The 57,671-nt window shown below is 57.8% G+C and carries 49 protein-coding genes and 5 pseudogenes (1 of these 54 running past the window's edge); 36 read left to right on the plus strand and 18 right to left on the minus strand.

All coding sequences use genetic code 11. From position 1 onward, the window contains the following. The 5 genes and pseudogenes from traA to BSY16_RS20685 all read left to right on the plus strand — a co-directional run. Positions 1-1,276, plus strand: partial view of a Ti-type conjugative transfer relaxase TraA gene (traA, locus tag BSY16_RS20665; RefSeq protein WP_069061854.1) — the end only. The gene continues 2,027 nt to the left of window position 1, outside the view; the window shows 1,276 of its 3,303 coding nt (coding positions 2,028-3,303); the start codon falls outside the window, past its left edge; it ends in the stop codon at positions 1,274-1,276. Further along, the gene (gene traF, locus BSY16_RS20670) at positions 1,273-1,800 is read left to right on the plus strand and encodes a conjugative transfer signal peptidase TraF (RefSeq protein ID WP_069061778.1); all 528 of its coding nucleotides are present in this window, start codon (positions 1,273-1,275) and stop codon (positions 1,798-1,800) included. The genes traA and traF overlap by 4 nt, the downstream gene beginning before the upstream one ends. Continuing rightward, positions 1,721-2,988 (plus strand): annotated as a pseudogene (locus tag BSY16_RS20675) (conjugal transfer protein TraB). The gene traF and the pseudogene BSY16_RS20675 overlap by 80 nt, the downstream one beginning before the upstream one ends. 13 nt (positions 2,989-3,001) lie before the next feature. After that, the gene (locus BSY16_RS20680; RefSeq protein WP_069061779.1) at positions 3,002-3,625 is read left to right on the plus strand and encodes a TraH family protein; all 624 of its coding nucleotides are present in this window, start codon (positions 3,002-3,004) and stop codon (positions 3,623-3,625) included. Positions 3,626-3,937: 312 nt separating this feature from the next. Next, positions 3,938-4,246, plus strand: a complete 309-nt coding sequence (locus BSY16_RS20685) for a transcriptional repressor TraM (RefSeq protein ID WP_025430017.1) — start codon at positions 3,938-3,940, stop codon at positions 4,244-4,246. A gap of 61 nt (positions 4,247-4,307) precedes the next feature. Here BSY16_RS20685 and traR read toward each other — a convergent pair whose 3' ends face one another. The 4 genes from traR to BSY16_RS31490 form a co-directional block, all read right to left on the minus strand. Continuing rightward, on the minus strand, positions 4,308-5,012 hold the full coding sequence (gene traR / locus BSY16_RS20690) for an autoinducer-binding transcriptional regulator TraR (RefSeq protein ID WP_069061780.1): 705 nt from the start codon (positions 5,010-5,012) through the stop codon (positions 4,308-4,310). Positions 5,013-5,499: 487 nt separating this feature from the next. Then, positions 5,500-5,862, minus strand: a complete 363-nt coding sequence (locus tag BSY16_RS20695; RefSeq protein ID WP_069061781.1) for a RidA family protein — start codon at positions 5,860-5,862, stop codon at positions 5,500-5,502. 255 nt (positions 5,863-6,117) lie between these two features. Beyond that, a complete protein-coding gene (locus tag BSY16_RS20700) occupies positions 6,118-6,849 on the minus strand; it encodes a TetR/AcrR family transcriptional regulator (protein WP_069061855.1) in 732 nt (243 codons plus the stop codon). Next, positions 6,749-7,867 carry an aminotransferase class I/II-fold pyridoxal phosphate-dependent enzyme gene (locus BSY16_RS31490; RefSeq protein WP_171902460.1) on the minus strand — a complete coding sequence of 373 codons (1,119 nt, stop codon included), beginning with the start codon at positions 7,865-7,867 and terminating at the stop codon, positions 6,749-6,751. The genes BSY16_RS20700 and BSY16_RS31490 overlap by 101 nt, the downstream gene beginning before the upstream one ends. Positions 7,868-8,320: 453 nt before the next feature. Between BSY16_RS31490 and BSY16_RS20705 the strand changes: the two are divergent. From BSY16_RS20705 to BSY16_RS20745, 10 genes and pseudogenes are all read left to right on the plus strand, one after another. After that, positions 8,321-9,944, plus strand: a pseudogene (locus tag BSY16_RS20705) (ABC transporter substrate-binding protein). Between the two features lie 34 nt (positions 9,945-9,978). Then, positions 9,979-11,031, plus strand: a complete 1,053-nt coding sequence (locus tag BSY16_RS20710; protein ID WP_069061782.1) for an ABC transporter permease — start codon at positions 9,979-9,981, stop codon at positions 11,029-11,031. Positions 11,032-11,119: 88 nt separating this feature from the next. After that, positions 11,120-12,046, plus strand: coding sequence for a nickel transporter permease (nikC, locus tag BSY16_RS20715; protein WP_069061783.1), 927 nt, complete (start codon positions 11,120-11,122; stop codon positions 12,044-12,046). Between the two features lie 26 nt (positions 12,047-12,072). Then, positions 12,073-12,942 (plus strand): ABC transporter ATP-binding protein, encoded by an 870-nt coding sequence (locus tag BSY16_RS20720; protein ID WP_069061856.1) that lies wholly within the window; start codon positions 12,073-12,075, stop codon positions 12,940-12,942. Further along, the gene (locus tag BSY16_RS20725; protein WP_069061784.1) at positions 12,939-13,697 is read left to right on the plus strand and encodes an ABC transporter ATP-binding protein; all 759 of its coding nucleotides are present in this window, start codon (positions 12,939-12,941) and stop codon (positions 13,695-13,697) included. Before BSY16_RS20720 ends, BSY16_RS20725 begins: the two co-directional genes overlap by 4 nt. 64 nt (positions 13,698-13,761) lie before the next feature. After that, positions 13,762-14,790, plus strand: a complete 1,029-nt coding sequence (locus BSY16_RS20730; protein ID WP_171902461.1) for a porin — start codon at positions 13,762-13,764, stop codon at positions 14,788-14,790. Between the two features lie 112 nt (positions 14,791-14,902). Further along, on the plus strand, positions 14,903-16,078 hold the full coding sequence (locus BSY16_RS20735) for a serine hydrolase domain-containing protein (RefSeq protein WP_069061786.1): 1,176 nt from the start codon (positions 14,903-14,905) through the stop codon (positions 16,076-16,078). 127 nt (positions 16,079-16,205) lie between these two features. Next, a complete protein-coding gene (locus BSY16_RS20740) occupies positions 16,206-17,270 on the plus strand; it encodes a dipeptidase (RefSeq protein ID WP_069061787.1) in 1,065 nt (354 codons plus the stop codon). Between the two features lie 535 nt (positions 17,271-17,805). Next, a pseudogene (locus BSY16_RS31495) lies at positions 17,806-18,125 on the plus strand (hypothetical protein). 31 nt (positions 18,126-18,156) lie between these two features. Next, the gene (locus BSY16_RS20745; RefSeq protein ID WP_069061857.1) at positions 18,157-18,783 is read left to right on the plus strand and encodes a hypothetical protein; all 627 of its coding nucleotides are present in this window, start codon (positions 18,157-18,159) and stop codon (positions 18,781-18,783) included. 536 nt (positions 18,784-19,319) lie between these two features. Here BSY16_RS20745 and BSY16_RS20750 read toward each other — a convergent pair. Next, positions 19,320-20,570, minus strand: a complete 1,251-nt coding sequence (locus BSY16_RS20750; protein WP_069061788.1) for a sensor domain-containing diguanylate cyclase — start codon at positions 20,568-20,570, stop codon at positions 19,320-19,322. 659 nt (positions 20,571-21,229) lie between these two features. On the opposite strand from BSY16_RS20750, the gene floR reads away from it, so the two are divergent. Together floR and BSY16_RS20760 are read left to right on the plus strand one after the other, a co-directional pair. After that, positions 21,230-22,441, plus strand: a complete 1,212-nt coding sequence (gene floR, locus BSY16_RS20755) for a chloramphenicol/florfenicol efflux MFS transporter FloR (protein ID WP_069061789.1) — start codon at positions 21,230-21,232, stop codon at positions 22,439-22,441. A 589-nt stretch (positions 22,442-23,030) separates the two neighbouring features. Then, positions 23,031-23,594 carry a helix-turn-helix domain-containing protein gene (locus BSY16_RS20760; RefSeq protein WP_286157243.1) on the plus strand — a complete coding sequence of 188 codons (564 nt, stop codon included), beginning with the start codon at positions 23,031-23,033 and terminating at the stop codon, positions 23,592-23,594. A 239-nt stretch (positions 23,595-23,833) separates the two neighbouring features. Here the strand turns inward: BSY16_RS20760 and BSY16_RS20765 are convergent, their stop codons facing one another. From BSY16_RS20765 to BSY16_RS20775, 3 genes are all read right to left on the minus strand, one after another. After that, positions 23,834-24,904, minus strand: coding sequence for an NAD(P)H-dependent flavin oxidoreductase (locus BSY16_RS20765; RefSeq protein WP_069061790.1), 1,071 nt, complete (start codon positions 24,902-24,904; stop codon positions 23,834-23,836). Positions 24,905-24,980: 76 nt separating this feature from the next. After that, positions 24,981-25,445, minus strand: a complete 465-nt coding sequence (gene alaE / locus BSY16_RS20770) for an L-alanine exporter AlaE (RefSeq protein WP_069061791.1) — start codon at positions 25,443-25,445, stop codon at positions 24,981-24,983. A gap of 90 nt (positions 25,446-25,535) precedes the next feature. Next, positions 25,536-26,303, minus strand: a complete 768-nt coding sequence (locus BSY16_RS20775; protein WP_069061792.1) for an alpha/beta fold hydrolase — start codon at positions 26,301-26,303, stop codon at positions 25,536-25,538. Between the two features lie 364 nt (positions 26,304-26,667). Here BSY16_RS20775 and BSY16_RS20780 point away from each other — a divergent pair, with 364 nt between their 5' ends. The 15 genes and pseudogenes from BSY16_RS20780 to BSY16_RS20850 all read left to right on the plus strand — a co-directional run bounded on the left by BSY16_RS20780 (position 26,668) and on the right by BSY16_RS20850 (position 41,249). Further along, entirely contained in the window at positions 26,668-28,425 is a 1,758-nt protein-coding gene (locus tag BSY16_RS20780) for a monovalent cation:proton antiporter-2 (CPA2) family protein (RefSeq protein ID WP_171902462.1), read from the plus strand. A gap of 24 nt (positions 28,426-28,449) precedes the next feature. Then, complete coding sequence (locus tag BSY16_RS20785; RefSeq protein WP_069061793.1) at positions 28,450-29,475, plus strand: homoserine dehydrogenase; 1,026 nt, start codon at positions 28,450-28,452, stop codon at positions 29,473-29,475. Further along, positions 29,472-30,173 carry a glutamine amidotransferase gene (locus BSY16_RS20790; protein WP_069061794.1) on the plus strand — a complete coding sequence of 234 codons (702 nt, stop codon included), beginning with the start codon at positions 29,472-29,474 and terminating at the stop codon, positions 30,171-30,173. The genes BSY16_RS20785 and BSY16_RS20790 overlap by 4 nt, the downstream gene beginning before the upstream one ends. Before the next feature lie 36 nt (positions 30,174-30,209). Further along, a complete protein-coding gene (locus BSY16_RS20795; protein ID WP_069061795.1) occupies positions 30,210-31,166 on the plus strand; it encodes a quinone oxidoreductase family protein in 957 nt (318 codons plus the stop codon). Positions 31,167-31,268: 102 nt separating this feature from the next. Further along, positions 31,269-31,805: an alpha/beta hydrolase gene (locus tag BSY16_RS32805; protein ID WP_286157244.1), complete on the plus strand. Its 537-nt coding sequence runs from the start codon at positions 31,269-31,271 to the stop codon at positions 31,803-31,805. Then, complete coding sequence (locus BSY16_RS32810) at positions 31,765-32,118, plus strand: alpha/beta hydrolase family protein (RefSeq protein WP_286157245.1); 354 nt, start codon at positions 31,765-31,767, stop codon at positions 32,116-32,118. The genes BSY16_RS32805 and BSY16_RS32810 overlap by 41 nt, the downstream gene beginning before the upstream one ends. Positions 32,119-32,319: 201 nt before the next feature. After that, positions 32,320-33,192, plus strand: coding sequence for a class I SAM-dependent methyltransferase (locus BSY16_RS20805; RefSeq protein ID WP_286157246.1), 873 nt, complete (start codon positions 32,320-32,322; stop codon positions 33,190-33,192). 557 nt (positions 33,193-33,749) lie between these two features. Beyond that, positions 33,750-34,787 carry an LLM class flavin-dependent oxidoreductase gene (locus tag BSY16_RS20810; protein ID WP_069061797.1) on the plus strand — a complete coding sequence of 346 codons (1,038 nt, stop codon included), beginning with the start codon at positions 33,750-33,752 and terminating at the stop codon, positions 34,785-34,787. A gap of 33 nt (positions 34,788-34,820) precedes the next feature. Further along, entirely contained in the window at positions 34,821-35,843 is a 1,023-nt protein-coding gene (locus BSY16_RS20815) for a LysR family transcriptional regulator (protein ID WP_083243031.1), read from the plus strand. Positions 35,844-35,874: 31 nt separating this feature from the next. After that, positions 35,875-36,810: a pirin family protein gene (locus tag BSY16_RS20820; RefSeq protein WP_069061798.1), complete on the plus strand. Its 936-nt coding sequence runs from the start codon at positions 35,875-35,877 to the stop codon at positions 36,808-36,810. An 89-nt stretch (positions 36,811-36,899) separates the two neighbouring features. After that, positions 36,900-38,150, plus strand: a pseudogene (locus BSY16_RS31500) (DUF5996 family protein). A 27-nt stretch (positions 38,151-38,177) separates the two neighbouring features. Then, positions 38,178-38,741, plus strand: coding sequence for a hypothetical protein (locus BSY16_RS20835; protein ID WP_069061800.1), 564 nt, complete (start codon positions 38,178-38,180; stop codon positions 38,739-38,741). A 46-nt stretch (positions 38,742-38,787) separates the two neighbouring features. After that, positions 38,788-39,129, plus strand: coding sequence for a hypothetical protein (locus BSY16_RS20840; RefSeq protein ID WP_069061860.1), 342 nt, complete (start codon positions 38,788-38,790; stop codon positions 39,127-39,129). 103 nt (positions 39,130-39,232) lie between these two features. Next, on the plus strand, positions 39,233-40,231 hold the full coding sequence (locus BSY16_RS20845) for an alpha/beta fold hydrolase (RefSeq protein ID WP_083243032.1): 999 nt from the start codon (positions 39,233-39,235) through the stop codon (positions 40,229-40,231). A gap of 1 nt (position 40,232) precedes the next feature. Further along, positions 40,233-41,249 carry an ankyrin repeat domain-containing protein gene (locus BSY16_RS20850; protein ID WP_069061801.1) on the plus strand — a complete coding sequence of 339 codons (1,017 nt, stop codon included), beginning with the start codon at positions 40,233-40,235 and terminating at the stop codon, positions 41,247-41,249. A 323-nt stretch (positions 41,250-41,572) separates the two neighbouring features. Here the strand turns inward: BSY16_RS20850 and BSY16_RS20855 are convergent, their stop codons facing one another. The 3 genes and pseudogenes from BSY16_RS20855 to BSY16_RS20865 form a co-directional block, all read right to left on the minus strand. Beyond that, entirely contained in the window at positions 41,573-42,373 is an 801-nt protein-coding gene (locus tag BSY16_RS20855; RefSeq protein ID WP_069061802.1) for a carbon-nitrogen hydrolase family protein, read from the minus strand. A gap of 92 nt (positions 42,374-42,465) precedes the next feature. After that, a pseudogene (locus BSY16_RS20860) lies at positions 42,466-43,827 on the minus strand (alginate export family protein). Positions 43,828-44,077: 250 nt separating this feature from the next. After that, positions 44,078-44,737 (minus strand): hydrolase, encoded by a 660-nt coding sequence (locus BSY16_RS20865; RefSeq protein WP_069061803.1) that lies wholly within the window; start codon positions 44,735-44,737, stop codon positions 44,078-44,080. 139 nt (positions 44,738-44,876) lie between these two features. On the opposite strand from BSY16_RS20865, the gene BSY16_RS20870 reads away from it, so the two are divergent. Next, positions 44,877-45,803, plus strand: coding sequence for a LysR family transcriptional regulator (locus BSY16_RS20870; RefSeq protein WP_069061804.1), 927 nt, complete (start codon positions 44,877-44,879; stop codon positions 45,801-45,803). Positions 45,804-46,284: 481 nt separating this feature from the next. On the opposite strand, the gene BSY16_RS20875 is transcribed toward BSY16_RS20870, so the two are convergent. Together BSY16_RS20875 and BSY16_RS20880 are read right to left on the minus strand one after the other, a co-directional pair. Then, a complete protein-coding gene (locus BSY16_RS20875; RefSeq protein WP_069061805.1) occupies positions 46,285-46,719 on the minus strand; it encodes a YybH family protein in 435 nt (144 codons plus the stop codon). Positions 46,720-46,935: 216 nt separating this feature from the next. Beyond that, positions 46,936-48,744, minus strand: a complete 1,809-nt coding sequence (locus BSY16_RS20880; protein ID WP_069061806.1) for an amidohydrolase — start codon at positions 48,742-48,744, stop codon at positions 46,936-46,938. A gap of 920 nt (positions 48,745-49,664) precedes the next feature. On the opposite strand from BSY16_RS20880, the gene BSY16_RS20885 reads away from it, so the two are divergent. From BSY16_RS20885 to BSY16_RS31505, 3 genes are all read left to right on the plus strand, one after another. Further along, entirely contained in the window at positions 49,665-50,264 is a 600-nt protein-coding gene (locus BSY16_RS20885; protein WP_069061807.1) for a nitroreductase family protein, read from the plus strand. A gap of 478 nt (positions 50,265-50,742) precedes the next feature. Then, the gene (locus BSY16_RS20890) at positions 50,743-52,293 is read left to right on the plus strand and encodes a methionine--tRNA ligase (protein WP_069061808.1); all 1,551 of its coding nucleotides are present in this window, start codon (positions 50,743-50,745) and stop codon (positions 52,291-52,293) included. 154 nt (positions 52,294-52,447) lie between these two features. Then, positions 52,448-52,708 (plus strand): ATP-binding protein, encoded by a 261-nt coding sequence (locus tag BSY16_RS31505; RefSeq protein WP_286157247.1) that lies wholly within the window; start codon positions 52,448-52,450, stop codon positions 52,706-52,708. 263 nt (positions 52,709-52,971) lie between these two features. Here the strand turns inward: BSY16_RS31505 and BSY16_RS20895 are convergent, their stop codons facing one another. The 5 genes from BSY16_RS20895 to BSY16_RS20915 form a co-directional block, all read right to left on the minus strand. Continuing rightward, complete coding sequence (locus BSY16_RS20895) at positions 52,972-53,991, minus strand: zinc-binding alcohol dehydrogenase family protein (RefSeq protein WP_069061809.1); 1,020 nt, start codon at positions 53,989-53,991, stop codon at positions 52,972-52,974. A gap of 139 nt (positions 53,992-54,130) precedes the next feature. After that, the gene (locus tag BSY16_RS20900; RefSeq protein ID WP_069061810.1) at positions 54,131-54,460 is read right to left on the minus strand and encodes an antibiotic biosynthesis monooxygenase family protein; all 330 of its coding nucleotides are present in this window, start codon (positions 54,458-54,460) and stop codon (positions 54,131-54,133) included. Beyond that, positions 54,457-55,386: a zinc-dependent alcohol dehydrogenase family protein gene (locus BSY16_RS20905; RefSeq protein ID WP_286157248.1), complete on the minus strand. Its 930-nt coding sequence runs from the start codon at positions 55,384-55,386 to the stop codon at positions 54,457-54,459. The genes BSY16_RS20900 and BSY16_RS20905 overlap by 4 nt, the downstream gene beginning before the upstream one ends. A 209-nt stretch (positions 55,387-55,595) precedes the next feature. After that, on the minus strand, positions 55,596-56,585 hold the full coding sequence (locus BSY16_RS20910; RefSeq protein ID WP_069061811.1) for an LLM class oxidoreductase: 990 nt from the start codon (positions 56,583-56,585) through the stop codon (positions 55,596-55,598). Positions 56,586-56,657: 72 nt separating this feature from the next. Next, positions 56,658-57,647: a zinc-dependent alcohol dehydrogenase family protein gene (locus BSY16_RS20915; protein ID WP_069061862.1), complete on the minus strand. Its 990-nt coding sequence runs from the start codon at positions 57,645-57,647 to the stop codon at positions 56,658-56,660. Positions 57,648-57,671 lie beyond the last annotated feature (24 nt).

Raw genomic sequence — 57,671 nt, forward strand, 5'->3', positions numbered from 1 at the left:
GCGACGGCAGGTCATCGTCGAGCAACGCTTCTACAGCAACCTCGATCATGGTTACGCCACCACGATCCATAAAAGCCAAGGCGCTACCGTCGACCGCGTGAAGGTATTGGCAAGCCTCTCGCTGGACCGGCATCTGACCTATGTGGCGATGACCCGCCATCGCGATGATTTGCAGCTTTACTACGGACGCCGGTCCTTCGCCTTCAACGGCGGCCTGGCCAAGGTACTCTCCAGACGGAATGCCAAGGAGACCACGCTCGATTACGAGCGCGGAAAGCTTTACCGCGAGGCGCTGCGGTTTGCGGAAAGTCGCGGCCTCAACATCGTGCAGGTGGCCCGCACGCTCGTGCGCGACCGGCTCGACTGGACACTGCGCCAGAAGACAAGATTGGTCGATCTCGGCCAGCGCCTTGCCGTCTTTGCAGAGCGTCTCGGTCTGCACCATCCCCCGAAAACCCAAACGATGAAGGAGGCTGCGCCCATGGTTGCAGGCATCAAGACATTTTCCGGTTCGGTCGCCGATACGGTGGAGCAAAAGCTCGACACCGATCCAGCCCTCAGACAACAATGGGAAGAGGTCTCGACCCGTTTTGCTTACGTCTTTGCCGATCCCGAGACCGCCTTCCGGGCGATGAACTTCGATGCGGTGCTAGCGGATAAGGAAACGGCCAAACTGGCGCTTCAGACGCTGACGATCGCCCCGGCGTCGATCGGACAGCTCAGGGGCAAGACCGGCATTCTTGCCAGCAAGACCGAGCGCGAGGACCGTCGCGTTGCAGACCTCAATGTTCCGGCCCTGAAGCGCGATCTCGAGCAGTATCTGAGGATGCGCGAGACCGCCGTGCAGCGGCTGCAGGCTGACGAGCAGGCATTGCGTCAGCGTGGGTCGATCGACATCCCGGCATTGTCGCCGGCGGCACATGTTGTGCTGGAGCGCGTGCGCGACGCGATCGACCGCAACGATCTGCCGGCGGCCATGGCATATGCACTGAGCAATCGGGAAACCAGGCTGGAAATTGACGGGTTCAACCAGGCCGTCACCGACCGCTTCGGCGAGCGTATCTTGCTCACCAATGCCGCGCGCGAACCCTCCGGAACGCTCTTCGACAAACTCTCCGAAGGGATGCAGCCCGAGCAGAAGGAGCGTCTGAAGGAAGCCTGGCCGATCATGCGCACGGCCCAGCAACTCGCCGCTCACGAGCGCACCGTCCAGACCCTGCGGCAGGCTGAGGATTTGCGTCTCGCCCAGCGCCAGACGCCGGTGATGAAGCAATGAGGCGGCGGCTTCTCCTGTTCCTGGCCGGCGCGAGCGGGGCGATCGCCGCTCTGGCGGCAATCGCATACTTCGGCGGCTTTCGATTGAACCTGACGCCGAGCGAGCCGCTTGGGCTCTGGCGTATCATGGCCCTGCAGCGTCCGGTCGAGGTCGGCGATCTCGTGTTCATCTGCCCACCGGCGACCGCGTCATTCGAGGAGGCACGGCGCCGCGGCTATGTCAGGAGTGGCCTCTGCCCCAGTGGCTTTGCGCCGCTTATCAAGACAGTGGCGGCACTTCCCGGACAGCATGTCGAAATCGGCGCAAATGTCACTGTCGACGGCAGGCCTCTCGCCTCATCGATCGTTCGCGCGAGCGATGGCGAGGGCAGGCCGATCACACCGTTCAAAACCGGCATCGTGCCATTGAGAAATCTGTTTCTTCACTCATCCTTTGCGAGCTCCTATGATAGTCGGTACTTCGGGCCGGTTCCCGACTCGGGCCTTCTCGGCCTGGCGCGGCCGGTCCTCACTTTCGATCCATAACAGGCGGCGATCCTGCCTGATCATTACCGTATCTGTCGCTTGCGGATGGACTGCCTGGAGCGGTCATGTCTTGGCGCTTCCTGTCGCTGTGTTGTTTCCAGCGCTCTGGGCGATGTCGCCGTCGCGGCTGACGGCGTTGCTCGTGTCCGCCGGATATTTTCTGGCTGCCTCGCGTGGGCTGCCGCAGGGTGTCGCCAACTTCTATGCCCCCGATCTCTGGCCTGGGCTTCTGCTCTGGACAGCCGCTTCGCTATCCTTCGTCGGCGTCCATGCGGCACTCTGGGAGGCGCAACCGGAAGGCAAGTCTTGGGGAGAAGGTCGAACGGGAATGGCAATGGCGGCGCGCTATCTGGCGGCGGCGATGCTCATGGGACTGCCGCCCCTCGGCATAACCGGTTGGGCACATCCGCTGACCGCTGCAGGCGTGCTCTTTCCGGGATGGGGATGGTGGGGGCTGGTCGCGATGACAGCCGGCCTCGCGATGATGACATCGCGATATTGGCCGGCTGCCGCCATCGTCCTGGGAGGATTCTGGCTCTGGTCCGCCGCTACGTGGACATCAGCGAATCTACCCGAGGGATGGAAGGGCGTCGATCTCGAACTGGGCGAGAGCCTCGGACGAGACGGCTCGCTCGACTATCACCGTGACCGGATCGCAACGGTGCGAACGGCTGCGGGGGAGAAAACCCGCTTCATCGTTCTTCCCGAAAGTGCACTGGGCTTCTGGACGCCGACCGTCGCGAGGCTCTGGCAACAAGGCTTGCGAGGCTCGGAGTTAACTGTGATCGCCGGCGCGGCTGTCATCGATCCGGGCGGCTACGACAATGTCATGGTGGCGATTTCGGCTGACGAGGCACGAATTCTCTATCGCGAACGCATGCCGGTCCCGGTGTCCATGTGGCAGCCATGGCGGGCATGGACCGGGCAGGGCGGTGGAGCCCGCGCCAGCCTCTTCGGCAATCCAGTTGTGCAAAGCGACGGCCAGAAGTTCGCCGCGCTGATCTGCTACGACGACAGCTCCTCCTTTGGCCGGTCCTGCAGTCGATGCTGCATTCCCCCACCGCAATCGTCGCTCCGGGCAACGGATGGTGGACCGCTGGAACATCGATCGTCGCTATTCAAAACGTGAGCGTGACGGCTTGGGCAAAGCTGTTCGGACTGCCCGTCGTCGCAGCTTTCAACAGATAAGGAATTGTTTGCGATGGTCGATGCCGCCCTCATCAAGGAATGCAGCGATCCCGGCCTGAAGCCGGCGATCGTCGAACAGTTCATCGAGCAGGCAGGATCTCAGGATCCATTGACGGTCACGGTTCGCTCCGGAAACCGGGTGGTGCTCGTGCCCAGGCCGAAGACAGCCGAGGAGGCGTTGGCGCTGATCCGAGACAACCTGGGTCGCAATACCGTTCGCGTCGGGATCACACAATATCCCGCCGGGCTCGGCATCGTGGAGGCGGGCCAGATGAAGCCGGACCTGGTCGATGCTTGCGAGAACATTCGCATGGGCACGGCCCTGTTTGCCAAGGTCTATCGGATCGTAACCAGATGGTATGGCAACCCGACCGAGAGGCAAGTCCTGCCGCAAGTGTTCGACGATGCAATCATCGCCTGGCAGACGGGATATTTCGAGGGAACGGCAGTGTTTCGGGTGGAAGATCCAGGAAACGTAAACCTTGCCCAGCCGGAGCCGGGTCGCCGCGATGGCTCAGAAACGCAAGTCGACCTTCCGGAGAATGAAGCCACGGCGGAAGAACCAGCCGAAGCTTCGGCGTCCGATCCCAACAAAGCAGGGACCAGGATCGACCTGTCCGGTATTGGCTCAAAATGACTTCGCCGTATCTGCAGATCTGCACGGCAATTGTTCATCCGTCGCCCTAGCGAAAACGACATTCACCCGATATAAGCGCGGGTAGGGCAGTACGCGCTGTCCCGGGGTGTGGAAACCTCTATCTGGTGGTTGGTGCTGGCCGTTGCAGCATCAGAATCCTCTGACCATGTGGCCGGGGGCCTGTGACGTATGTCCAGGCTCCGGCTAAAGGTCGCAGGACTGTCCAGATACAGTTTCCAACCCCCGGCTTGGGATCAGAGATTAACGTTTGCGGGGGCGCACCGCAGACTATACTCAAGGGTTGGACCACCAATGGATTTGAAAGATTCAGCAGTGTCGGACACATGTGAACTGCGCCCGGTGATCGGGTTGACGGATGGTCTCGCACCGGCAGACGTAGAGACGTTGACGGTCAACGCAATTCGGCTGCACAGGCAACTTCTGGACAAAGCGGATCAACTGTTCCAGGCTTTGCCGGAGGAGTACAGGACGGGAAAAATCACTGGTGGCGTTCAGCATCTCGAATACATCGAAGCAATGATCGAGATGCATGCACAGATGAGCGCTCTTAACACGCTCCTGGGGGTGCTTGGGTACGTTCCAAAGATGGCCACGAACTGATCTGGCTTTTTTGGACAAGACTGGTGCGCCGATAGGTCAAGTCGAGGCGGTCGGGGCGCTTTCACATCAGCTTTCTGCGAATTGCAAGCGCGGTGAGATGAGCCTTGCTCCGGACATCGAAGCGTTTCATAGCCTCGCGAAGCTTCACACGGACGGTGTTGTACTTCACACCTTCTACATCAGCAATTTCCTCCATGGTCATGCCCACGGCGATCCATCTGAGATAGGTCGCCTCTTTGGGATCGAGCCAGGCGTCGTCTTCCGCAGTCGGAGTGGTTTGAAGGAATGAAATGCGGGCATGAAGTTGCCCGACGGCCGCAGCAGCTGCGACCGCGTCGATCTCACGGTCGAGATCGATTGCGGGCCTTTCCGACGCCAAGGTGAACATCGACATAGAGCCGTTGGCGGTCTTGATCGGAACGGTAACCCCAGAGCGGATGCGGAAATCGGCAGCGAGCGCGTAGAAGGCACGCTCCTCCTTCGATTGCCTCGCGCGATCCTGCTCGCCGTACCACGTAAAGACATACTTCTTTGACTTCGCGCGTTTGACGACCGGATCGACCTTGTCAAACTTCTTCTCGAAATACGTCGAGCGCCACTCGCGATGATAGTTGGTGACCGCGAGGGTGTGCTGGTGCTGAATATGGAGATAGGCGTAGCCGGTGAAGCCGAAATGCTCGGTAAGGTCTGCAAGACCTTGCGTCAGGATGCATTCGTCGCCTTGGATCGCCGCAAGATCGGTGAGCTTGTCAAGCCAGTGCTGCATTTTTCACTCCGTTTTGGTGGTCAGGTGGAACAGATCACGAGAGCCCCTCGACGTTTATTATTATGAGCGGTCAAAAATCAACCCTAGATTGCATAATATGACTTATGGAACTTCGTCGCTTCTCTAAAACGCAGAGCCGATTCGGGTGCGATAGGGAATGAGATGTCGGCGTAAACTTGCACCTGTCCGCAGACCGGGTGGCCGCTTATGCCCGAAAGTGAGATTCGCTTTTTGCGAAAAGCGCCTCAGGAGGTGTGCGTTTACGACTGGATCCTCGTTCCCTTCGTTCAGGCATTAGACTGCATTTGCGCAGCCGCTGTTCCGAGCATGCGGCATTTATGACTGGCCCCAAATGTTGCAGCGAGGTACGACTAGCTGCTTGTATTGATTGAAAGCCGATGCCCAAAACCGTAATGCCGCGCCCGTTTTCGTCGGGCCAACGCTTGAGCAAAAACAATAATTCCGAAGCAAATCTGCATGACCGCTGCTATGGGACGTTGCCGCAAGGGGCGTGAGCAATCACAGTAATCTCGACCAGAGCGTCCAGGACGAGATCGGCTACGACCGTCGTTCGCACAGGTAGTGCCCCGTCCGAAAAGAACTCTTTATAGGCGCCATTGAAGCCGCCGAAGTCTTCCTTCCGCACCAAATAACAGGTGCAGGAGACTATCTCCTTACGCGACAGCCCAACCCCTTCCAGCGTGGCTTCAATCCGGCTCAGCGCGGTTTGGGTTTGCACGGCGACATCTCCGATGATTTTCCCCGTTTCATCGAACCCCAACTCACCGGAGAGATAAAACGTCTCGCCAACTCTTCGAAAGGTGGAAAATGGCAAGGTGGAAGTGGACACGGCAAAGCTCCTTTGTTTCGGTCATGGATCGTTGCACAGGCTAATTGTCCAGTAAACAATAAAATTCAAACGCTCGCGATTAAGTTGCGATGCTGTGGGTGAGGGTTGCCAACGGCGTGAGATATTCGACGCTCCGACAGGTACTGCCGGGCGCTTACACGACAACTTTACACCGCAGAGAATTGGGATGGCATGGCTACTGAGACTGCTATTCGCGCCGCAACGCAGAGGGTGCTCTACATCGTTAGGAGGAACTCACCCACTACGACTAATCTGCGATTCCAAGCCGAGAATGAGAGTCTCGATGAGAAAATTGTAACTTTCCTCGAGAGGCGCCGCATCACCACTTTTCCAGCGAGTGACAAAGGCTCGGTTGTACATCTCCGGTAGATGCCGTTTGAGGAGAGGAAACTGGCTTGCGTCAAGCGCTTCAAGATCGGCGTCGAATGTTCGCACCCAGTCCGAGCCCTCTACTGCCCCCTGCCCGGCAAGCTCGATCGTAACAAACCCTTCCAGTGCACCGACGACGGAGTTGAAGGCATCGATCAACCCTTGATCCTTGAACCCGGCTTGCGTCAAGGCTGTGAGAACAATCTCGATCCACGGAGCGTTTGGCGCCCCGTTTGACCGGATGCTGGGGCCGAGGAGAGGTGCAGCGTTAGGATGTTCGTGAACACGCGAACGGAAACGCCGGAACAGGAGTCGGATCGTCTCACGCCAGTCGTCGGAAAAATCGTCGGGTGACATCAGGCCTGCGATGAGCGCCCCTGAGATCTCGGCAAAGAGATCCGTTTTTTTGCCCCCGGCATGCCAGTAAAGGGCTGCAGGAAAGACGTTGAGGCGTCGCGCGAGTGCACGGACTGAAAAGGCTGCCAAGCCCTCTTCATCAATGAGAGATATGGCAGCCTCGACGACTCGCTCGCGCGTGAGGCCGATGGCGGCGGCTCGACCAAGGCGGCGCTTGTCCGGCGCCGGACTTTCGGTCAAAGCCGCCACCCGTTGCTGCTAAAGGAGGCCGAGGCGCACTTCCCAGCTCCTGCGCAAACCGCTCAATGTCTTTTGTGGTTCCAATCGTCAACCCGTAATGAAGTTGGCATAACCTGCTTCCGTCCATGGTTTGACGATTATACCTTTTTGAAGCAAGATTCCCAGCGAACTGGGGCCACGCCTCTATTACAACATCGATGAACAAGAAATTCGCTTGCGAGGGAATGACCCTCAGACCTAGCCCGCGGATGCGGGTGGCTAGGATTTCTCGATCCCGACGCAGCATGGCGGTAGTTTCGCGCATCCAGGCAGTATCGCCTAGTGCCGCCACAGCAGCCGCTTGCGCCGCAGCATTGACATTGAATGGTGTTAGCGTCGCGCGGATCGCGCGCGCGACGCTGGCGTCGGACGTGACGGCGTAGCCGACCCTCAGGCCAGCCAAACCGTAGGCTTTCGAAAATGTTCGAAGAACGGCCCAGGTTATTTCCGCGCGTTGTGCCAAAACTCGAAATCCGTCAGGAAATTCAGCTTCGATGAACTCAAAATAGGCTTCATCCAGAACGAATAGCGTGCCTGGTTGGGTCGCTGCGATAAGCCGCGACAGCGCTTCTTCCGACATTGCTCGTCCCACCGGGTTTGATGGAGACGAGATAAAGAAGATCTTCGGTTTCTCCGCGAGCGCGGCGACCAGCGCGGCAAAGTCGAAGTCGAGATCTTCGGTCATTGGCACCTTCACCACCTGGGCACCGGCCGCCAACGGTTCGATCTCGTGCAAACCAAAGCAGGGGGAGACCGTCAGGACGCGATCACCAGGTTCCAAATAAGCACGGCAGACAGCAGCAATGAGCTCTTCAGAGCCGTTGCCGCAAACGAGCCGGTCTAGCGCTACGCCCAGTTTTTCGGAAAGTGCCCCGCGAAGCGCCGCAGACGCGGGATCACTATATCGAGAAGGCACACATCCCCATAGAGCCGCGCCCACCGCGGGTGATGTGCCGTATGGGTTTTCGTTGCTTCCCAAGCATACAATCTCCTCTCTCCCGCTCAACGCCGACGCGCAACTGCCGCCGAAATTCCGGCGTTATAGGCAGGAAGTCGGCCGAGAGCCTGCCTCGGGCTCAGTCCGCGTTCATCGATTAATTTCATATCGTTTTTCGCTCATTTTCTTTTGCTCCGACCGCTTTCCCACCGTGTCAGCGCAAGGTCTGCCCGGATTCGCGGTTTGCAATTAAGCACAAATTGTCCGTTGACATTGCGATAGGATATATACATATTATTTTATTGTCCATCGAACAATTGTCAGGTTGATGGACTGGAGGAGTTTCGGCAAAGCGATGATTTCTCTCGGCGTCGAGTTTGGCGCCGAGCACCCAGGCTATTGGCCAAAGCGGTGCACGCGGAAATCAAAGCCAAAACCGGCCTTTGCGTCAATAAAATCGAGGGAGGACTCAGAATGATATTCCGTGGAACACCTATGGGGAAACGCCAGGGGCTTATGGCCACCGCGATAACAGCGTTTCTGATAGCAGCGGTACCTGCCGCCGCCGGCACTCCGCTCGACACGCTGGTGCAGGGCTACGCGATCGACGAAATCATAACGATGGATCCGGCCGAAGCGTTTGAACTATCCACTGCGGAGATAAGCGCAAACATATACGATCTTCTCGTGCGGTTTGACGTCACAGACACGTCGAAGGTTCAGGGCGACCTCGCCGAGAGTTGGACTGTCTCCGACGACGGTCTTACCTATACCTTCAAGCTGCGGCCTAACCTAAAATTCGCCTCGGGCAATCCGATTACGGCGGAAGACGTCGCCTGGTCGTTCGAGAGAGTGATCAAGCTCGACAAGGCTCCAGCTTTTATTCTCGCCCAATTTGGACTGAACGGCGACAATGTGGCCGAAAAAGCCAAGGCGACTGGTTCCGACACATTCGTTTTTACGGTCGACAGGCCGTACGCACCAAGCTTTGTGCTCAATTGCCTGGCCTCTTCATCATCTGCGGTGGTGGACAAGACCCTGGTGCTGCAGCACGTCGTGCCGGTGATACCCAGCGAGGACTACAAATGGGATCATGACTTCGGGAACGACTGGCTGAAGACCCATTCGGCCGGCTCTGGCGTCTTTAAGTTGCGAGAATGGCGGGCCAACGAGGCGGTCGTTATCGACCGCAACGAAAGCTACCACGGCGAAAAGGCGAAACTGTCGCGCGTCATCTACCGCCACATGAAGGAAAGCGCGGCGCAAAGACTTTCGTTGGAAGCCGGTGACATCGACGTTGCTCGCAACCTCGAGCCGAACGATTTGGAGGCTGTCGCCAAGAATGATCAGATAGACCTTGTCGAGGCGCCGAAAGGCACCGTGTTCTACATCAGTCTGAACCAGAAGAACGAGTATCTCGCCAAGCCAGAAGTGCGACAGGCATTCAAATATCTGATTGATTACGATGCCATCGGCTCGACCTTGATCAAGGGCATAGGCGAAATTCACCAGACATTCCTCCCCAAAGGGTGTGCTTGGTGAACTGGATGACAAGCCGTTCGAGTTGGACGTCGCCAAGGCCAGAGCGCTTATGGAAAAGGCGGGTCTGAAAGACGGATTTTCGGTTTCGATGGACGTGCGCAACGCTCAGCCGGCGACGGGTATCGCCGAGTCCATTCAGCAAACCGCAGCTGAAGCCGGCATCACAATCGAGATCATCCCCGGCGACGACAAGCAGACACTGACCAAATATCGCGCCCGGAACCACGATATCTATATTGGCCAATGGGGGCAGGACTATTTCGACCCCAACTCCAACGCCCAAACCTTCGCGTCCAATAGCGACAATTCTGATGCGAGCAAAAACAGTACGCTTGCCTGGCGCAATGCCTGGCACGTGCCTGAGCTGACGGCGAAGACGGAAGCCGCCCTTTTGGAAACGGACGGCGTCAAGCGCAAGGCGATGTACGAAGACCTTCAAAAGGCAGTGCTTGAAACCAGTCCGTTTGCGGTTCTCTTCCAGCAAATCGAAGTTGCGGGCGTTCGCAAGAACGTAACCGGACTGAAATTGGGGCCGAGCTTCGACACGAATTTCGTCGGCAACATCACAAAGGAATAGCAGGTGAAAACTGCAAGGTTTGAACGTATCCACCATGCCGGTGGAGGCGGGCCGCTATGGCGCGTCCGTCACCGCAATTCTGGTATCCTTTGCGCGCTTCCTCGTCATCGCGGTCACAACGTACTTAGGTCTGCTGGCAGTAACCTTTTTCATCGGCCGGGTGATCCCGGTCGATCCAGTCCTTGCCGTTCTCGGAGACCGCGCACCGGCGGCCGTCGTGGAGCGCACGCGGCGAGAAATGGGTCTCGACCTGCCGCTTTTTGAGCAGTTCTACATCTATATCAAGGGCGTGCTGTATGGTGACTTCGGGAGATCAGTACTCACGACGCACCCGGTCATGGAGGACATCCGGCGCTTTTTCCCAGCGACGATTGAGCTGGCGACGCTGGGCACCCTGATCGGAACGGCCGTCGGGATCCCGCTCGGCGTGCTCGCGGCCGTGAAACGCGGAAGTATGACCGACCAGATCGTGAGGGTGATCGGCCTCGTCGGTTATTCCGTGCCGATTTTCTGGCTGGGCCTGCTCTTGTTGGTTCTGTTTTACGTGAAGCTTCAATGGGTTGGTTATCCTGGTCGCATCGATATTGCCTACGAATACTCCTTTGCCCCCGTAACCGGCTTCTTCCTGCTGGATTCGGCTATGCAGGGCGAGTGGAGTGTCTTCCTTGACGTCCTCCGCCACATCGTCCTGCCAGCCTCGCTACTCGGCTACTTTTCGCTCGCCTACATCAGCCGCATGACACGTTCCTTCATGTTGAACGAGCTTAGCCAGGAATACATCGTAGCTGCCCGCGCCAAGGGTCTTTCTGAAACCCGCATCATCTGGGGCCACGCGTTGCGAAACGCAGCTGTGCCGCTGGTGACCGTGATAGCGCTCTCATATGCCGGCCTGCTGGAAGGCTCAGTTCTAACGGAGACGGTATTCTCCTGGCCGGGTATCGGGCTTTACATCACGAACTCGCTGCAAAACGCCGACATGAACGCAGTTCTCGGCGGTACGGTCATCATCGGATCGGTGTTCATCGCGATCAACCTGCTCGCAGATGTTCTCTACCGGCTGCTTGATCCAAGGACGAGGGTGCAGTGAACCAACTCGCCCTCTCACACTTCCGTCCCGTCGCTTTCCGTCCTCAACAGGACCGCGAACGGACTCACACGTCACTACGGAGCCTAGAATGACCATGGCAGAACAATTGCCAATCTCCCGCCGTGAGTGGCTGCTTTCCGAGCAGCCAACGTCGCGATGGCAAGCCAGGCTCGGTCACGCCTATGCAACATGGCAGCGCTTCCTGACCAACCGTCTAGCGGTGATTGGGCTTCTGATCATCATCTCACTACTCTTCGTCGCCGCTTTCGCGGACCAGCTCACGACATACTCGCCGGTCGCGGGTGACCTGAAAAGCGCGCGGCTTTCGCCGCCCTCGGCGCAGCACTGGTTCGGCACAGACGACCTCGGCCGCGACATCTATTCGCGCATCGTCTACGGCTCTCGCCTGACGCTGTACGTCGTCGCTTTGGTGGCCCTCATCGCGGCGCCAATCGGCCTGCTGATTGGTACGGTCGCCGGTTATGCCGGGGGATGGGTGGATGCGGTTCTCATGCGGATCACGGACATCTTCCTAGCGTTCCCCCAGTTGATACTCGCATTCGCTTTTGTTGCTGCACTTGGGCCTGGCATTGAGAACGCTGTGCTGGCCATCGCGCTCACGTCTTGGCCGGCATACGCTCGCATCGCGAGGGCGGAAACGCTCACTGTGCGCAACTCTGATTACATCACGGCTGTGCAACTGATGGGCGCTTCACCCACCCGCATCGTCGTGCGCCACATCATGCCAGTCTGCACCTCCTCGCTCATCGTGCGCGTCACGCTTGACATGGCCGGAATCATTCTGACGGCGGCGGGTCTTGGCTTTGTGGGACTGGGTGCACAACCACCGCTCCCCGAATGGGGCGCCATGATCGCTTCAGGTCGCCGGTTCATCCTCGACCAGTGGTGGGTCGCCGCAGCGCCGGGCCTTGCCATCGTCATCGTCAGTCTCGGCTTCAACCTGCTGGGTGACGGATTGCGCGATGCGCTCGACCCGAGAAGCAGCGGCCAATGATGAAGATCCTAAGCGGAGACTTGGACATGCAAGGCAATGAGGCAATTCCCGGCGGGCCGGTATCCCGCAATCTCTTGGACATCGAGAATTTGCGCGTCACATATCCAACCCGGACCGGGGTCACTGAGGTGGTCCGTGGCGTCTCGTTCTCGCTTGGGCGTGAACGGCTGGCGATCGTCGGCGAATCCGGCTCCGGCAAGTCGCAAACCGGGCGAGCAGTGATGGGATTAACCTCGTCGCAGGCCACTGTGACCGCAGCGCACCTCACGTTTGACGGCATCGATCTGCTTGCTGCGTCGAAGAGCGAACGTCGACGGATTCGCGGCAAACGGATTGCCATGATCCTGCAGGATCCAAAGTATTCGCTTGACCCGGTTATGAGCATTGGCCGCCAAATTGTTGAGACCTTGCGGACTCACGAGGGCGTGCGCGCATCAGAGGCGCGGGAACGGGCATTGGACATGCTTGCTGCCGTGCAAATTCGCGATCCAAAACGCGTCTTCGATCTGTATCCACACGAAGTCTCCGGCGGCATGGGACAGCGCGCCATGATCGCCATGATGTTGATCGCCCGACCTGAGCTAATGATTGCCGACGAGCCCACGTCGGCGCTCGACGTTACGGTTCAGCTGGACGTGCTTAAAATCCTCGACCGTTTGGTCTCGGAACGCGGCATGGGACTGATTTTCATCTCCCACGATCTCCGTCTCGTGTCTTCCTTCTGCGATCGCGTCATCGTCATGTATTCCGGCAAGGTTGTCGAAGAACTTGCCGCGTCCGATCTTCCGCGCGCGCAACATCCATATACGCGGGGACTGCTTGACTGCATGCCGAAGATTGGCGCCCCACGCCATCCGCTGCCAGTGTTGGACCGAAGGCTGGAGTGGGCCTTATGAGCGGTTCGTCAAACACAGGTGCACTTATCGTCGAGCAGCTGGACGTCTTCTTCAAACAGTTCCACGCATTGAAGGGCGTGAGCCTAAGTGTTGAGCCCGGTGAATCCTTTGGTTTGGTCGGCGAATCCGGCTCCGGAAAGTCGACGTTGCTGCGCGCCGTTGCGGGTGTTATCCCAGTAGCCCGCGGTGTGATCAATGTGCACGGGAAAAAGCTCGGTCACCGTAGAGATCGTGCATTCTACCGCGACGTCCAGATGGTGTTCCAGGACCCTTACGCGTCGCTTCATCCGCGCCACACCGTCGACAGACTACTTCAGGAGCCGCTTGCGATACATGGCGTTCCCGACGCCGAGAAACGCATTCGCAACGTGCTGGACGACGTGGGCCTCGCAAGCAGCTTTCGCTTCCGCTACGCGCACCAGCTCTCGGGTGGCCAGCGCCAGCGCGTGGCAATCGCTCGCGCACTGATCCTAGAGCCAAAAATCCTGTTGCTGGATGAGCCAACCTCAGCACTCGACGCGTCCGTGCAGGCCGAGGTTCTGAACGTCCTCGACGACATCAGGCGAGAGCGCACGCTCACATATCTGATGGTCAGTCACGACCTCGCTGTCATCAACCATATGTGCGAGCGCCTGTTGATCATGCAGCACGGCAGCGGCGTGGAGGAACTCACGGCAGCAGCGTTGGCTGCAGGTGCTGCCCACGAAAAATACACGCAGAGCCTCATTCGGGCGAGTGAAGGCTTCGTGCGCTAGCCGGACCGGCTTTGACGGAAACGTTTCTTCCGCACGCAGCGGAATGCAGATGGGGACATCAACGATGCAAAGAGTTTTCTTGGGATGCATAGGTGTTTTGCTGTGGAGTGGCGCGCAAGTCCGTGCAGGTGATGCCGTGACCGTTGCGGTTTCTGAGCCAGCACTGCTCGTGCCAGCCTGTGACGTTGAGGAGAGTGGCTTTTTTCAGCTTGCCGGTACTCAGACATGCATGAAAATCAGCGGTTCAATTACGTACGATGTCAGTGCCGGCGAGGATGTTTATACGGGAGATCCGCTCCACGGCGTGAGCCCAACCGCAGGAGCGGCGGTGGACATCGCGACAGCCTCACAAACTGATCTTGGTACACTGGAGACGCTGATATCGCTCGATCTAGGCGAACCTGTCGACGGGGGCAGCGGCGTCACGCTTTCCGAAGCAGTTGTCGAGCTGGGTGGGTTGATGATGGGGGCGTCCAGCTCCCAATTCGACATCTGGCTGAACTCCGCAGGCGCTGTTCTCAGCGATGATGTCGTGGCGTATGGCCCCTCGTTTACTCATTTCATCAGCTATACGGCGTCTTTCGAGAACGGCCTGTCAGCGATGGTCAGTGTAGAAGATGGGGAGATACTCGGCGGCCAGATTTCTGTTTTCCGAGAAAGCTACCCGCACGTTGTTGCAGGATTGCGGCTGGAAACCGGTCAAACAGAAATCGGGACAGTCATCGGTTTTGATCCAGTTAACGATGAATTGGCTGCAAAGATCCGGTTCGACTTCGAGATGAGCGACGCATTGTCGGCCTTCGTCATGGCCGGATATCGGTCTAGATTTGGGGATCCGGGCTATTTCGGCGTCTGGGAGGGTAGATATGCGGCCTGGGCTGGTTTCTCGTTTCAAGCCAGCGAGAAGACAACCTTCAATGGTCAAGCTGCGTACACGGATACTGGAAAGTTCGCGATCGCTACGAGCGTTGATTATTCGCTTCTGCCTGCGCTGCTCATCACTGCCGAACTCGCTCTCACCTCGTTTCCAACAGAAGCGGAGCCCCGCGAAGGTGCTCTCGGAGCAATCATAAGCATTGAACGCGCGTTCTAGGTGATCGCGCGCGCATAGACGCATTTGCTCAGTTCACACAGACGCCAACTCCGCCGCAACCGGCTGACGTTCTAAGACATGTTTACACAAACTTACAAGAAGGAGACTGATAATGTTTTCCACGAGACGTTCACTGCTCAAGATTGGACTAGCCGGTTTGTTGGCCCCTCAACCGACCTTCGCTTTGGCGACGGAAAACAAGGGTGGTGGATTCGACAAATGGCAAAGGAAGTTCGAGGCTGGCGTGCCTGCTCGTATGGCAGCGGCCAAGGTGGTCGGCGCGTCATTCGCGATTACCTCGAAGAACGAGGCTGTGCGATATGCGGCATCGTTCGGCTTCGCTGATCTTAAAAAGCAGCGGAAAATGACCCCTGAAACGCCGATCCACCTCGCGTCAGTGAGCAAACTGTTCATGGCAGTTGCACTCGTCCAACTGTTCGAACGCCGGGGTTATGATCTGCATTCCGATATAAACACGTTCCTTGATTTTCCGGTAAAGAACCCCAGCCATCCGCGCGTGGCGATCACGCCTCACCAACTGGTTACCCACACCTCCAGTATTTCGGACGAGGGTTATGGAGACTACTCAGTCGAAGGTGACCCCACACAGAGCCTTGCGAGCTTCCTCAAGGACTACCTCGTGGAAGGTGGAAGCGCATACTCACCGAAAACCTCATTCCTCACGTCGAAACCTGGGGCAAAGTGGGATTACAGCAACGTCGGCGCTGCCCTGGCCGGCTACCTCGTGGAGGTGATCAGCAAGAAGAGCTTTTCTACCTATGTAGAAGAGAACCTCCTCGCGCCCCTCGGCATCACAAACGCCCATTGGTATCTCAGGGAGTTCGCGCCTGATGTTCTTGCCAAACCATACAGGTTTGAGAACGGCGAGTTTGTGGAACTACCGCAGGAAGGATATCCGGACGTGCCGGCCGGCATGCTTCGTTGCTCAGTGAGTGACTTGGCCAAGGCGCTACACGCGATGTTGGGTCAGCAACAGGGTAAGAACGCAATTCTCTCTCAAACGGCAGTGCGGGAAATGTTGCGCCGGCAGGTGGCCCAATCGATCTTTCCATTTCAGGGCCTTGGCTGGATCGAGGAAGAGACTGCAAAGCGCAAGGTCATCGGACATACCGGGAGCGACAATGGCGCGTCTAACATGGTGGCGCTGACAAAGGACAATAGCCAAGCTGTCGTTGTACTCATGAACATTGATGGCACCGATGACACGAGCTCCTTCCGAGCCTCGATCATCGAGGATCTTCTCGCTGGCGCAAAGCTGGTTAACTAGGCCATAGATTTGATCCCTCAGTGCAGCCGGCGCTTACTCTCGAAACGAGAACGGCGTCCGGCCGCGTTTTTAGTCCTAAGGCGAGCAGCGACCATAAGTCTCGCAGCCAAGATAAGATGATTAAAACATGACAGAACGAACCATGGTGCCCATTTTCGATGGTCACAACGACGTCCTCTACAGACTTCACACCGCCCAGGAGGCCGACAAGGTACGCCTCTTTACGCAGGGCGCACCGGCACACTGGCATATCGATCTGCCGCGAGCAAAACGGGGCGGGTTTGCCGGCGGCATGTTTGCCGTTTTCACCCCCTCCCCTGAATTAGCCGATGCGAGCCCTACGAAACCGTCTATTTATTCCATCAATGAACCTTTGCCACCTGCGCTTCCGCTAGATGAAGCGCGAGTGATGACTATCGCGATGGCATCCATATTGTTCGATCTCGACCGTGCCGGTGTCGTTTCGCTATGCCGCACGACGGCGGACATTCAAGCTGCGATGGAGAAAGACATCATTGCAGCGATCTTCCATATAGAGGGAGCCGAGTCGATTGATCGCGACCTGACCATGCTTGAGGCCTTACACGCCGTCGGACTGAGATCGATCGGGCCGGTGTGGAGCCGGCCCAACATCTTTGGACATGGCGTGCCCTTCCGGTATCCCTCATCGCCTGACACGGGGCCTGGCCTGACCGAAGTCGGCAAAGCCCTGGTCCGAACCTGCAATCAGATGGGAATTCTTGTCGACCTGTCCCATCTGAATGAGAAGGGCTTTAGGGATGTTCTAGCTCTGAGTGATGCACCGCTGGTGGCAACGCATTCGAACGTCCATCGGATTTGCCCCCATGCGCGCAACCTCACTCATTGGCAACTTGGAGCAATTCGAGAGACGGGCGGTATGGTCGGGTTGAATTTTGAAACCAGCTTCTTGAGCCCGGATGGACGCGAATCCGCGGATACGGGTCTAGACCTGATGCTTCGCCATACCGATGAACTCCTTGAATGGCTCGGTGAAGATGGCGTCGGCATGGGATCGGATTTTGATGGGGCTTCAATACCTGATGTGGTCGAGGATGCTTCAGGCTTGCAACGGATCATAGAGGCGTTCCGAGGTCACGGTTACGGAGATGAGCTTATTGAGAAGATCGCATGGAAAAACTGGCTGGCAATGCTCGAGAAGACCATAGGATAGATCGGTGCGGACCGAGGACGCAGATGCGAACTCCCTTGAGGATCGACGCCGTTCCCTCTTTTAGTCGTTTGCGCTGGATCCGAGGTCCTTCGCCGCCATCCAGCCAGCGAAGCAGGACCTCCAGACGGCCGTTGACACCGTTGACGTTGTACGTGGCGATTTTCACCTTTGTTTGTGATCGCCCTTGTCACCCTCGCCGGGCTTCGCATCGTGTTCCGCCTCATGCCGTTTATCGACCGAGAGTGAGCGCCCGACATCTACCGACTCCTTGACTTGCCGTCTTCGTCGCGGCGCAGGAAGCGCTTGTCGGTTCCGGTATCACAAGCTCGCGTTTCGACATGATCATTCCTCCTTTAACTCATAATCAAGATCGCGGAGGATGGATGGGCGCTCGCCTGCCTATTCGTTGGCCACGGTGAGAAAGCCGAAAAACCACCGTGTTCACCATCTCCATCGCGTCGGCTTGACACGCCGAGACCTCGTTCGTGGAAACCTATGGCTCACCGGAAAATTCCTGAAGAGAAAGGAGGTGGACGTGAGCGATTACCCCGTTACGCATGACGGCAGATATTTCGTCTTGCGCGGCCGCCTCTGGCGCAAGAGCGATCCCGCCTTGGCAGAGGTCGATCGTCAACGCCTCGTCAAAGACCTCATGTCCGCGCGTCGCTCCGTGCGGGACGCAAAGGGAAACTTTAGTGAGACCGCCAAGGCCGCAGGCGAGTGGACGACGCAAAAGTCGCTCTCGGCGAACGTGGGCCAGTGTGGTGGAACGATGGAACGCCGGATTTCAATCGCCATATGGTCAAGAACACGCCTTACGCCGATTGGTATTCCCGCCTTGCCAATCCTCGTTGACTTCACACACACCGGCACCCATTTGGCCCGTATGCCGAAAGACGAAACCAGCGACATCGAACTTATGAAGACGTGGACCTTGACCCCTGCCGCGACCCTCGGATCAGCGGTGCGCGCCAAAGGGATCTTGCTGGAACTGCGCGCGCGGCTCCCCCTGTCGTCGAAGAAGTCGCTCGTTCTCGAAAGCGGCGAGATCGTGCTCGCGATGCCGTCGGCCGCGAAAACAGAATTTCAGGCAGCCGTTGGCATTGTCTCGACGGCCATGAAGGACATCGAAAACCTGCCCGTCATTCCTCGGGAAATCCAGGACATCCTCGTGATCAAGCAGGGGGAGAGGCGCCGCTGGCTTTCCGACGGTCGCCTGCCCAGCGCGGCAACCCGGACGGTGCGTTTGGCGGGGCGTGCCAAACAGATAACCTTCCACGTCTTCGATCCGCGTGTTGTCGAGGAACTCCTGGATAGTGGCGAAGTGGACGAATGGCGGGAGGACGACATCACGGCGGCGGCGGAAAACAGGCGTCGGGCAGCGTACAAGGCGAAGCTGACCCGCTCTTTGAAAAAGCGGTCGAAAAAAACGGAGGTAAGCGGTAAGTCGGACGACGCGTCCCCATCCCTGGACGACTGGGCCGAATTCGACAGCGAGGGATTTTTGCGGTAGCGGTGCCCACAACAGGGTCGGAGCGTCGGCCGCCTTCTTTCGGGACCTCACTTCATCCACGCGATCCATGATGATCAGGGCCGCCACTCCGAACGATGCGTTTGCGTTATGGACAACATGCGCAATTCTCGCCTTCGAGTCGAACCGGCGACCCTGCAGTTTAAGGTCACGTGAGTTGTATCATTTCAATCGTGGCCGCGCTGGCTGTTAGCGTGGAAGCATGTTTCTGAGACCAGAGTGCTTTCAAGCGCAAAGTTGGCCGTTCAGTATTACACATACATGCTCAGCGATGTGTACAAATCAGAATTCCTCCTTTCCCAGATAAAATACAGCTGGGTACTAAATACGAACATTCTTTTCTTGGCGCGGGAATGCGGATTTGACACTTTCGCTGGGTGTTGGGGATGGTCAATAGCCATTTCTTCCTGCAAAGCACGACTCACCGAGCAAGTTCTGCACGACTTCAACAGCAAGGGCGGCTTGTAGCACTAAAGCAAACGCCCGATCGTGTTGGATCGCGCGATAGGTCTTCGCTTTTATCGAAAGCTGACCTCAAGGTGCTGACGATCCTGAGCAACAACACGGCAGTTCGTCTCGAAACCCTCTGCTTGGATAGAAAGGACGAACTGCGAAGGTATACCAGACGTGTTGGAAACGGAGATATTGGCGCCGTCTGCTCCAAGCGACCGAATTGTGCAATCGAAAGTGGAGCGCCTGTCGTTGAAGATGATCGTGCCAGCCTTCAAGACACGACGCCGCTCAGTTGCTCCCGGCAGTTCCGCAGAACCCCAGGACACGCAACGGTCGCGGCCTGCCTGTTTTGCTCGATACATGGCAGCATCCGCCTGAGCCAGCAGGGTATCGACGTCTTTCGCGACAATCGACATAGAAGCAGTACCGAAACTTGCGGTCACCCGAATTGTATCGGTCCCCATCTCCACCTGCTTAGAGGATAATGCCTGGCGCAGCTTTTCCGCAACACCGATTGCGTCTTCGCGATCGACATGCGGCAGGAGAATAGCGAATTCTTCGCCGCCTAACCGGCCGAGGAGGTCGCCCCCTCGCAGTTGCTCCCGGCATGTGGCTGCTACAAGCTTCAAGACATCGTCACCCGCCGCATGCCCATAGGCATCGTTCACTTTCTTGAAATGATCAACGTCAAGTCCAATGCATGAGACATCATGGTTGTGACGAGTTGCTTGCGACAGGATTCGAGAAGCCTCTTCCCTGAAGGCACGGCGTGTGAGGGCTCCGGTCAAGCTGTCCGTCGCGGCCGATTTCAGCGCCTCGACCCGATCCATGGCAACACCCGCCAGTTCCCGAAGAATGCTCAAATCTCTGTTTCCGAACGAGCGCGGTTTCGTGTCGATGGCGCAGACCGTCCCGACCGTGTGGCCATCTGCCGTCTTCAGGGGCACGCCGGCATAGAATCGAATGTGAGCATCCCCCGTCACCGCGGGATTTAAAGCAAAACGGGGATCGCGGGTTGCATCCTGAACAACTATAGACTCCTCGCAATCGACGACATATCGACAGAAGGTATCCTCGCGCGGCATCTCGTCTACCGGAAGGCCAGAACATGCCTTGTACCACTGACGATGGGCGTCGATGAAGGAGACGATTCCGATGTCTACCGTGAATATCTCCTTGATCAACCGGACCAATCGGTCGAAACCCGCATCGCGTGGTGTATCCAGCATGTCCAGCTGGTCGAGCGCCGCAAGCCGGTCCATTTGGCGCTGTGCCGCTTCCGCTGATGATTTGCCAAACGCACGAACGACGGTCATGGGAACCCCTTGTTTCGTGCGATCATGCGCAGGATTTCGTAAACAGCCGGTTGCGTCGAAGGGTCTTGAAAGGTGTCGAACCGCAGACCCCGTAGTTCAGTGGGTTTTATTGGCAGCACCTTCCCGATCCGGGCAACAGTTTGCTTGCCGGAGTGGCCGGTTTATCCGGCCCTGGAAGCCGGGGTGACATAGCGGTGATAGAGGGCGGGCGACCTCTATCACCGCTTCCGACCCCAAGTCAGCCATTAGCTGTCGAAATACGAAATCCTGAAGGCGGTCTCTGTCAGATCACGCCAGTGCGGTTTCCACCCTGTCGGAAACACTCCTTGACGGCGATGGCGATGGGACCCGATGCAGCGCAATGACGGGATATCTACTTATGCAGCATGGCCATCCGGGAACCGCTTGAACGGGGTGTACGCTGAAGCCTCGGTGCGACAGGCCTCAACCCTGTCGCCTTGCGGAGCAACATACAATCAGATAGTGAGCAGCTATCCAAATTCGGAATTGTGGAGTCATCAGATGGAAAGTTCCAAGTCAGCAGACAAGTAAGCTGCAACAACCAGTATTGTTGTTGCGGCGCTCTGTAAGACCAAGCCCATCTGATTGCTGACGAGCAGACGCCGCCCGGTATTCCTTAATCGAGCGGTTGATTTACCATGACCACCACACGCCCCGCGTGGGCCTATACGCTGCCGGCAGCCCTGCTGCTGATGGCTCCCTTCGACATTCTCGCTTCACTGGCGATGGATATCTACCTCCCCGTCGTTCCAGCGATGCCTGGCATCTTGAACACGACGCCCTCCATGATCCAACTCACCTTGAGCCTCTACATGGTGATGCTCGGGGTGGGCCAGGTGATCTTTGGCCCGCTCTCAGATCGCATCGGGCGACGGCCAGTCCTGCTTGCGGGCGCAACGGCTTTCGTCATTGCGTCTCTGGGAGCTGCTGGGTCTTCAACTGCACAAGGCTTTGTCGCTTTCCGTCTGCTTCAAGCAGTTGGCGCGTCGGCAATGCTGGTGGCGACCTTCGCGACGGTTCGCGACGTTTATGCCAATCGTCCCGAAGGTGTTGTCATCTACGGCCTTTTCAGTTCGATGCTGGCGTTCGTACCTGCGCTCGGCCCTATCGCCGGAGCGTTGATTGGTGAGTTCTTGGGATGGCGGGCGATATTCGTTACACTGTCTGCACTGGCATTGCTTGCACTGCTGAATGCCAGGTTCAGGTGGCACGAAACCCGTCCTCTGGATCAAGCGAAGACGCGCCGATCCGTTTTGCCGGTTTTCGCGAGCCCAGCCTTTTGGGTCTATACGGTTGGCTTTAGCGCCGGCATGGGCACCTTCTTTGTGTTCTTCTCGACCGCCCCCCGCGTGCTCATAGGTCAAGCTGGCTATTCCGAGATCGGCTTCAGCTTTGCCTTCACGACCGTCGCGCTCGCCATGATCGTGACAACCCGTTTTGCGAAGTCCTTTGTCGCCAGATGGGGTATCGCGGGATGTGTTTCGCGCGGGATGGCCCTGCTCGCTTGCGGCGCAGTCTTGCTGGGGATCGGCGAACTCTTCGGGTCGCCGTCTTTCCTCACCCTTATCGTACCGATGTGGGTTATGGCGGTCGGAATCGTCTTCACAGTATCTGTAACCGCCAACGGCGCTTTGGCGCAGTTTGACGACGTCGCCGGATCGGCGGTTGCGTTCTACTTCTGCATCCAAAGTCTGATAGTCGGCATCGCCGGGACATTTGCGGTGACGCTAAACGGAGACACAGCGTGGCCCGTGATCTGTTACTCAACGACGATGGCGGTGCTGGTGCAATTAGGGCTGGCGGTCCTTCGGTCCCGTGAGTTTGCCAACGACAGGTCGCCAACAATTTGATCGGCAATAAAGCAGTATGATCATCAGTGCGGCTCACTAGCCATCAGGCCTCGTGAATGGCGGTATCCTGTCCTGCAGGATACCGCTCATCTCTCTTTTTCACTTCTTTGCCTACGCGACTATTGGGAGAAGTCCCCTTTGCCGATCTCATTTCCGAAAGCTGCCCGGCTGTTTCCCACCTAATTGGGACATTCAGCCCAAACAGGCCGAGCGGCTGCTTTGGAGAAATTTGCGGCCCGCGTGAACGGCCGGAGTGGAGGCGCAAAACCGTCGTTGCGAATGAACCACAGCTAGCTCGAGCACGATGCCCTGCGAGTGTCTTCGCCTTGATAGGAATCGAACCGGCGACTTGTTGGTCAGATAGCTTAAGTGTCTGAAAAGACATACTTCGTGGGATAACGCCTATTTATGGAACTTTGCTGTCTCCTCCCTCTCGATCATTTTGTATACGGAGGCGAGAGCAGTCAGGCGCGCGGCAACTCCCTTGTTAGGAGGGGCGCCTTGCAGACGCGGCCTTACCGTGCGACATCGGAGATGTGCATGCCAGCTAAATGCCTCGCGCGGTAGTGGCCGTTGGCGCAAAACGGTGTTGCGCGAAGCGGAACGCGTGCCGCGCTCCTATGCTCAATATGCCAAAAAAGAAGATCGTTGGACCTGCGCGGTGGCAGCCGGGGATCTGAGGGATCCGGTGGGCGAGCCTTTGGCTCGGCTTGTTGGGCTCTTGCGCACTCCGGAAGACATCGGAATGCTCGGGCCGCACTACGAGAGTGAACTTCACTACCGCCTGCTCCAGAGTCCGATGGGTGATACGCTGCGTCAGATCGATCAGCAAAACCGATCGATTCACCAGATCAAGATGGCCGCCGACTGGCTAGCGTCCAACCACAACGAGGCCATCAATACCCCGGATCTCGCAGCATCCGCGGGAATGAGCGTCACTTCGTTTCATCGCCACTTCAAGGACGTGACCGGGTTCTGCCCGCTCGCCTTCCAACGCCATATCCGCCTTCTGGAGGCTCGCAAACTCCTGGCCAGTGGCTCGGCCGCAGTATCGCGTGTAGCTTACCGGGTAGGCTACGTCAGTCCATCGCAGCTTCCGATCGGTTCGTACCAAGTCTGTTCTACCAAATTCGAGACGATGGCATTGTTATAAGCTCGGAACCACTTGACGAGAATGTGGAAGGCTGGATCGAGCTTTCACCAAACACAGCAATCACGACAGACGGGCGGACAATGGAGCAACGGGTTTCAGACCTTGAATCCCCCGGTGACATCCGCATACCGTCGCAGTGGACTCCTGCCTGGCTGTCAGTGTCAGAACCAGGATAAACACTATTCGACCGGTCATCGCGGCACACCGGGAGCTTTTCCAGTTGATCTGCCGTGATTATGTCAACCCGACGACTGAACCTTCGCGCTGGCCGCCGTAAACTCTTCGACCAGAATTTTTACGAGTTGCGCTGCTGGGAACTCCCGGGCGAGCCGCGCCCCCTGCCCTGCCCAGTGGACCGCAAATTCGTTGTTGCCCGTTCTTGTCGCAGCTGCATGAAGCTGCTTTGCAAGATCATATGCTACCGGATAGTCGGCCGGCGACAGTCCTGTGCCCGCCTCGCCGTGCATGATCAGCTGGTTAACGATCCCGCGCGCGGGGCGACCCGATACTACAGATGTCAATCGTGTCAAGCCGGATCGAGAGCTCTTGAGATTTGCCCGGTATCCCTCGTCAGCCGCCGATTCCGGGCACAGGATGAAGGCGGTGCCTAACTGGGCGGCCACGGCACCCTCATCGAGCGCGGCCTTAATTCCGTAGCCATCCATCACCCCGCCTGCCGCTACTACGGGAGGCCCGCTGTTCTGGACCAGCAGCCGTACCAACGGGAGTGTAGCGAGCCGATTATCTTTTGCGCGTGTATCAAACACGCCCCGATGACCTCCGGCCTCGATACCCTGGGCGATGATGCCGTTGATACCGGCTGCTTCGATGGTCCGAGCTTCTTGCAGGCTAGTCGCTGTTGCCAGCGTTTTGATGCCTGCCGCCCTGAACGCGGCAATTTTTTCGGCTGTTGGAATACCAAAATGAAAACTGACGAAAGCAGGACGCACTTCCAGAAGCATTTGAAACGCTTCATCATCGAGAACGAAGGTCTGGTAAATCTCGTTGAGACTTTCCGGTGCCTTCGCACCAAATTTCTCGAACAGAGCAGAAAAATGCCTGATCCAGGCCGCCTCGATGTTCCTGTCCCGCCGCGGCGGATCATTGCAGAAGACGTTTACGTTGAACGGTTGGGCGGTGAGTGAGCGGGTTTGAAGGATTGTTGATCTTGCCTGGGCAACCGAGCTTGCACCAATCCCGAGCGAACCAAGGGCACCTGCGTTGGAGACCGCCGCTGCCAAGGCCGGAGTGGAAACACCCGCCATCGGTGCCTGGATAATCGGGTGAGCTGTTCCCAATAACTCGATCATGATGGTTTCCTCAATTTTGTGATCCGTCACAGCCTCGCGTCAGGTTGGGAGAGGATAGGCTGTGGACCCACTTTTCTCAGTTATTCAGCGACATCGGTTTTGTTCCGCCCCGGGGCAAACCGAAAAGCTTTCTTACCCAATTGAGGAACGCACCGTAAGGCCGCCCCAGTACCAGCATCATGACTGTTGCGCCGATGATACCACTCAGCAATCCGCCTCCTTCTGCGCCGCTTACCACGATAATGGCTGCATAAATCGGCACCTGAAACGACATGAGAGCAGCGCTGTCCCAGAACAGTCGCGATAGCTCCGTCTCCCCAGCGCGCTGCATGAGGAAGTCGCGCCAAAGGCCATAAGGCCGCGCAACCGGAACCATAAGGACCGCCCCTAGCAACCGGGCATGACAGACCTGCTCCCACGTCATTCCAGCAATCATTCGCTCGTTGAATGCACCAGTTGTTGTGAAGAACAGAAGAAGCGCCAGTGTGTCGGCAATAAATGATCGCCGACGGACTGATTTTTCCTCCCGACTGACAGCCATAACGTCGTCTTCTCCTGTCTTATAAACTTCCTGGCTGTGCAGTGCCTAGACCTCAAGCGAGAAGCTGCGTTCTAGACCGGTGCGTGCGAATTATTTTGCGGCTTCCTCGATCAGATCCGCCACGACCTCCGGTTTCGAAACCATGACCACGTGCGACGCTCCTTCTACGACAACCGTCCGCTTCGAGCCGGCTCGATCGGCCATGAACCCGAGCGCCTTTGCCGGTATGTTCTTATCGCCGTCACCGTAAACAAAGTAGGATGGGAGTGACTTCCAAGCCGGTTCACCGGATTTCTCCGTTAGTGCGGCTTCGGTAATTGGCCGTTGGCCGGCTGCCATCAACGCAGCAGCCCCGGACGGAACGTCGTGAGCAAACTGGTGATGGAATTTCGCCTGATCAATGTAGAGATCGACTCCTCCTCCGGACAGCTTGACCGGAGCCGCTAGCGCTTCCCCGAGCGTTCCGCCTGGAAACTTGCCCGCCAGATCAGCCGCTGCTTCTCCAGCTTCAGGTGCGAAGGCTGCCACGTAGACGAGCGACTTGACGTTATCCTGTCCTTTCGCGGCATTCGAGATAACCTGACCGCCGTAGGAATGTCCGACGAGAACCACTGGTCCTTCGATGCCCTCAACAACGTCAGAAACGAGACGCGCGTCGCTCGAGACGCTGCGCAAGGGATTGGCAACCGCAACGGCTCTGTATCCGTCTTGCTGAAGTCGGGTAATCACGCCATTCCAGCTTGACGAGTCTGCGAATGCCCCATGCACGAGTACGATGGTAGGCTTTGCTTGTTGCGCAACAGCAGTTCCGGACAAAAGGCCGCTTGCAACGACAGCCGTGACGGCAATATTGGACATGGAATCTCCTCGCTGGTTTCGTGGTCTGAATGCTGTAGGCCATATGCTGAGGCATAAATGCATGCCGACAGATCAGTGGGTTTCATTAGTTCGCAGAATTTCGTGCGAGCAGCTAGGGGTTTGGCGTTCCTCTATTCGCGACACACTTTTGCAATCCATGCGGCTATCCAGCCAATCTACGCAACGTTACGAGTGGCTTTCAGGGAATGGCAACGAACGACCTGCAAGTGAACCAAACCGTTTGGCTTGAAGGCGTCCGCCAACTGCTCTTGGCTGCGTGGCGAAGTCCAGTGCGACAAGAGGGGCAAAGAATACGCAATCGGCTGGTCCCGTTGGTCAAGCTGACAAAACGGGAGGCGAATGATTGGCTGAAGTGGGTTTGGGGCAGACGATCGGACCTGCGATCGTCCTGATGGGAGCCGCTGTCGTCGCAGTGCCGCTGTTTCGGAGGCTCGGTCTGGGTTCAGTGCTGGGTTATTTTGCTGCCGGTGTGCTGGTCGGCCCCTCGTTGCTTGGCCTCTTTACTGACGCCCTGTCCATCCTGCATTTTTCCGAGCTTGGCGTCGTGATGTTTCTGTTCGTGATTGGACTTGAACTGCGCCCGCTCAAGCTATGGGCTATGCGTGGACAGATTTTCGGGCTTGGATTGGCACAGGTCGCGCTGGCAATCGCAAGTCTTGCGCTGACGGGGATGCTGGTTTTCGGCCTGTCCGGTCAGGTGGCCTTCGTCGCCGGGGCAGGCTTCGTCCTCTCTTCGACCGCCGTCATCATGTCTGTCCTCCAGGACCGCGGCGAGATTTCGAGTGTCGAGGGCCAGAAATCAGTCTCGATCCTGCTCTTCGAGGATCTCATGATCGTGCCGCTTCTGGCGGTGGTCGCATTCCTGTCACCGCTATCCCAGGCACAGTCGGGCTGGATGGACATTTTGCTGGCACTTGGTGCGGTGCTCGTGCTTCTGGGCGTATCGAAATGGGGGCTGAATCCATTTTTTGCCCTGCTGGCGAAGACGCGAACGCGCGAAGTCATGACGGCGGGCGCGCTGATGGTGGTCCTCGGCGCAGCGCTGTTGATGGACATGACTGGTCTCTCCATGGCGATGGGCGCATTCCTCGCCGGGGTGATGCTGTCTAGTTCGAGCTATCGGCATCAGATCGAAAGCGATATCGAGCCGTTCCGCGGCCTTCTCATGGGTCTGTTTTTTCTGGCAGTCGGCATGTCACTCGACCTTTCCGTCGTTGCCGCCGAAGGGTGGCTTCTGTTGTCCATGCTAGTCGCATTCACGATCGCAAAGGGCGTCGTGGTTTATGCGGTTGCACGCGTGTTCCGCAGTTCCAATCACCAGGCATTACATCGCACCTCGATGTTCTTGCAGGGCGGCGAATTCGCCTTCGTGCTCTATGCCGCCGCGACTACTGGCGGCGTGATTGACGCCCGCGAAAATGCGTTGTTTACCACCGTCGTGATCTTCTCCATGGCTCTAACGCCGCTCCTGATGATCGCGGCAGACCGGCTGCTGCGAAACGAACCATCGATGGATGGCGTCGACGCAGCCCGGGATCTGACTGGATCAGTGCTCATCATCGGTTTCGGCCGCTTTGGGCAAATCGCATCGCAGCTGCTGCTCGCCAAGGGCGTCAGTCTCTCGGTGATCGACAGGAACCCTGATCGAATCCGCGATGCAGGGCGGTTCGGGTTCAAGGTCTTCTTCGGCGATGGTACAAGGCTCGATACCCTGCGCCATTCCGGGGCGGTGTCTGCCGATGCGCTGATGATCTGCGTGAACGATCCGAAAGCGGCAATGCAGATCGTGGAACTGGCGCAGCACGAGTTCCCGCAGGCAAAGATCCTCGTGCGGAGTTATGATCGCGCTCATGCCGTGGAACTGATCCGGGCTGGCGTCGATTACCAGATCCGCGAAACGGTCGAATCCGCCTATATGATGGGAGCGGAAGGGCTGCGGGCGCTGGGCTATGCCGAGCTCGACGTGGAGGAGGCCGCAGAGGATGTGCGTCAACGCGACAATGAAAGGCTCGCCGAGCAGGTGCAGGGCGATGCCATGTCCGGCCGCGGCCGGTTGCATGTCCAGCCCGTTCCGGAACCTCTCGGCAAAGCGTCCGTGTAGAAATAGCAATGAAAGTGAAGGCACATGCGAACGCTAAGGGTTGCGATTGCCGGGTTCGGGGGCGTGGGGCGTGCCACGGCGAGCCTTCTCCTGTCGCGGCGCGCGCGTTATCGCCAGGTCTATGGGGTCGACATCCGTCTGATTGCGGTTTGCGGATCACAGGCCGGCTTGCGCGATGATCGCGGTCTCGAAGAAGACCAGCTCGGCACGCTCGAGGACGGACGTTCTGGCCCGGATTTCATAGAGGAGAGCGGGGCGGATATTCTCGTCGAAGCCGGACCGAGCGATTTTCGTAGCGGCGGCCCGGGGCTTGGCTACATTCGTTCCGCCCTGTCTGCCGGGCGTGATACGATCGTGATATCCAAGGGCGCGCTTGTCCACAGCGGAAAAGAACTTCGCGAACTTGCAAGAAGATCGGGCGCCTTGCTGAAGCTCAGCGGCGCGGCGGCGGCGGCCCTGCCGACGATCGATCTCGTGGATCACAGCCTCAAGGGCTGCACCGTGCTTGAAGTCGAAGGTATTCTCAATGCCACGACCAACTACCTGCTCGACGCCATGATGACACGTGGGATCGGCTTCGAAGCCGCGTTGCGCGAGGCGCAGCTCGGCGGCTTTGCTGAAGCCGATCCGCGAAACGACACGGAAGGGTGGGATACCGCCTGCAAGCTGCTGATCCTCGCCAATTTCGGCCTCAACGCCGACCTGACGATGGATGACCTGACCGTCGAAGGTATTCAGTCGGTGACCGGCGAGCGTATCGAGGCATGGTGCAGTGCGGGACTCGTACCAAAACTTGTCGGCAGTCTCACGCGGGCTGACGGCACATTCAGCGCCGCCGTTGGCATAAAGGCCTATCCTCTCTCCGATCCATTCGCGAACATTCGCGGAAAGGACAAGGCGATCCGCATCACAACGGACGCAATGGGAGAGACGATCGCGATCGCATCCGGCAACGAGCCGCTGGCTACAGCCGCCGCTGCGCTGAAGGATCTCGAGCACATTCTGACGGCGCGGGCCGCAGAAGACTTATCGGAGAGCACTTCACAATGACAAAGCTCACCTTGCAGGCCATACGTCATGTCGGATTCGAGGATCTCGGCAGCTTTGAAGCTCCCTTGCGGGAAGCGCGCTATGCCGTCGAGTATGTGGATATCGCGGAGCAGGACCTCGGGAAGTTCGATCCTATGTCTGCTGATCTTGTCGTGGTCCTGGGCGGCCCTATCGGCGTCAACGATTACGGGGCTTATCCCATAATCACTCGAGAGATCGAGCTGCTACGGGCACGTCTTACGGCCGACCGGCCGACACTCGGCATCTGTCTCGGAGCGCAGGTGATGGCCGCCGGCCTCGGAGCTCATGTCTATCAGGGATCCGAGAAGGAGATTGGTTGGTCAACCCTCCAACTTACGGCAACCGGCGGTCCTAACCCTCTTGCCGCGCTCCAGGATGTCCCGGTTCTGCATTGGCATGGCGACACGTTTGATCTACCCGGCGGGTGCGAGCGTCTCGCCTCCACCCCCATCTGCCTCAACCAGGCCTTCTCGCGTGGGCCGAACATTCTCGGCCTGCAGTTTCATCCTGAGCTTGTTGCCGCGAGGTTTGAGCACTGGCTGTTGGGACATGCGAGCGAATTGGCGACGTCTGGCGTCAGTCCCGTGATGCTGCGCCGCGAGACCGAACTTTACGGAAAAAGACTTGAAGAAGCTGCTGTCCGCCTGCTGACCGAATGGCTGGCGCGGCTCACTTGAAGGGGCAACCCTCCTCCAACAATCGAGGAAAAGCGTATGAAAGCAGCAGTCTATGACAATCCAGGTCCGCCCACGGTCTTGAGATATGCCGATGTCCCGGATCCCGTGCCTGGGCCAAACGATGTTCTCATTGCCGTCGAGGCGATTTCGATCGAGGGTGGAGATCTGATCAATCGCCGTTCGAAGCAGCAGCCCTCTCCCTGGATTGTCGGCTACGCAGCCGCCGGGACCATCATGTCGGTCGGCGAGAACGTGCGCAATCGAACAGTCGGCCAAAGGGTTACTGCCTTCGACATGCAGGGCTCACATGCGGAACTCTGGTCCGTGCCTGCCACACGCACATGGCTGGTTCCGGATGGTGTAGACATGGGACAGGCTGCTGCGCTGCCTATTTCCTTCGGAACTGCTTACCATTGCCTGATCACCCGGGGGGGCCTGCGAGAGACTGAGACAGTTCTGATCCAGGCGGCCGCCGGTGGCGTTGGCCTTGCCGCTATCCAATTGGCACGTGACGCGGGCGCGACCGTCATAGCCGTCGCCGGCGGCAGGGAACGCCAGGCGCGCCTCATCGACCTCGGTGCATCAAACGTCATCGACCGGTTGAAAAACGACGTCGTCGCTGAGGTGCTTCGGCTGACCGATGGTCGGGGTGCTGACCTCGTCATCGATCCCGTCGGGTCTACCTTACAGGGTTCGCTTGCTGCGCTCGCTCCTGAGGGAAGTCTTGTCTTCGTCGGAAATGCGGGCGGCGGAGGCCTCAATGTCGATTTGTGGCAGCCGATGCAGAACAATCAGACGCTTCACGGCGTCTTTATGGGCTCACTGTTCGAGAAGCCAGCCGTACACCGGACTGTCGACGAGCTCCTCTCGGCGGCGGCACAGAAGAAGCTCGAGGTCGTGATTGATCGAATCTTCCCACTTCGGGAAGCACCGAACGCTCATCACTATGCCGAAACGGCCAAACCGCTGGGCCGCGTGGTCATGAAGCCCTGACTCCCGTGTTCCATAATTCCGCAGCTCGCGCAGCCAATGTGTTTCACATGCGACGCTGATCACCAACCAGTGTTGATCGCAGCGAGCGAAAGGACAATCGAGATGAAGCACATTTCGTTCAAGAACAGACATATCAACGTGGTGGGCAATCTCCATCTACCGCCTGACTTCACCGAAAGTGGAGCTTACCCTACGCTCGTCCTTGCAACACCAGGCAGTAGTGTGAAGGAACAAGTCGGTGCAATCTACGCAGAGAGACTGGCTGACCGCGGCTTTCTGGCCCTGACTTTCGATCCGTCGTACCAGGGCGAAAGTGGCGGCGAGCCCCGGGATCTTGAAGACCCGGCCGCTCGCGTCGAGGATATTCACTGCGCGGTCGATTCCCTGATGACGTTACCTTACGTGAGCGAGGAGCGTCTCGGCCTGTTGCGAATATGCGCCGGTGGCGGCTACGCGATCCATGCGGCGCTGACCGAAAGACGCTTCAAGGCGGTCGGGACGGTCGTCGCCAACGACATCGGTGAGGCGTTGCGGCAGCTTCTGCCTGACGCCAGTCAAACGCTTGTTGACGTCGGCAACCAGAGGACGAACGAAGTGCATGGTGGCCGACCGCGAAGAGACCCCATGGATCCCGGATAGCCTGAAGGACGCCAGGGCAGCAGGCATTGTAGACCCAGACCTGTTGGAAGCGGTCACATTCTACCGGGAGTCGCGTTACCGGCACCCGAACTGTACGAACCGGCTGTTGTTCGTGAGATACGGCAGCCTTCTCAAGTTTGACGCCTTCAATCTCGTGCCCGATCTGCTGACGCAACCGCTTCAGGTCATCGTCGGCGGCCGCCGCGGAAATACCGGTCAATACGAAGCCGGACAACGTCTGTTCGACCTCTCTCCATCAAAAGAAAAACACTTAATGGCGGTTGAGGGAGCCGGCCATTACGACATGTATTAGAAGCTCAATATATGAGCCAAGCCGTCGAGAGGCTGGCTGATTTCTATAAGGTGCATCTCATCGCTTGAAGCGCCCGGTAGCTTCCTGGGCCGCTTCCGGGCAGCGTGTCGAACCCAAATGCATTCACTCAGCGCATGGCTCAGCGCCGGTTACCGGCTGATGCCTTGCAGCCATTCCAAGAGCTCAACCGAGGATATCATGATGCAAGACCCAAAGATTTCAGCAAATTCGAGCATTGACGGGGCGACCTGGATTCCTGAAAGCAAATCAGCTGTCACTCATCCCCACATGACGGACGATTTTGCGCGCGTCTACGAGATGACGGCGAACCGGAATACCGGTCAGATTGCTGCTCTGGCTCTCGATCGTGTCGGTGGTATTCAATGGGGCACGCACGTTCTTGATATCGCAGCGGGCGCTGGGGCGCTAGGTGTGCCAGCTGCGCTTCGCGGCGCGGCCGTGCTTGCCATCGACAATGCGCCTGGCATGGTAAATCTTTTGGAGAAAAGGCTCGCACCCTTTCCCTCAAGTGAGGCAAGGCTGATGGATGGTCAGCAACTCGCGTTGAAAGACGACAGCTTCGATGCGACATTCTCGCTTTTCGGAGCCAGCATTTTCCCCGATTGGCGACGCGGTCTGGCCGAGCAGGCGCGCGTGACCCGGCGCGGCGGGAAAGCCTGTGTGGCGACATGGCGCAAACCGCCGGGCGGCGGCCCTTTCATGGTCATGGCGCAAGCGCTGCGCTCTGTCTTTCCAGACATGCGACCGCCTTCGCCTCCTGAGGGTTTTCTCCTGCTTTCCGAACCCGATCGGTTGGCCAAGGAAATGGCTCACGCCCACCTTTCCGCGATTGACGTCGAAGAGATCGAGACCGTCTGGGAAGGCCCCGCCGGGCACGCTTATCTTGACGAACTTCGTGACTTGCACAGCTATATGGGCGTCTACGCGCAGCTTGATAGCGATCAACGACGGCGTGTCGACGCGGCAATACTTGAGGTGATCGACGGATTGGCAAGCGGCAACACGGTTATCCTCCGCGCAACCGCCGTTCTGGCCGTGGGAACGAAACGATGAAGCGAGTTTGTTTCTCGCCTTGAGTGCGGTGGCCGAGCCGCTTCAGGCTGGCTCCCGATCCGAGGCTGGGCCTGACCTCCAGAGGCCCAGTCTTTGCTTAAAACGTCCGATCAATCTCTCCATGAGTGCTCCAGCTACCTGGTAATACTGATGCAGCTGAAACCTGAATGCCTGCCGGCGGTCGTGGCTGTAAGGTCGTAAGTGGCAAAAGCACGCCCGATGCAATCTGTCCGGAGGTAAAATGGCAGGGAGATCGGCTTCTTCACCCCCCTCCACCTCGTTGGGCGCGATCGCCATTGTATGCCTGCCATGAGGCAATCTCGCAGATTCGAGCTGATACTCTTTTGTCCACCCCGAAGATGCCATGCCTCCGCGCCCGGAATAAAGCCGGGTGGGCATGCAGATCCTCTTGCAAATGGCGTTCCCCATTTTGCGACAGAGCTTCCCAGGATCGAGCACTATCGCATGACCGGCTGTGGTGCCAGTCTCAGACTGTCGGTGGCCGTGCACCCGTGGAGAAAGAAGCTCTGCGCTAAACATCTTTCAAAGGACCCATAATGGAAATCGGTATCGACAGTTTTGCGGCTATCCTTCCAGATCCGGCGACGGGCCAGGTTCCCTCGGCCACCATCCGTATGGCAGAACTGATCGAGGAAGTCGAAGTGGCGGACCGCGTTGGACTGGACGTGTTCGGTATCGGTGAACATCACCGCGCAGAGTTTCTCGACTCCGCGCCGACGATCATACTGGCTGCCGCTGCGGCACGGACCAGCCAGATCAGATTGACGAGCGCGGTAACAATTATAAGTGCTGCCGACCCTGTGCGGGTTTTTCAGGAATTCGCAACCCTCGATCTGATTTCCAGGGGTCGAGTGGAAATCGTTGTAGGTCGCGGGTCCTTCGTCGAAGCTTACCCACTGTTTGGCTTGGACACGCGTGACTACGACGATCTTTTTGCGGAAAAGCTCGATTTGTTGCTTGCTCTGCAAGAGTCGACGAATGTGAGCTGGGAAGGGCGTTTCCGACCGCCGCTCCGCGGACAAGGCGTCTATCCCCGTCCTCATCAACAACGACTTCCGATATGGATCGGTGTCGGCGGCACGCCGCAGTCGTTCGCGCGCGCCGGTGCGCTTGGTCTTCCCTTGATGATCGCCATCATAGGCGGAAGCTTTGAGCGCTTTCGTCCGCTCGTCGATCTCTATCGGGAAGCTGGTAAACGCGCAGGGCAAAGCCCCGAGGTGCTCAAGATCGGTGTTCATGCGATGGGCTTCGTCGGCGAAAGCAATGCTGCAGCCAGGGACGCCTTTTTCCCTGGCTGGGCGCATCTGACAGCGAATATCGGTCGCGAACGCGGCTGGTCGCCGCCGACGCGTCAGCAGTTCGAGACCATGGCGGGACCCGAAGGTGCATTCCTGGTTGGTGATCCAGCGACGGTGGCAGCCAAAATGCTGCGGGCCAGTGAAACACTGGCTGGCGTATCACGCATCACCTTCCAGATGAGCACAGCCGCTCTCGATACTTCAGCAATGAAACGATCAATAGAACTGCTGGGCACCGAAGTGGCGCCGGTGGTCAGAGCAACACACCGCGCTTGACAGCTAGGCTTGATCGCAAAACGGGGACACAAAATGGACATCGAAGATCTGCGGACCTTTGTCGAAGTCGCCGATTCCGGTGGTGTATCGCCGGCGGCGCGCCGGTTAGGTGTTTCCAAGTCGATGGTCAGTCGGCGGCTCGCCCGACTTGAGGTGGAACTCGGTGTCCAACTTGTTGCGCGCACTACCCGTGGCGCCGGCCTCACCGAGGCGGGTGTCACGTTTCGCGAGTTTGCGGCAAAAACCTGCACCGAAATAGACATTGCACGCGAAACGATTTTGCCCGAAGGCGACCTTCGTGGACGCTTGAGGGTTTCCGTTCCGCTGACATCGGGCCCAATGCACTTCGCCTCCGTGCTTACAGAAATGGCGCGCCGCCACCCGCAGCTTCAGATCCACGCCGAATATAGCGACCACTGCGTCGATCTGGTTGCAGAAGGGTTCGACTGCGCGATTCGAGTCGGCGCGTTGCGTGACTCCAACGTGATCGCCAAGCGCGTGGGCGAGATCTATTTCAAGCTCGTCGCCAGCCCCGACTATATCAGGGTTCATGGCTCACCTGAATCGCCAGACGAAATCGCGACCCACCAAGCCTTGCTGGGTATCGAGGCGTGGCGGTTCCTGGAAGGCGACAGGATCATCACCGTGCAGGCACAGGGTCGCTTCAGCTCCAACAACGGCGCGGCGATAGCCAAAGCCGCAGCGAAGGGGCTTGGCATTGCATGGCTTCCGGACTGTGTCACCCATAAATATCTTGCCTCAGGCGCGCTTGTCCCAATCATGACCCGCTTTCCGCTGCCCGTCGGGGATGTTCATGTTGTCAGGCCATCCAGCCCCCATCCACCGCGCAAGGTGCGTATCCTTTCCGAATTTCTCATCGCATCTTTCGAAAAACTTCGCGGGGCGTCGGGTGCGGATAACCGATCACCCACCCTTGATCACTCGCTCACATCTCTCAATAGTTCGTCGGGCGCGGAACTCCGCCTGAAGATAAATAACTCCGTCTCAGATGATGCCTTCAGAGAACAGCGGCAACCAATTCACTCCGCGATATAAATCGCCTAACAGATAAGAAAGGTTTCCTCACATGAGCTGGAACCCCGCAATTGAACCAGGCTGTCCGGACGAGGTCGGAATTGACGCGATCGAAACCCTCATCATTCCCCGCGCCCGCGACCTTGGCGGCTTCGAGGTTCGACGCGCCCTGCCTGCCCCGAAGCGACAGATGGTGGGACCATTCATCTTCTTCGATCAGGCAGGACCGGCCGAGCTCCTGACGGGCCAGGGCATCGATGTCCGGCCCCACCCGCATATCGGGCTTGGCACGGTCACATACCTCTATCGCGGCGACTTTCATCACCGCGACAGCACGGGAGCCGACCAAATCATCCGTCCTGGTGCGTTGAACTGGATGGTCGCCGGCCGCGGTGTTTCCCATTCGGAGCGAACATCCGCCACTGCCCGAAGCGGGCCGAACAGTCTGTTCGGGATCCAGACCTGGCTCGCCCTGCCGGAAAAGAATGAGGACATGGCGCCAACATTTAACCACTATGGCGAGGAGATGCTGCCGGTGATCGAGGATCGCGGGGTATCGGTTCGGCTCATTCTCGGCAACGCTTATGGCAAGACCGCTCCCGCAACCATGTTTTCCGAGACATTTTATGCCGATGTCACGCTGGGTCCGAGTGCTCTCCTGCCGATGCCTGACAATCACGAGGACCGAGGCATCTATATCGCCGAAGGCTCGATCTCGATCGCTGGTCAGGAGTTCGAGGCACAGCAGATGATGGTCTTCCGCCCCGGCGACAGGATCACGGTTGCAGCCGGCCAAAAAGGCGCTCGCCTGATGATCCTCGGCGGCGCTACATTATCTGGACCGCGCTACATCTGGTGGAACTTCGTCGCCTCATCGAAAGAGCGCATCGAGGAAGCCAAGGCCGAATGGCAGGGGCAGAAATGGGGCGAAGGCCTGTTCGACTTGCCGATCGACGATCGCGACGAGCATATACCGCTTCCGGAATGACGACAGTCGCGCGATCGCCCTGGCGCGATTGACGAAATCCGGAACGGCATTCACGACCTGCCTGTTCGATAGAAGACGGAGAAAGTAAAATGAGCAACAAATGGCCACGCCTCGACTACCTCAGCTGGCGCGAAACGTGTTCCGCCCTGCACCTCTACCTGCAGGTCGTCGGCAAATACCGACTGGCTCATACACCGTGGCTCAACCATTCCTGGAACGCGACTTTCTACGTTACCCCCTCCGGTCTGACGTCCTCTCCGATCCCTGATGGCCCTGGCATCGAGATTGTGTTCGATTTTCATGAACATACAGTCATTGGTTCGAATGGTGACGGACGGCGAGCCTCGTTTGCGTTGGGGACATCTACCGTCGCAGGGTTCCACGCCAATTTCACCCGTCTGATCTCCGAACTCGGCGGCAATCCCGACTTCCATGGCCAGCCAAATGAAGTGGCGGACCCCGTGCCGTTCGATGAGGACCATCGGGAACGCTCGTATGACCGCGACGCCGTCCGGAAGTTTCATGAGGCACTGATGGCGATAGACCGGGTATTCAAAGCGTTCCGGACATCCTTCATCGGGAAATCCAGTCCTGTGCATCTTTTCTGGGGCAGCTTCGATCTGGCCGTTACCCGGTTTTAGGGACGGCAGGCGCCAATCCATCCTGGCGGCGTACCGGCACTGCCGGACAACGTGGCGCAGGAGGCCTACGACCGCGAGGTTTCTTCGGCAGGCTTTTGGCCGGGAGGCGGCGGCATCGACTATCCCGCATTCTATGCCTATGCCTATCCCGCACCGAGCGGTTTCAGGGCTGCGTCTGTTCGGCCTGATACGGCATTCTGGCACGAGGGCCTGTCGGAGTTCATCCTGCCTTATGAGGCGGTTCAGGCTGCGGCCGATCCTGACGAAGCGCTCATGGCGTTTCTCGTCTCGACTTACGAAGCTGCCGCCGATCTTGGACATTGGGATCGAGACCAGCTCGAGTGCACGCACGGTCAGCGCGGCAAAGTTCGGGAACTGAGTGCGAAGGCCCCGGAGAAGGCTACTTCTTCGGTTAGCGAGGAGGTGGAACGGGAAGACGGGGTTTCGAAGGGGCGGTACCGGATCGTGGTTGAAGGCGTCGAAGCGGAGATGACCTACAGTCGAGCTGGCACACAGCTCATCATCATCGACCACACTGACGTCCCCGCGGCTTTACGGGGGAGAAAAGTTGGTGAGCGGCTTGTGCGCCAGGCGATCGAAGATGCCCGACGCGAGGGTGTTTTTATCATTCCCCTTTGCCCGTTTGCGAAAGCCCAGATTGAGCGACATCCTGAATGGCAGGATGTTCTTCGCAAGTGAGCAGAATGCCCGGCATTGGAGGATGGCATGCAGAAAAAAACCGACCCGATCCTGGAGGCAGATAAGCTCCTGATGGCCGCTGTCGATGAGGCTATCGACAACGCTGCCAGGACCGCTGGACCTGAACTTCAGGCAGGTGGTTCACGCGTCTCGCCCCGTGATTACTTCGCAGATGGCGTTCTGCGCCACCTGTTCCTGCGTTTGTGCGGAGCCGACCCGACAACATACAAGGGAGGTGATCCGGAAACGGCGTGGAAGATTTTGTATGCAGGACGCGGCGTCGCCCGTCACTGGGAGAGGGAAAGCGGCAAGCCGCCCGCGTGGCGAGGGAAGAAAGACCGCCGGGAGGATATTGAGAAGGACAGAAGTGAACGCCAGCAGCTGGCACTCTCCGCGCAGAATTTTGCCATAACCACCGCTATTCGAGCTTTGCTCGATCACGCACGCGCTTCGGATCCGGAAATCACAGATCGTCTCGAAGCAGTCATCGACGCACGCCACGCGAGGCTTGAGTCTAAATCCGATACCGACCACGAGTTTACCGAAAGAGCAAAAACCTACCTGTCGCTCCTCACCCGCCGGCCGGACTAGGCGCAATGCTACGCAATCGGAACCTCAACAGTTGATGGAGTTAAACATGACAGAACGTTGCCCTGTTCTTACCCCCTCTGAAAGACAGATCGTCGACGTCATCAAGAGTGCGGACGACGGATTGGCTGCTGCGGTCTCTCTGGCTTTGGAGGAGGCGGTCAAAAAGGCTGCCGAAGATATGAGAGCAATCGGTCAGGAGGAATCCGCGCCGGCGATGCAATATTTTGCGAGCGTCATTCATCAAAGAATGTACTGCCTGATGTGCGGTGCGGATCCGGACACACTCAAAGGCGGCGATCCCGACATCGCTTACCACGTCATCCGCAACAGCCAGAATATCGCCAGGCACTACTGGTCAGCAGATATAGAACCCTACCCACCCAAGTAGGAACTAGTGCGAAAACCACCGGTGGCGAGGTGTTGAGCATGGATCAGCGCGCCGAACGTAGTCTCTATGTTGGAAATTTCGTAGCACTTCTAGGAGGTAAGCCATGGTATCAGACGCGGATCTCACCGGCATCGATTGTGAAGTAGTAGACCGAGTGATTGACGTCGGAAAAAACAAATTCCGCGTATTGGAGCAAGGACAAGGGCCAGCAGTTCTTTTCGCCCACGGCTTCCCGGACACGGCCGACACATGGCGGAGCCAGATGAGCGCTGTTGCGGAGGAAGGTTACCGAGCTGTAGCGCTTGACATGCGCGGGTTCGGGGCGAGTTATTCACCTTCGGAGGTTGAACAGTACACATCCCCCTACATTGTCGGCGATCTGGTCGGCGTGCTGGACGCGCTGGAAATCCCGAGTTGCACTCTCGTGGGCCATGACTGGGGTGCAGATCACGCCCAGAAGGCAATGCTGATGCGACCCGACCGGTTTACAGCCCTCGTCAGTGTGAGCATCCCCTACGCGCCAAGGGGTGAGACGAGCCTCAACGACAGCTTGCGGGATCAAGGGCTCGGTGATCGCTACTACGCACTGGCATTTGACAAACCAGATTCAGGCAAGCAATTCCTGCCTGCGGAGAACAGCATCGCGAGCGTTCTATACTGGCTTTCGGCGAGCCCGCCGCCGGAGCAGCGCTGGGATCCGATCGACCCGGAAAAGCACATGCTACGCCCTGCACCGGTAGTCGCTCCAGATTGGGCCGACCCCGACTATGTCGACCGTACGATAGCTGCTTTTACCCACTCCGGGTTTGAAACAGGTCTGAACTACTACCGCGCCGTTCCCCATACATTCGAACTCATGTCGGCGTATAAAAACGCTGTCATTCGACAGCCCAGTCTCTATATCTGGGGTGCAGTTGATGGACTTTGCCAGTTTTTCCATTCGGACAACCCGACTGTCAACGACATGCGAGCAAGTCAGCCCGGACTGGTCGATGTTGTCCGTCTGGAAGCCACCGGTCACTGGGTGCAACACGAAGCAGCAGATCGCCTGAATGCCGAATTGCTCAAGTTTCTCGGCACCCATGCTTCGTGGGAGATCTAAATTGACATTGATTTCCGCAATACGCGCCGGCGATCTCGCCAGAGTTGGAAGTCTCGTTCAGTCAGGGGTAGATGTGAATGCCCGCGACGCCGAGGGATTTACGCCGCTGATGATCGCGGCCGGGTTGGGACAGCCGCAGATGGTGGAATTGCTGCTGAATGCAGGAGCGGATGTTTTAGTCCTTGAGCCGCGCATGGGCGCGACAGCGCTCCACAAAGCCGCTCAATCCGGCAATCGTGACGTAATAACGCTACTTCTGGACAATGGTGCGTTTGTCGATCAGCAGTCGCCCGTATTGGGGAACACAGCGTTAATGGATGCGGTTCTACACAAGCAGGAAGATGGTGTGAGGACGTTGCTCTCCTATCGCGCCAGGACTTCAATCCGAAACCACTGGGACCAAACCGCTCTTGACCTCGCCGAGAATGATGGCCTGGATTCAATCGCCCGGCTGATCCGTGATAAAGTCAGTGCCAATGAGACAAATGTCCTGCGATCGGATCTCGTCCTTGCCGCAAAAGCGGGTGACGTCGGAGAAGTGAAACGGTTGATTGCTGCCGGCATCGACGTCAATCAACGGATGCCGATCGCCGGGACGCCGGACGACGATTACACTCCACTGGGGATCGCCGCCCGAGAAGGGCATGCGGAAATTGTGACCCTTCTCAGGGATGCAGGTGCAGACGTCCGGCAGGTCGTGGGCCTCATGAAAGGTACACCTTTCCATGAAGCAGCCTATTTCGGACATGCAGATGTAATTGAAATTCTTGCTGAAACAGATTGTATCGGAGCTGCGCAGCCAGAGCTGGATGCGCAGGGGCCGTATAATGGTCTGACAGCACTTCACGACGCTGCGTGGCATGGTCACATGGATGCTGTACGATCGTTGATCAACGCGCGCGCGCGGCTGGATCTGAAGAGCCATGCAGGCCTGACGCCGAGGGAATTGGCTCTTCTCTACGGATATGACGAAATCGCATCGTTGCTCGCTGAAAGCGAGAATTTTGAAAACACCTGAAACGACGTGGATCCACCTCCTAACGCTCTTCGTGTCATGCGGTTAGGCTGCTGCCAAAATTACGAGCGTGCAGCTGAACTGGTGCACGATATGCCTTACAACGACAGCCCACTCACAGCGGTGTTCGACCGTGTTCATCTGTTTGCTTAGGCCTTGACCTGATCGCCTCAGAAAGCAGCGGTCTAGCGAATTCAAAGAACGCCTGTGCGCTTTGGGACCCCTTGCTTGAACGAAACAGCATTTGTGCGGGCATCGGCTCCGAAGTGAGATCGCACCAACCACTGAACCACCGGGATTCAAAGGTTCGACGAAGGCGTAACTCCTTATATTCCGGGCATATTAGGCTCTAGGGCCGGTTCTTTGACATAGACTGGATACCTTGATTTCGCCGCCGCGGTGAGAGTTGTATCGATATCCAGAGTGATCGCTGGCTGTTGGGCAGATGTTACGGCGATCTCGAAGCCGTCGGGATCCACGGTGAAGCCGCCTCCCCCAAACACCAGATTGCTCCCGGGACGAGTTCCGACGCGGTTGGAACTAACGACGCAAGCGCCGCTGGCAATTCCTGCCATGCTGGCAGCAGTCCTCCACATGCGATGGTCGACGCCGGTCGCGCGCGGCACGGCGATCAGATCGGCACCTGCCTTTCCAAGGTGGCGTGCTTTGTCCACGAACATCAACTCGGTGCATATCAACACACCAACCTTGATTCCCGCGATTTTAACCACGTCAAAACCAGGGCGCTGAAGCTCGAACCACGATTCTTCTTCCCATCCTGTTTCTGATGGAAAATAGTGCTTTTGGTGGATGAACTCGTATCGGCCTTCTGTCAGCACAAATCCCTCGTTCACCAGACGTCGGCCGTTAAATACGGGACGAGACGAGATTACTGCCGCGAGCGGTAGACGAGATAAGGTGTCCAAGGCTCGCTCGTGGAGCGCAGCCCATTCACGCGCAGCTTGGACATCGAAAGGACGCCTTGTTGGCTGCCAAAAGCCAAACGGCATCTCATTCGTTATCAGGATGTCATTCCGTGCGTCGACGAATTGCCTGGAGATCTCTTCCCAAGCGGCCTCGCCCGGGAGCAACCCTTCCGGCCATTCAACCGACCATGCCTTAACCATCCAAGCCTCTTTTACAGTTATCGTCGAATAAGTCGTTCAGCGTGAGAGCATTAAGTTGAACTACAACAACCCCACCTATGGCTGTGCATCCTCTACCAGGCAAACTTCAGTTCCGCTCGGACGTAGTTGCTGTCACGGCCTCCGGCATTGCGAAGCGTCGAACCTACCTGGTAGTGAACTGCTTCTACCGAGCCTGTAAGATTTCGGTTGAACCTGTAGTCGGCCCTCAATTGAACATAGGCGCCCGTCCAAGGATTTCCCCCGCCTGCGGTCCCGGCAACCGGGACGCTCGGCAAGGTATAAACGGCGTCGTCCGTCGTCTGGCGCCAAAGCAGACCGACGCCTGCCAGTAAGGTCAGGTCATCCATCGGCTGAACGGTGATCGAAGGCTTGACGTGGATGAGGTTGGCGTATCCGGTATGCCCGCCGAGCGAGAAATAGACTCCGTTTGGAAACAGCGGATTGAAGGTGCCAAGGGTGCCATCATCCGCATCCCGATCACCTGACGCCATGTCGAACTGCAGACCGATCCTGGGCGACCAGGTTACCCCTTCAAAGGTATAGCCGGTCCTCGCCCCCAAGGCCCATCCCACAATGTCGGCCGAACCGACCTGCCCGACCTGACCCATTGCTTCCGCGTCCCAGTCGAAACCGCCATGCGTCCCGGCCAACCGGATATTGAGCACATGCCGTTCCTCCTCGCCCGATGCGGTCAGGAAATTCGCATTATTACGTTGGTAGAGCGCGTAATACGCGGAAGCCTCTGTCGTCGGGGACAGTTGTCGCTCTACCCTGGCGCCGCTGAACCGCAGATCGCTGCTTGATTGATCATCGAAAGGGTCGTCATCCCGATACTGGACGGGCTAGCTGACAAGACCATAGAAGCGCCATATCTCCGTTTCCCACCCGGCCCAGATCGCGTCGAACGACTGGCGGACATTCGGCCCGTCACGGGTCGAGACAAAACGTTCCAGGTCGAACGCGAAGTCCTGCCGACCGATCCTCGCAATAAACGTTCCCGCGTAAGTTTCCTGCGTATACCCCATGAATGCGAGGCGAAGGTCAAATCTGTTTGCATCGTTGGGGCCGACTGCCGTCTTGTCGAAGGCGCGCACATCTTCAAACTGCGTAAACAATTGCCAGTTTTCATTCAGGTGTAGGTCGATATGAAACTGCGCACGCTGCAACCCGTAAGCATCCGTTGGGTTCGCCGCTACGGTTCCGAACGCCGGCGCATCGCTGGTTTCAATGATTTCCCGTAGATTGAACCCTAACGAAATATAGCTGTCGGGATTAGCGGGAAATAACGGGATGTATTTAAGGCGATCCAGCGGTTGCGTCCGCAGTTCTGCATCTGCGAGAGGCGACCAGTCCTCTTTCGAGCGGTCGGGTTTCATCACGGGCCGATCCGCCGCATTTGCATCGTCGTTGGCGAAGGCAAGCCCGTGCTCCATCTGAGAAAGGGTGATGAGAGCCAACGATAAAACAAGCCTCCTTGCCCAGTGCGTGAAGCCAGTTAGGTTCGGCTGTCGCCTCCTGCATCGGTCACCGGCGGCGTGCCATTGGGTACCTAGATTTAAGTTGATTAATCCCACGAGGATCGTTTTCGGTAGTTCGATGCGGTACTTTCGGAACGACGAGGATAGATGGATCGTCCGTAGTATTCCGGTGCCTCCATCGGTTTCCTCGATGTCCCGGCCATGACTAAAGTCCTGCTGGGGCGTTCGTCACCGGTGTGTTAAGCAACTGCTGTTCCCACAAGTAGGCGATGCCGCTGCCAGCCATGTGAGATATCAGCACCTCGGTCAGTTCTTCGACATGCTGGGTGCGTGCCCAGTCCCGCTGCCATTCGCTAGCCAAGGCCATCCACGTCATCATGTTGACGCCGGCTGCGATCATGCGCTGTATGGCGACCTGGTGAGACTCGACGGAGCTTCCCCCCGATGCGTCGGTGATGACGGTCACGTCCCAGCCTTCGCCAGCCGCCTGGATTGCAGGCATCGCAACACAGACTTCCGTCCAGAGGCCTGCGATGATGAGTTGCTTACGCCCGGTCGCCTTGACGAGATCCACCACATTCTTGTCTTCCCACGTATTGATCCAAGTCCGGTCGATCACTTCCTGCCCCGGGAAGACATCGGTGATCTGCTTGAAAAGCTTACCGCCGCGATCGGCAATGACACTGGTAAGGATCGTCGGAACATCGAAGGCCTTGGCCACCTTGGCCAGCGCAGTCGTGTTGTTGACGACAGCCTGAGGATCATGACTATTAACGTTGGTCAGCTGATAAGGCTGATGGTCGATAAGGACGAGAACAGAATCTTCGGGACGAAGGAGAGAATCTAGGCCGTTACGAAAGGTCATGGATACATCCTGTATTGCAGGTTAATAAAGCTTCGTTCGAGGGCGTTCGGAAAGCCATCCGCTACGAACGTGCCATTCTCTCTTGTGGCCCGGTAGTCCTCGGTTGTGTCATGCTGTGTTGCAGGAAGGGGAACGCGAATTGCAAATTGAGGATCTGAGGATATTCGTCGAGGTTGCTGATGCGGGAGGGGTGTCATCAGCAGCGGCGCGGCTGGGCATTTCCAAGTCGATGGTCAGCCGACGGATTACCCAGCTCGAGGCGGAACTTGGCGCACAGTTACTGGCAAGGACGACCCGTGGTATAGCGCTGACAGAAGCAGGTGCTACATTCAGGGAGTACGCGGCCCGGATTTCTGCCGAACTGGATGTGGCGCGGGAAACGATCCTGCCTGCCGGTGAGCTTCGAGGTCGCATGCGCGTAGCCGCACCACTATCATTTGGCCCGACGCATTTTGCTCCGGTCCTCGCCCAGATGGCGCGCCGATACTCGGAACTCCATATCAGTTCGTCCTACACCGACCGCTTTGTAGATCTCGTAGGAGAAGGTTTCGACTGTGCAATTCGGGTAGGGTATTTGCAAGATTCGAATCTCATCGCAAGACGTGTCGGGCCGCTGTATGGTAGATTCGTTGCGAGTCCAGCCTACATCCAGGCGTACGGCGCTCCCGAACGACCGGAAGATCTTGTGAATCACCAGATCGTGATGCGGGAAGCCGAGACTTGGCAATTCATGGATGGCGAAAGAGTCGTCACGCTGCGCCCTCAGGGACGCTTTGTAGCCGACAACGCGGTATCACTGATGGCAGCTGCTCTCGAGGGCCTCGGGGTGGCCCGTCTGCCGGAACCGCTTGTAGCGGATCATATCTCGTCGGGCGCACTGGTGCCAGTCATCACGGGTTATCCAATCCCACCAGCCGGCATCTTTGTCGTAAGGCCACCTGGCCAGTATTCATCCCGAAAAGTGAGAGTCCTCACGGACATGCTCATCGAATGTTTTGGCAACCCGCCTGTTGGCGATGGCGCGCTGAACGTCAGCAGAGAAGACGACCCAACGGCGCAAGGCTAGTGTAAAAAATTCGAAGTCGACCGGTTCGCTTCCGGTTGCTGGTCCAGCGTGTGATTTGCGGCGTCAACATCGTCGCGTATTAGCAGAGCCAGTGATGGGGAGCGGCTCCGTCAGGGTTTCCGAGGGTTCCTCGTTGAGAGTATCCCTCCTGAACTGGTGCCACGGGTATTCCCGGATCTTGATGACCCTGACCACTTGCCATAGGAAAATCCGTCGGCGTACGGCGATAGGCGTCGTCGTAGCCTCTGCAGTGGGCATCGACGCCAACTGATGTCGTCGGAGATGATGCCGAAGTCAGATTCCAGGAACTCCTGAAGTAAGTTCGCGATCACGGCCTGCGTACCTTGCCCAAGCTGATCGACGACATACGACAGGCTGGACACGACCACGTCGGACTACACGAAGACCGCTGTCCGACGAGATCGAAATCCAGTTGCCCTACTCACCTGTGTGCGCTTATCTGGTGTTACGCACACCGGAGTTACCGGGGGAGTGGGTTCGTCGTCGCGAACGAGTAGCGCGCGATCTTCCACGTGCCGTCATCGCCTTGATGGAAGATGAACAGTTCGTGGTTAGCGTCGGGTACGCGTTGTTTGATTGCGTTTACGGTGACGTGCCCGTTCGAACTCGTCCTGACGAACGCCCATTTCGGAGCGACTTGCACAATCTCCTCGACCGTCAACTCGGTGTCGAAGGTAATCATCTGAAAGATGCCGCTGTAAGCAGCCCGGATTGCATCGTCGCCGACCGCCGAAGGGCTGTTAGGAGCCATGAAGACGCCGTCGGCATCGAATACAGTTAGCACCGTGTCAGTATCCGAGGCGTTAAGGGCCGCCTCGTAGGTCTGCAATACCTTCTCGATGTCAGCCTGGACTACATCAGCGGTTTTGCCTGCGGATTTCGCGAGAAATTTCATAAACCTGCATCTCTTTCTTGTTTCAATTGGTTGTTTTGGGCTTTGTATAGCTTCCGGTTTTGCGGGTAATAAGAGGGTCTTGAAGCTGTCGCCGTTCCCGAACGCCGCACGCCGTCGTGGCAATAGGTTAGCGGCACGCAGCCGCGGCGACTTGCCCCGGCCGCGCTAATTTCGCTTTTTGTGAGACAAAGCAGAGGAAGAACCTGACCGCTAAGTTCATTTCGCCTCGTAGTAGCTGCCAAAGTATTTAATGGGCGACCAAGCAGGAAGAATCTCAGGCAGTTTCGGTGATAGATCGCTATAATCCTGCGCACCGAACACTACCTTGCCGTCCATGATAGTCAGAACAGAAGAAACCAATTTGATCTGATCTTCCGGCACGGCGAAATAGTCCCGGTCGAGCACAACGAAGTCCGCGAGATTGCCCGGCGCAATTAATCCCATTTCGGATTCGGTATCCATGAACCATGCTGCGCCTCTGGTGAACAGTTTCAGCGCTTCGGCGCGGGAAAGACGATTGTCCTTGGCCAGAACTTCGGATCCCGACACGGACTTCCCGGATACCATCCAGCTGATGCCAACCCAGGGGTTGAACGTGGCTGCACGGAAGGCGTCGGTGCTCATAGCCAGCGGAATGCCGCTATCCACGAGCTTGCGCAGACGCGGGGTCTGCAAAGCTACCTCGCGACCATGGCTCTTGATGAACGCGTCACCGTGCAGCGCCATTTTCGCATCAAGGGCGATACCGCCGCCCAGCTTTTTGACCCTTTCGATATTCTCCGGAGTAATGGTCTCAGCGTGTTCGAGGCTCCATTTCAGACCATCCAGCGGGATCTCTTCGTTCAACTTTTCCAGAGCGTCGAGAAAGGGTGTGATGTTCTCATTGTAGCTGATGTGTTCGCGGAATGGGATGCGTTGTTGGACCAGCTTCCGTACATCCTGCTCAACCAGCTGTCGCATCTTTTCAGGCTCGATGACGATCGCCGGACGATCGAAGTTCTCGTGATCGTGCACTTCCGCCTGCAAGACCTCCCCGGCCCCTCGATATTCATGGCCATGTGCAAGGGCAGGATGCAGGTTCTGCCCGGTGCTGATCGGCGCTGTCTTCGTGATCGCTTCGAGCTGCGCGTCCACCATGTTCATCGGCTTGCTGCCGTCGCCAAGTTGTAGGACGATAAAGGGCATGCGCACGTTGAGAAGGTTGTCCCGTGCAAGCACGTCCACCGTCGCCTGCGGCTTGGGGTATCCCCACCGGCTGCCCGCATCGATGATGGAGGTCACCCCGAAACGGTTCAAACCGTGAATGCTGTAGATCAACGAACTCACTTCTTCGTCGAATGTAAGCTGTGGCACCATGGTTTCGAGGGCGACAAAGGTCCAGGTGTTTCCGTAGACAACACCAGTATACTGTCCGTGGCTATCCTTTTCAAACTCGGTATCCGGCAATTTGGGAAACCGATCGGTCCCCACGCCAAGGACCTCCATAGCGCGCTTGTTTAAAAAGGCGTGGTTGTAGGCATATTGAACAATCAACGGACGATTAGGCACAGCCCTTTGCAATTCATCCGGCGTGGGAAGGCGGTTTTCCTCAAATTGATAGGGAGACCAGCCTCCGATCACTTTGACCCATTGTCCATCCGGTGTGCGTTCGGCCTGCTCGCTCAGCATAGTCAACGCCTCACCCAGCCTCGGCACGCCGTCCCACCGTATGTTGTAATTATAGCCGCTGTCGTTGAGGACGTGTGTATGAGCATCGCTGATGCCGGGAATGACCCTTCGGCTGCGCGCGTCAATCACCTTGGTCGCTGAATTCTTCAGACTGAGAATTTCCGCATCAGAGCCGACGGAATAGATGCGCCCCTTCGTAACGGCGAGAGCCGAAGCTTCGGGCTGCGCACGGTTGCCGGTGAATATCTTTGCGTTGAAAACGATCAGATCAGCGCCGGGCTGGTGCTGGGTCGTTTGTGCTTGAACGGAGGAAAAAGATGAAACCGTCACAAATGCGATAAGTATTTTTCTGATCATTTTGCCCTCTAGTGGCTGAGTTTTACAAGGTACGGTCAAGCGGAAGCAGGCGCCTTTCAGCGTGCACCGGGCTAAGAAGTGAGGCGAGGGAGTTACGGAAGGTCATTTAATACATCCTCTGTTGGCTTTTCGTCGAAGAACGTCGCGAAGAGCCCCTTTTGAGAAATCCAGCCGCGTTGAGCGTGTCATGCCCCTTAGGTGCCTGGTAGCCCTCGTTCGTGCGACGCTGTGTTGCATGAAGAGGAACGCAAATTATTCTGTACGCCCGCCCGATAGCGAGGGCGCGATGAGCCTCGGCAAGAAAATAACGATCGGTGTTAGAGCAGCGTCAATATTTCGAGGTCGGCACGGGTCAGGAAAAGATGCAGTATGCGCGACCTCCGCCTTATCTGCGTTTCATCTATCATGACATTGCGACTGGTTCGGCCCATCAAGGACTCCGCCGAATTTTGAGGCACCATTTGATTCGATTGCCTTCCGGCTCAAGCCGCGACATGGCTGATCGGCGTGTCGTTCCCCTTTGTGCAACACAGTTTCGCGCTTGCGGAGACTACCTTGATCGAAACTGCAACGCTAAACTTGCTGCTGAAACCACTTTCAGGAGACGATATAAAGGTGAAATTGGCCGACCACCTGAGTTATGACAGAATGCCTCGGAACCGGCTTAACCGTTGAAGCAGTGGTTCGTGTGACTGTTCCGGCTCGGCGTTAGCTTTTTCCTGCGCCTAATCGCTGCGGTGGGGGTCATCGGTCTCCCGGCGTTTGGGCGCTTTACAGAGGCTGGGACCGTGGTTTTTCTTGCGGCCCCAGCACGAACGGCTGACACGCGGACTATCGCTGCTCAACGGGGCTAACTGGTCCATGCTGCGAAGCGCTTCAAAAACCGTGCTTACCTTAAACAGATCCCAGAGAGGACAATCATGACGACCAGCAACAGTCGCGAGTCGGAGTATCCGATCGCCCCACTTTTTCTTGATCGCTGGTCTCCCCGCGCCTTCAGCAATGAAACGATGCCGGAGAAGGATCTGCTGACGATCCTTGAGGCCGGTCACTGGGCGCCCTCCTCGTTTAACCATCAGCCTTGGCGATTTGTCTACGCGATGCGTGGTTCAGATTACTGGGACAATTTCCTCGGCCTGCTGATCGAGTTCAACCAGAGTTGGGTGAAGTCCGCTGCCGCTCTGTTCTTCGTCACTTCTCGCACTCATTCGGGCGAGCTGGGCTCTGCAGACCAGAAGCCGATTTACAGCCACTCCTTCGACGCAGGTGCGGCTTGGGCGTCCATAGCATTGCAGGCTCATCTGTCGGGCTATGAAGCGCATGGCATGACCGGCGTTAATTTCGACAAGGCGCCTGAGGTCCTCGGGATCCCAAATGGTTTCCGCGTCGAATGCGCAGTCGCCATCGGCAAGATCGGCGACAAAAACCAGCTGCCCAAGGGGATCCGCGAACGCGAAGTGCCAAGCTCGCGCAAACCGCTTTCAGATGTGGCATTCAACGGGATTTTTATTGTGAAGTAGGGCAAAGGTCTTCCTGTCTCCCTCGGGCAGGCAGGGGGGCCTAAAGGAGTCGGATGAGGAGAGCGGAGCTGCCGTAGCCATGGCCGTTCGGATCAGACCTGGATCGCAACAACATGGAACCAGTACGCAACCGACCTCGCAAAACTGATCGCCTCGCTCGACGTTTGCGATCTCATTCACTTGGGTCCTTGACCGGCGGAAGTGAAGCCGCGCATTACATCGGCAGGGAACCACTGGCAGAACGATATCTGCAAAACAGTGTCGCCCAGCGCGGAACGCATAAAACCTTGTTATGCGCGACGGCAGGTGATAGCGCTTTGAACATGCATACTAATCCGATCAACGTCACGATGATGATGCTGCGCTCGTAGCGTGGCGGGTTTCGTGCGTGTTCGGTGCACCAGAGACCGCCCTTAGAGGCGGTTTTTCTTTGCTAATCGCCTCCAAGGCCTTTTCCAGCTTTTGAGAGGATACTCCAATGAAAACATCGTCCATCTACCTCACCACCTCGATACCCTATGTCAATTCCTCACCGCATGTCGGGTTCGCACTCGAGCTCGTACAGGCCGATGCATATGCTCGCCATTTCCGGCTCCTTGGCAAGGATGTTCGGTTTCAGTGTGGGACCGATGACAACAGCCTTAAAAACGTGCGAGCGGCAGAAGCCGTGGGACGGCCTGTTGCAGATTTTGTCGCTGCCAACGGCGACAGCTTCGAACGGCTCGGCAGACAGCTTGACATCTCCAACGATGAGTTCGTTCGCACGTCGTACGATCCAAGACACGTCGCTTGCGTCCACTCGCTCTGGAATGCCTGCACCGCCAGTGGCGATCTTTATCGCAAGGCTTACGAAGGCTTCTATTGCGTGGGCTGCGAGCAGTTTTACGAACCATCGGAACTCGATGACGGGAAATGCCACGAGCACGGCGTGGCGCTTGAACTCATTCGGGAAGAAAACTGGTTTTTCCGCCTTTCCCGATACGGCGACGGGATCCTTGATCTGATCGAATCAGAAAAGATTCAGATTAAGCCTGCGCATAGACGCAACGAAATCGTCGCTTTGCTTCGGCGCGGAGTGACGGATATCAGCGTGTCGCGCAGCGCAGAACGGGCGCGTGGATGGGGCGTGCCGGTCCCCGGCAGCGACGAGGTCGTCTACGTCTGGTTTGATGCGCTCGCCAATTACTTGACCGGCCTCGGGCACGGATCTGACGATTTGATCTATCAGCGCTACTGGGCCGGTGATGGCGAACGCCTCCATTTCGTCGGAAAGGGCATCTCAAAATTCCATGCCATCTATTGGCCGGCAATATTGTTATCCGCCGGTCTACCCCTGCCCTCATCCATTTTCGTACACGGCTATCTTACGGTGGATGGCAGGAAAATCGGCAAGTCGGCCGGAAACGGAATTTCCCCTGAGCGCCTTATTGAGACGTACGGCACACCGGATGCACTCAGATACTATCTGCTTCGACACATACGCTCCGGAGATGACGGCGATTTTTCCGAAGAGCGGCTGGAGGCCGCATGGTCGGGGGAACTTGGCGGACAACTCGGAAACCTGGCGAACCGGGTGCTAACACTTCTCGGCAATGCTTTCGACGGGGTCACACCTCAAGTCCTGGACAGTGCGCTGGTGCGGCAAGCGTCAGGACTTTACGAAAGAGTTCATCAGGCTTTCGACAATTATGAGCTTCATGTGGGCCTTGCCGAGATTTTTGCCTATCTGGGCGAGGCGAACAGGGAATTCACGAGGCAGACCCCCTGGGCGGATGCGAAAGCACTGCTCGGACACATTGAAACAGACGAGCGAGCCGCGATCGCGCGTCGCCTCGGGGCCACATTGGCGGAGCAGGTCCACGGCCTTGCCATCGTAGCGCGTTGTCTTCTGCCTTTCCTGCCGAGAGCGGCGGCCGAATTGCACGACAAACTTGGCCTTGTAGCGCCGGCAAGATACGACGTCCCCTTAGAGGTATCAGGCGGCAGCACGTGGCCTGGCACAGTTATGTTTCCGCAACGGGGGGCTTAGCTCTCCTCCGCTTCTGCCAACAATGAGGCGATTTCGCCGTATCCATAAGGCATAGCCAGCTTCGCCGGCGCTTTAGACCAAACGTCGACGTTCACGAGCCCTGTTCCGTGATCCGGAGTGGTGGTGTTTTGAGGGGCACCACAATTGACATCTGGTGCCTGGGAACAGAATCTCCGTCCTTATCTGCGATCAAGGCATCGGCATAGCGGGGGAACTTCATTCACGCATTTTCGAGCCATTTTATCTCGTGAACCCGCAAGGATCCGGGGCTGGTCTCGGTTTGAGCATGGTCAACGAGATTATTGAAAAGCATGGTGGCTTTATAGATCTCAGGTCAACACCTTGCCAAGGAAGTGTCTTCGCTATTCGCTGGCACCATGCGCTGCGGATCGAAAGGCATCGTCAAGACCTCTAGATCCGGCCTTTCGTGACGCATGGTACATGGGATATCCCCCTTGGCCGCGCAAAGTCTCCGAGCTTCGGGCCTCCCAGATAATGGGCGCTCCTGCTCAGTGATGGACAACCCAGCCAACGGTGATGATGACAGCCAGAGCCGCGCCCATGGAAATCTGAAATACGGATAATGTCATTATGCTTTGCCCATGTCTTTGAGACACCTGATGTTCCGGCGGGCCGCTATTCTGCCCACCGGACTTCTGATCGGGCCTTGACGTCTGTTCAGGCAAAGCCTTCAAGCACGACCTTGCCAATCGTTGATCCGCTTTCGAGCTGCTCGTGAGCCTTCTTCAAATTTGCCGCGTTGATTTTACCGAAGTTGTTCGTGGCGGTTGTTCTAATCCTTCCATTATCGACGGCGGCCGATATCTCGTTCAAAATACGCTCCTGCTCGTCCATGTCCGGTGTGCCATAGATGGCGCGAGTGAACATAAGCTCATGGTGGATCGAGACGGCTTTCCGCTTGAACGCCATGATGTCAAAGCCCGATGGATCATCGATGAGGCAGAAACGACCCTGCGGCGCAATCAGTTCGACAATGTCATCAACATGCTGCGCGGTCTGGGTCGTTGAGAAAACGAACGCCGGAGCGCCGATGCCCAGTGCCGCGATCTGGCTGGCGAGTGGCTTCGAGTGATCAACGACATGATGCGCACCTTGCGACTTGACGAACTCCCGCGTTTCCGGACGCGAAGCCGTTGCAATGACGGTCAGGTCGGTAAACTGCCGAGCGATCTGAATGGCGATCGACCCAACTCCGCCGGCACCTCCGATGATCAGGACGGCGGGAGCAGCGCCGGGAACCGGCTTCTTCACATCCAGACGGTCAAAGAAGGCCTCCCATGCCGTCAACGACGTCAGCGGCAGCGCCGCGGCTTCGGCCCACCCGAGCTTCGACGGCTTTTTGCCGACTATACGCTCGTCAACCAGATGGAATTCGGCGTTTGCACCCGGACGCGTAACAGAACCCGCATACCAGACCTCGTCTCCGACTTTGAAGCTAGTGACTTCGTTGCCGACCTCCGCGACGATACCCGTCGCGTCCCAACCAATGACTTTCCATTCAGAACCGGCGTCTGGTGAAGCGCTACGACGAACCTTGTAGTCGACGGGATTGACCGAAATCGCTTTCACTTGGACAAGGATATCCCGGCCTTCGGGCTGCGGCTTTGGCAGTTCGATGTCGATGAGCGAATCCCGGTCGCAAATCGGCGAAGGTATCTTGTATCCGATGGCTTTCATGTGTGTCTCCATTTCGGCGTCTGTGACGTCACTTGTTTGTCTTCCTGCGTTCGCCCGAGCACTGGAAGGAGCTGACTGGCCCCTTCCTTGCCCTTCGATGGAACATGCTTCGTTGCTCGCATGGCGGAGGTTGCTCGTGTTAGCCGGCGGCATCACCATTTTCATGATCGGTTGCGGCAAAGGCGCCGCCCTCGAGATGATAGACCGTCGGTTCCTTCGAGAAGTATTCCTGTATGGCGCTCATGAACCCCTCATGGTCTTCGCTCGCTTCGAAGCCTGGAGTATGATCCTCAAGCGAGCGCCATCGCACGACTAGGTTGAAGACCTCCGGCGTTTCGATCCCCTGGGCCAGAACATGGCCGCGGTACCCTTGCGCACGCGTGAGCAGAGGAACAACGTCCTCGAATGCCTGCCTGAACTCTGTGATTTTGTCGTTGTAGACAGGCAGCACGGCGATCTCGTAAATCATGGTTGCACCTTTGTGTCGGCCGACGGATGAACGGCAATCGCGATTTTGCCCCGCAAACCGTTGTTGGGTTTTTCGAGCAGCGCATGGGCAAGCGGAAGGTCGGCGAGCGAATAGACGGCGCCTACGTGCGGCCGCAGCTGACCGCGTTCCACCAGTGTACTCAGCTCGTCGAGCTTGCCTTGGTTCTGCCGCGTGAAGACGAAGTGGTAGCTCGCGTTCTTACCCCATGCCTCAATGAGGTTCTGCGGCTGTGCAATGTCCACGGTCGAGACAACACGGCCAAGTTGCGCGAGCACCTTCGGGCTGTGGGACAATGTGTCGCCGCCGAGGGTGTCGAACACAACGTCTACTCCGAGGCCTTCGGTTTCTCGCATGATGGCATCGACATAATCTTCTTTCCTGTAGTCAATGACGACGTCCGCTCCGACACTTCGCGCAAACTCGAAGTTTTCTTCGCGCACGGTAGTGAAGACCTTCGCACCGATGGCTTTCGCGACCTGGATAGCCACATGCCCTACCCCTCCCGCGCCACCATGGATCAGGATGCTTTCTCCCACCCTGAGGGCAGCACGCGAGACAAGGGCTTCCCAGGCTGTTCCGCCGACCAGGCTGAGGCTGGCGGCTTCCAGATGGCTGAGCGCGCTGGGCTTCCTTCCAATGATATTCTCGTTTGCGACGTGGTATTCGGCATAACTTCCCGGCCCGTCGAATATTTGCGGCGTGTACCAGACCTCGTCTCCGGGAGAGAACGTCGTTACGCCCGGACCGACGGCTTCGACTACACCAGAAACGTCATGACCGGTAATTGCCGGCAACGGCACCAGGTCGCGATAGTCGCCTCGCCGAACCTGGTAGTCCAGGGGATTGATCGAGGTGGCATGGACCCGCACCAGAACCTGTCCCACCTGAGGAACCGGCTTTGACACGTCGGAAAGCTAAAAGGCTTCCGGACCACCAAAGGAGTTGAGTATCATCGCTTTCATCGAAAATCCTCTCTTCACGTGATACCGTGGCGCTTACCGCCCGGTTTGTGTGTTGAATTGCTGAGCACAGGCAGCTGCCTGCCTGATGCGTTGTCGGGATCCTGTGCGCATGAGCATGCGAGTACCGCACTCACTGACAGTGGCTTTGCGCCTCATCTCGCAGCGATCCTGAAATGCGGAATGACTTCAGTTCCGATCTCATCGAGAACATCGGCGACAGGTCTCTTGCTGAACTTGAGGTTCAGTGCGACGTGGTTGATCCCATATGAGCGCAGGGCGTCCAATAGGTCGGCCAGCTGCCGTCGCCCGACCCGATATCCGAGATGGATTGAGCTGGGCGGCGTATCCGGATCTGCGGCCAGATCGACATAAAGCGATTGCGCAATCGGTTTGAATTCTGCTCCGGCGTGATCAAGTGCTTCGCGCCAGCGTTTGGCGACCTGCGCTTGCTGACCCATGTCCCGCGGGTAAGTAAGCCAGCCATCGCTGCGTTGCGCGATCCACTCCAGCGATTGCTGGCTCTGCCCGGTGACGAGAGTGGGCAGCCTGGGCGAGAACGGTTTGGGCACGAGGTCGCCACCGCCCGTAAGCCGGCCATAATGCGCCGACGCGTAGACGGGAAAACGCTTCGTCAGCAACGTCTCTACATAGTCGAACGCGTCACGGAAGAGTTCGCCACGAAGGTCGGCATCCCGGCGATATGCTGGGTACTCGACCGGGCGGTCGCCCGAAGCCACGCCAAATACGAAACGTCCGCCGGATAGGCGATCGAGCGACGCCGCCGCCTTGGCGACATCGATCGGGTGATGAAGCGGCAGGATGACGGCGCCCGTAGCGAGTGCGATAGTGGACGTGCTTGCCGCGATCGTCGCGAGCCAGACGAAAGGATCGTAAATCTGGCCCAGATCGCCGAAGGTCGGGTCGTTCAGCGGCACATCCCGCGCCCAGAGCGCGGCAAAGCCGAGACGCTCGGCTTGCTGGGCGAGCTCGATCTGGTCGCGCATGGCCGGCTCGGGTCCGTCGAAAGATTCGATTGGGAAATAGACGCCGACCGTCAACTGCTCCGGCGCGAACATGGACGCATAGCCACGGCCGAAAGGGTTAGGTCCGCCCCTTGCGGCCGGTGATGGGTTAATGGTCATGGTGCTTCTTTCCTGGAACAGGCTGGCCGGGGGATAAGCCCCGACCGTCCGTGTGACATTGCAGATGCCGGGTTAGGCACTCGCCTCGCCCGATACGTCGATCACGACCTTGCCGCGCAAGCCTCGCGCAGACCCGTTTTCCAACAGCTCGTGGGCTTCACCGATGCGGGCAAGCGGCAGTGTGGCGCCTATTACGGGCTTGACCAGACCGCGCTCGACCAAGTCCGTGAGCGCGTCGAGCTTGCCGCGATTTTGTCGGGTGAACACAAAATGATAGGCTGCGTTCTTCCCCCAGGCTTCAATGAGGTTCTGCGGCTGAGCGATATCGACGAGGCTGACTACGCGGCCGGCATCCGCTAGCGCGTGCGGGCTTCGCGTGAGTGTGTCGCCGCCGATCGTGTCGAAAATCACGTTCACGCCTTCGCCTCCAGTCAGCCGGCCGACCGCCTCCACATAATCTTCCGCCGTGAAGTCGATCGCCTCGTCGGCGCCGAGCGAGCGAACGAAGTCGTGGTCGCGGGCGAGTGCTGTCGTGATTACTCGTGCGCCCATCGCCTTGGCGACCTGCACCGCAATCGTGCCGACACCGCCCGCACCGCCGTGGATGAGGATCGTTTCGCCGGCCCGCAGCTGCGCGCGCTGGCTGAAGGCTTCCCAAACAGTGCCGCCAACGAGCGTCAGGCTTGCAGCCTCAAGGTGTGTCAGATTCCGGGGCTTTCGGCCGATAAGCTCGACGTCGGCGATGTGTTGCTCGGCATACGAACCCGCGCCGCCGAAGATCTTTGGCGTGTAATAGACCTCATCACCGACTGCGAACTCGTGAACGCCGGAGCCCAGCTCCTCGATCACGCCGGAGATGTCATGCCCGGTGATTGCAGGCAAGGGAACGTAGTCTTTGTAGTCGCCGCGGCGGATCTGGTAGTCGAGGGGATTGATTGCGGTGGCATGCACCCGCACCCGTACTTGGCGAGGACCGACTTCCGGCACCTCCACGTCGCGCAGTTCGAACGCGTCAGGGCCGCCGAAACGAGTGAGGACGGCTGCTTTCATGGTCTTGGTTATGGTCATGGCGATATCCTTTCAACA

This window comes from Sinorhizobium sp. RAC02, assembly GCF_001713395.1.
In the GTDB taxonomy this organism is placed as follows: Bacteria; Pseudomonadota; Alphaproteobacteria; order Rhizobiales; family Rhizobiaceae; genus Shinella.

Coding starts and splice junctions, on each gene's coding strand:
- BSY16_RS20840 (WP_069061860.1), top strand. CDS start 38,788: ATGACAGAACGTTGCCCTGTTCTTACCCCCTCTGAAAGACAGATCGTC.
- BSY16_RS20740 (WP_069061787.1), top strand. CDS start 16,206: ATGACAGAACGAACCATGGTGCCCATTTTCGATGGTCACAACGACGTC.
- BSY16_RS20680 (WP_069061779.1), top strand. CDS start 3,002: ATGGTCGATGCCGCCCTCATCAAGGAATGCAGCGATCCCGGCCTGAAG.
- floR (WP_069061789.1), top strand. CDS start 21,230: ATGACCACCACACGCCCCGCGTGGGCCTATACGCTGCCGGCAGCCCTG.
- BSY16_RS20805 (WP_286157246.1), top strand. CDS start 32,320: ATGCAAGACCCAAAGATTTCAGCAAATTCGAGCATTGACGGGGCGACC.
- BSY16_RS20710 (WP_069061782.1), top strand. CDS start 9,979: ATGCCGGTGGAGGCGGGCCGCTATGGCGCGTCCGTCACCGCAATTCTG.
- BSY16_RS32810 (WP_286157245.1), top strand. CDS start 31,765: ATGGTGGCCGACCGCGAAGAGACCCCATGGATCCCGGATAGCCTGAAG.
- BSY16_RS20820 (WP_069061798.1), top strand. CDS start 35,875: ATGAGCTGGAACCCCGCAATTGAACCAGGCTGTCCGGACGAGGTCGGA.
- BSY16_RS20815 (WP_083243031.1), top strand. CDS start 34,821: ATGGACATCGAAGATCTGCGGACCTTTGTCGAAGTCGCCGATTCCGGT.
- BSY16_RS20865 (WP_069061803.1), bottom strand. CDS start 44,737: ATGACCTTTCGTAACGGCCTAGATTCTCTCCTTCGTCCCGAAGATTCT.
- BSY16_RS20750 (WP_069061788.1), bottom strand. CDS start 20,570: ATGACCGTCGTTCGTGCGTTTGGCAAATCATCAGCGGAAGCGGCACAG.
- BSY16_RS20745 (WP_069061857.1), top strand. CDS start 18,157: ATGCCGAAAGACGAAACCAGCGACATCGAACTTATGAAGACGTGGACC.
- BSY16_RS20835 (WP_069061800.1), top strand. CDS start 38,178: ATGCAGAAAAAAACCGACCCGATCCTGGAGGCAGATAAGCTCCTGATG.
- traF (WP_069061778.1), top strand. CDS start 1,273: ATGAGGCGGCGGCTTCTCCTGTTCCTGGCCGGCGCGAGCGGGGCGATC.
- traR (WP_069061780.1), bottom strand. CDS start 5,012: ATGCAGCACTGGCTTGACAAGCTCACCGATCTTGCGGCGATCCAAGGC.
- BSY16_RS20900 (WP_069061810.1), bottom strand. CDS start 54,460: ATGATTTACGAGATCGCCGTGCTGCCTGTCTACAACGACAAAATCACA.
- BSY16_RS20725 (WP_069061784.1), top strand. CDS start 12,939: ATGAGCGGTTCGTCAAACACAGGTGCACTTATCGTCGAGCAGCTGGAC.
- BSY16_RS20790 (WP_069061794.1), top strand. CDS start 29,472: ATGACAAAGCTCACCTTGCAGGCCATACGTCATGTCGGATTCGAGGAT.
- alaE (WP_069061791.1), bottom strand. CDS start 25,445: ATGGCTGTCAGTCGGGAGGAAAAATCAGTCCGTCGGCGATCATTTATT.
- BSY16_RS20775 (WP_069061792.1), bottom strand. CDS start 26,303: ATGTCCAATATTGCCGTCACGGCTGTCGTTGCAAGCGGCCTTTTGTCC.
- BSY16_RS20785 (WP_069061793.1), top strand. CDS start 28,450: ATGCGAACGCTAAGGGTTGCGATTGCCGGGTTCGGGGGCGTGGGGCGT.
- BSY16_RS20765 (WP_069061790.1), bottom strand. CDS start 24,904: ATGATCGAGTTATTGGGAACAGCTCACCCGATTATCCAGGCACCGATG.
- BSY16_RS20875 (WP_069061805.1), bottom strand. CDS start 46,719: ATGAAATTTCTCGCGAAATCCGCAGGCAAAACCGCTGATGTAGTCCAG.
- BSY16_RS20730 (WP_171902461.1), top strand. CDS start 13,762: ATGCAAAGAGTTTTCTTGGGATGCATAGGTGTTTTGCTGTGGAGTGGC.
- BSY16_RS20720 (WP_069061856.1), top strand. CDS start 12,073: ATGCAAGGCAATGAGGCAATTCCCGGCGGGCCGGTATCCCGCAATCTC.
- BSY16_RS20810 (WP_069061797.1), top strand. CDS start 33,750: ATGGAAATCGGTATCGACAGTTTTGCGGCTATCCTTCCAGATCCGGCG.
- BSY16_RS20910 (WP_069061811.1), bottom strand. CDS start 56,585: ATGACCATTAACCCATCACCGGCCGCAAGGGGCGGACCTAACCCTTTC.
- BSY16_RS20845 (WP_083243032.1), top strand. CDS start 39,233: ATGGTATCAGACGCGGATCTCACCGGCATCGATTGTGAAGTAGTAGAC.
- BSY16_RS20880 (WP_069061806.1), bottom strand. CDS start 48,744: ATGATCAGAAAAATACTTATCGCATTTGTGACGGTTTCATCTTTTTCC.
- BSY16_RS20795 (WP_069061795.1), top strand. CDS start 30,210: ATGAAAGCAGCAGTCTATGACAATCCAGGTCCGCCCACGGTCTTGAGA.
- BSY16_RS20735 (WP_069061786.1), top strand. CDS start 14,903: ATGTTTTCCACGAGACGTTCACTGCTCAAGATTGGACTAGCCGGTTTG.
- BSY16_RS20685 (WP_025430017.1), top strand. CDS start 3,938: ATGGATTTGAAAGATTCAGCAGTGTCGGACACATGTGAACTGCGCCCG.
- BSY16_RS20895 (WP_069061809.1), bottom strand. CDS start 53,991: ATGAAAGCCATCGGATACAAGATACCTTCGCCGATTTGCGACCGGGAT.
- nikC (WP_069061783.1), top strand. CDS start 11,120: ATGACCATGGCAGAACAATTGCCAATCTCCCGCCGTGAGTGGCTGCTT.
- BSY16_RS32805 (WP_286157244.1), top strand. CDS start 31,269: ATGAAGCACATTTCGTTCAAGAACAGACATATCAACGTGGTGGGCAAT.
- BSY16_RS20855 (WP_069061802.1), bottom strand. CDS start 42,373: ATGGTTAAGGCATGGTCGGTTGAATGGCCGGAAGGGTTGCTCCCGGGC.
- BSY16_RS20885 (WP_069061807.1), top strand. CDS start 49,665: ATGACGACCAGCAACAGTCGCGAGTCGGAGTATCCGATCGCCCCACTT.
- BSY16_RS20890 (WP_069061808.1), top strand. CDS start 50,743: ATGAAAACATCGTCCATCTACCTCACCACCTCGATACCCTATGTCAAT.